This window comes from Amycolatopsis lurida, assembly GCF_900105055.1.
Taxonomy (GTDB): Bacteria; Actinomycetota; Actinomycetes; order Mycobacteriales; family Pseudonocardiaceae; genus Amycolatopsis; species Amycolatopsis lurida.
Window position 1 is genome coordinate 1,140,225 of sequence record NZ_FNTA01000004.1, and the last position, 56,372, is coordinate 1,196,596.

At 70.5% G+C, this 56,372-nt stretch carries 56 protein-coding genes (2 of these 56 cut by a window edge); 36 read left to right on the top strand and 20 right to left on the bottom strand.

Going from position 1 to position 56,372, the window contains the following annotated elements; translation table 11 throughout:
• Both BLW75_RS10420 and BLW75_RS10425 read right to left on the bottom strand, forming a co-directional pair.
• On the bottom strand, positions 1 to 1,510 hold the 5' portion of the coding sequence (locus BLW75_RS10420; RefSeq protein ID WP_034318177.1) for a S9 family peptidase. 605 nt of this gene lie to the left of the window's left edge; only the first 1,510 of its 2,115 coding nucleotides appear in the window; the start codon lies at positions 1,508 to 1,510; its stop codon lies beyond the left edge, outside the window.
• Positions 1,511 to 1,530: 20 nt separating this feature from the next.
• Positions 1,531 to 2,385, bottom strand: coding sequence for a PPK2 family polyphosphate kinase (locus BLW75_RS10425; RefSeq protein WP_034318173.1), 855 nt, complete (start codon positions 2,383 to 2,385; stop codon positions 1,531 to 1,533).
• A 156-nt stretch (positions 2,386 to 2,541) separates the two neighbouring features.
• Between BLW75_RS10425 and rocD the strand changes: the two genes are divergently transcribed.
• Entirely contained in the window at positions 2,542 to 3,744 is a 1,203-nt protein-coding gene (gene rocD / locus BLW75_RS10430) for an ornithine--oxo-acid transaminase (RefSeq protein ID WP_034318170.1), read from the top strand.
• A gap of 31 nt (positions 3,745 to 3,775) precedes the next feature.
• Positions 3,776 to 5,137: a DUF2252 domain-containing protein gene (locus BLW75_RS10435; protein WP_034318167.1), complete on the top strand. Its 1,362-nt coding sequence runs from the start codon at positions 3,776 to 3,778 to the stop codon at positions 5,135 to 5,137.
• A 74-nt stretch (positions 5,138 to 5,211) separates the two neighbouring features.
• On the opposite strand, the gene BLW75_RS10440 is transcribed toward BLW75_RS10435, so the two are convergent.
• Entirely contained in the window at positions 5,212 to 6,087 is an 876-nt protein-coding gene (locus tag BLW75_RS10440; protein WP_034318164.1) for an FAD-dependent oxidoreductase, read from the bottom strand.
• Between the two features lie 70 nt (positions 6,088 to 6,157).
• Between BLW75_RS10440 and BLW75_RS10445 the strand changes: the two genes are divergently transcribed.
• Positions 6,158 to 6,766: a phosphatase PAP2 family protein gene (locus BLW75_RS10445; protein ID WP_034318161.1), complete on the top strand. Its 609-nt coding sequence runs from the start codon at positions 6,158 to 6,160 to the stop codon at positions 6,764 to 6,766.
• On the opposite strand, the gene zapE is transcribed toward BLW75_RS10445, so the two are convergent.
• A complete protein-coding gene (gene zapE / locus BLW75_RS10450; protein WP_034318157.1) occupies positions 6,720 to 7,754 on the bottom strand; it encodes a cell division protein ZapE in 1,035 nt (344 codons plus the stop codon). The genes BLW75_RS10445 and zapE overlap by 47 nt on opposite strands.
• 98 nt (positions 7,755 to 7,852) lie before the next feature.
• Here zapE and BLW75_RS10455 point away from each other — a divergent pair, with 98 nt between their 5' ends.
• The 10 genes from BLW75_RS10455 to BLW75_RS10500 all read left to right on the top strand — a co-directional run bounded on the left by BLW75_RS10455 (position 7,853) and on the right by BLW75_RS10500 (position 14,670).
• Positions 7,853 to 8,599, top strand: a complete 747-nt coding sequence (locus tag BLW75_RS10455) for a pyrimidine reductase family protein (protein WP_034318154.1) — start codon at positions 7,853 to 7,855, stop codon at positions 8,597 to 8,599.
• A complete protein-coding gene (locus BLW75_RS10460) occupies positions 8,596 to 9,153 on the top strand; it encodes an RNA polymerase sigma factor (RefSeq protein WP_034318151.1) in 558 nt (185 codons plus the stop codon). Before BLW75_RS10455 ends, BLW75_RS10460 begins: the two co-directional genes overlap by 4 nt.
• Entirely contained in the window at positions 9,153 to 9,578 is a 426-nt protein-coding gene (locus BLW75_RS10465; RefSeq protein WP_034318149.1) for a hypothetical protein, read from the top strand. Before BLW75_RS10460 ends, BLW75_RS10465 begins: the two co-directional genes overlap by 1 nt.
• Positions 9,579 to 9,820: 242 nt before the next feature.
• Positions 9,821 to 10,270 carry an Asp23/Gls24 family envelope stress response protein gene (locus BLW75_RS10470; protein WP_034318147.1) on the top strand — a complete coding sequence of 150 codons (450 nt, stop codon included), beginning with the start codon at positions 9,821 to 9,823 and terminating at the stop codon, positions 10,268 to 10,270.
• Positions 10,270 to 10,446: a hypothetical protein gene (locus BLW75_RS10475; RefSeq protein WP_005157087.1), complete on the top strand. Its 177-nt coding sequence runs from the start codon at positions 10,270 to 10,272 to the stop codon at positions 10,444 to 10,446. Before BLW75_RS10470 ends, BLW75_RS10475 begins: the two co-directional genes overlap by 1 nt.
• A complete protein-coding gene (locus BLW75_RS10480) occupies positions 10,443 to 10,799 on the top strand; it encodes an Asp23/Gls24 family envelope stress response protein (protein ID WP_034318144.1) in 357 nt (118 codons plus the stop codon). Before BLW75_RS10475 ends, BLW75_RS10480 begins: the two co-directional genes overlap by 4 nt.
• A 14-nt stretch (positions 10,800 to 10,813) precedes the next feature.
• Entirely contained in the window at positions 10,814 to 11,350 is a 537-nt protein-coding gene (locus BLW75_RS10485; RefSeq protein WP_034318143.1) for a DUF6286 domain-containing protein, read from the top strand.
• Complete coding sequence (gene amaP / locus BLW75_RS10490; RefSeq protein ID WP_034318141.1) at positions 11,347 to 11,934, top strand: alkaline shock response membrane anchor protein AmaP; 588 nt, start codon at positions 11,347 to 11,349, stop codon at positions 11,932 to 11,934. Before BLW75_RS10485 ends, amaP begins: the two co-directional genes overlap by 4 nt.
• A 28-nt stretch (positions 11,935 to 11,962) precedes the next feature.
• Positions 11,963 to 13,042 (top strand): ATP-dependent DNA ligase, encoded by a 1,080-nt coding sequence (locus BLW75_RS10495; RefSeq protein ID WP_034318353.1) that lies wholly within the window; start codon positions 11,963 to 11,965, stop codon positions 13,040 to 13,042.
• A gap of 71 nt (positions 13,043 to 13,113) precedes the next feature.
• Positions 13,114 to 14,670, top strand: coding sequence for an alpha/beta hydrolase (locus BLW75_RS10500; RefSeq protein WP_198935801.1), 1,557 nt, complete (start codon positions 13,114 to 13,116; stop codon positions 14,668 to 14,670).
• A 104-nt stretch (positions 14,671 to 14,774) separates the two neighbouring features.
• Here the strand turns inward: BLW75_RS10500 and BLW75_RS10505 are convergent, their stop codons facing one another.
• Complete coding sequence (locus tag BLW75_RS10505) at positions 14,775 to 15,017, bottom strand: DUF2630 family protein (protein ID WP_034318140.1); 243 nt, start codon at positions 15,015 to 15,017, stop codon at positions 14,775 to 14,777.
• Positions 15,018 to 15,107: 90 nt separating this feature from the next.
• On the opposite strand from BLW75_RS10505, the gene BLW75_RS10510 reads away from it, so the two are divergent.
• Positions 15,108 to 15,467, top strand: coding sequence for a thioredoxin family protein (locus BLW75_RS10510; protein ID WP_034318139.1), 360 nt, complete (start codon positions 15,108 to 15,110; stop codon positions 15,465 to 15,467).
• Positions 15,468 to 15,554: 87 nt separating this feature from the next.
• On the opposite strand, the gene BLW75_RS10515 is transcribed toward BLW75_RS10510, so the two are convergent.
• Both BLW75_RS10515 and pruA read right to left on the bottom strand, forming a co-directional pair.
• Complete coding sequence (locus tag BLW75_RS10515) at positions 15,555 to 16,484, bottom strand: proline dehydrogenase family protein (RefSeq protein WP_034318136.1); 930 nt, start codon at positions 16,482 to 16,484, stop codon at positions 15,555 to 15,557.
• Positions 16,485 to 16,502: 18 nt separating this feature from the next.
• Complete coding sequence (gene pruA, locus BLW75_RS10520) at positions 16,503 to 18,140, bottom strand: L-glutamate gamma-semialdehyde dehydrogenase (protein ID WP_034318133.1); 1,638 nt, start codon at positions 18,138 to 18,140, stop codon at positions 16,503 to 16,505.
• A gap of 125 nt (positions 18,141 to 18,265) precedes the next feature.
• Between pruA and BLW75_RS10525 the strand changes: the two genes are divergently transcribed.
• Positions 18,266 to 19,870 (top strand): PucR family transcriptional regulator, encoded by a 1,605-nt coding sequence (locus BLW75_RS10525; protein ID WP_241783886.1) that lies wholly within the window; start codon positions 18,266 to 18,268, stop codon positions 19,868 to 19,870.
• Between the two features lie 39 nt (positions 19,871 to 19,909).
• Here BLW75_RS10525 and BLW75_RS10530 read toward each other — a convergent pair whose 3' ends face one another.
• The 5 genes from BLW75_RS10530 to BLW75_RS10550 all read right to left on the bottom strand — a co-directional run bounded on the left by BLW75_RS10530 (position 19,910) and on the right by BLW75_RS10550 (position 23,591).
• On the bottom strand, positions 19,910 to 20,146 hold the full coding sequence (locus BLW75_RS10530) for a S1 RNA-binding domain-containing protein (RefSeq protein WP_034318126.1): 237 nt from the start codon (positions 20,144 to 20,146) through the stop codon (positions 19,910 to 19,912).
• 156 nt (positions 20,147 to 20,302) lie between these two features.
• Positions 20,303 to 21,343, bottom strand: coding sequence for an LLM class flavin-dependent oxidoreductase (locus BLW75_RS10535; RefSeq protein ID WP_091597285.1), 1,041 nt, complete (start codon positions 21,341 to 21,343; stop codon positions 20,303 to 20,305).
• Between the two features lie 7 nt (positions 21,344 to 21,350).
• Positions 21,351 to 21,743: a DUF6221 family protein gene (locus tag BLW75_RS10540; RefSeq protein WP_034318123.1), complete on the bottom strand. Its 393-nt coding sequence runs from the start codon at positions 21,741 to 21,743 to the stop codon at positions 21,351 to 21,353.
• 251 nt (positions 21,744 to 21,994) lie between these two features.
• Positions 21,995 to 23,014: a non-homologous end-joining DNA ligase gene (ligD, locus tag BLW75_RS10545; protein ID WP_034318120.1), complete on the bottom strand. Its 1,020-nt coding sequence runs from the start codon at positions 23,012 to 23,014 to the stop codon at positions 21,995 to 21,997.
• 19 nt (positions 23,015 to 23,033) lie between these two features.
• Positions 23,034 to 23,591, bottom strand: coding sequence for a GNAT family N-acetyltransferase (locus BLW75_RS10550; protein ID WP_034318117.1), 558 nt, complete (start codon positions 23,589 to 23,591; stop codon positions 23,034 to 23,036).
• Between the two features lie 24 nt (positions 23,592 to 23,615).
• Between BLW75_RS10550 and BLW75_RS10555 the strand changes: the two genes are divergently transcribed.
• From BLW75_RS10555 to BLW75_RS10595, 9 genes are all read left to right on the top strand, one after another.
• Complete coding sequence (locus BLW75_RS10555) at positions 23,616 to 24,302, top strand: TVP38/TMEM64 family protein (protein ID WP_034318344.1); 687 nt, start codon at positions 23,616 to 23,618, stop codon at positions 24,300 to 24,302.
• A gap of 166 nt (positions 24,303 to 24,468) precedes the next feature.
• A complete protein-coding gene (locus tag BLW75_RS10560; protein WP_034318114.1) occupies positions 24,469 to 26,073 on the top strand; it encodes a serine/threonine-protein kinase in 1,605 nt (534 codons plus the stop codon).
• 73 nt (positions 26,074 to 26,146) lie between these two features.
• Positions 26,147 to 26,452 (top strand): hypothetical protein, encoded by a 306-nt coding sequence (locus BLW75_RS10565; RefSeq protein WP_034318111.1) that lies wholly within the window; start codon positions 26,147 to 26,149, stop codon positions 26,450 to 26,452.
• A gap of 19 nt (positions 26,453 to 26,471) precedes the next feature.
• A complete protein-coding gene (msrB, locus tag BLW75_RS10570; RefSeq protein ID WP_034318341.1) occupies positions 26,472 to 26,894 on the top strand; it encodes a peptide-methionine (R)-S-oxide reductase MsrB in 423 nt (140 codons plus the stop codon).
• A 69-nt stretch (positions 26,895 to 26,963) separates the two neighbouring features.
• Entirely contained in the window at positions 26,964 to 27,800 is an 837-nt protein-coding gene (locus BLW75_RS10575; protein ID WP_034318107.1) for a TIGR04222 domain-containing membrane protein, read from the top strand.
• The gene (locus BLW75_RS10580) at positions 27,793 to 28,572 is read left to right on the top strand and encodes a TIGR04222 domain-containing membrane protein (protein WP_158005407.1); all 780 of its coding nucleotides are present in this window, start codon (positions 27,793 to 27,795) and stop codon (positions 28,570 to 28,572) included. Before BLW75_RS10575 ends, BLW75_RS10580 begins: the two co-directional genes overlap by 8 nt.
• 114 nt (positions 28,573 to 28,686) lie before the next feature.
• Complete coding sequence (locus BLW75_RS10585; RefSeq protein ID WP_034318101.1) at positions 28,687 to 29,622, top strand: TIGR04222 domain-containing membrane protein; 936 nt, start codon at positions 28,687 to 28,689, stop codon at positions 29,620 to 29,622.
• Positions 29,612 to 30,427 (top strand): MbnB/TglH/ChrH family RiPP precursor modification enzyme, encoded by an 816-nt coding sequence (locus BLW75_RS10590; RefSeq protein WP_198935800.1) that lies wholly within the window; start codon positions 29,612 to 29,614, stop codon positions 30,425 to 30,427. Before BLW75_RS10585 ends, BLW75_RS10590 begins: the two co-directional genes overlap by 11 nt.
• Positions 30,424 to 30,768 carry an SCO6045 C-terminal-like domain-containing protein gene (locus BLW75_RS10595; protein WP_034318098.1) on the top strand — a complete coding sequence of 115 codons (345 nt, stop codon included), beginning with the start codon at positions 30,424 to 30,426 and terminating at the stop codon, positions 30,766 to 30,768. The genes BLW75_RS10590 and BLW75_RS10595 overlap by 4 nt, the downstream gene beginning before the upstream one ends.
• Before the next feature lie 19 nt (positions 30,769 to 30,787).
• On the opposite strand, the gene BLW75_RS10600 is transcribed toward BLW75_RS10595, so the two are convergent.
• Genes BLW75_RS10600 through hemE form a run of 4 tightly spaced genes read right to left on the bottom strand, consistent with a single transcriptional unit; the run spans position 30,788 to position 35,313 of the window.
• Entirely contained in the window at positions 30,788 to 32,134 is a 1,347-nt protein-coding gene (locus BLW75_RS10600) for a CoA transferase (protein ID WP_034318334.1), read from the bottom strand.
• Between the two features lie 11 nt (positions 32,135 to 32,145).
• Positions 32,146 to 32,838: a hydrogen peroxide-dependent heme synthase gene (hemQ, locus tag BLW75_RS10605; protein WP_016332997.1), complete on the bottom strand. Its 693-nt coding sequence runs from the start codon at positions 32,836 to 32,838 to the stop codon at positions 32,146 to 32,148.
• 25 nt (positions 32,839 to 32,863) lie between these two features.
• Positions 32,864 to 34,243 (bottom strand): protoporphyrinogen oxidase, encoded by a 1,380-nt coding sequence (gene hemG, locus BLW75_RS10610; protein WP_034318094.1) that lies wholly within the window; start codon positions 34,241 to 34,243, stop codon positions 32,864 to 32,866.
• A complete protein-coding gene (gene hemE, locus BLW75_RS10615) occupies positions 34,240 to 35,313 on the bottom strand; it encodes a uroporphyrinogen decarboxylase (protein ID WP_034318091.1) in 1,074 nt (357 codons plus the stop codon). The genes hemG and hemE overlap by 4 nt, the downstream gene beginning before the upstream one ends.
• An 88-nt stretch (positions 35,314 to 35,401) precedes the next feature.
• Here hemE and BLW75_RS10620 point away from each other — a divergent pair, with 88 nt between their 5' ends.
• The 3 genes from BLW75_RS10620 to BLW75_RS10630 all read left to right on the top strand — a co-directional run bounded on the left by BLW75_RS10620 (position 35,402) and on the right by BLW75_RS10630 (position 39,077).
• Positions 35,402 to 35,965, top strand: a complete 564-nt coding sequence (locus BLW75_RS10620) for a DUF3000 domain-containing protein (protein WP_034318088.1) — start codon at positions 35,402 to 35,404, stop codon at positions 35,963 to 35,965.
• Between the two features lie 1,061 nt (positions 35,966 to 37,026).
• Entirely contained in the window at positions 37,027 to 37,743 is a 717-nt protein-coding gene (locus tag BLW75_RS10625; protein WP_034318331.1) for a response regulator transcription factor, read from the top strand.
• Positions 37,744 to 37,811: 68 nt separating this feature from the next.
• Positions 37,812 to 39,077: a ribonuclease D gene (locus BLW75_RS10630; RefSeq protein ID WP_034318085.1), complete on the top strand. Its 1,266-nt coding sequence runs from the start codon at positions 37,812 to 37,814 to the stop codon at positions 39,075 to 39,077.
• Positions 39,078 to 39,084: 7 nt separating this feature from the next.
• On the opposite strand, the gene BLW75_RS10635 is transcribed toward BLW75_RS10630, so the two are convergent.
• Positions 39,085 to 39,741, bottom strand: coding sequence for a TetR/AcrR family transcriptional regulator (locus BLW75_RS10635; RefSeq protein WP_034318082.1), 657 nt, complete (start codon positions 39,739 to 39,741; stop codon positions 39,085 to 39,087).
• Positions 39,742 to 39,919: 178 nt separating this feature from the next.
• Here BLW75_RS10635 and BLW75_RS10640 point away from each other — a divergent pair, with 178 nt between their 5' ends.
• The 6 genes from BLW75_RS10640 to BLW75_RS10665 all read left to right on the top strand — a co-directional run bounded on the left by BLW75_RS10640 (position 39,920) and on the right by BLW75_RS10665 (position 48,829).
• Positions 39,920 to 41,386: an amino acid permease gene (locus tag BLW75_RS10640; protein ID WP_034318079.1), complete on the top strand. Its 1,467-nt coding sequence runs from the start codon at positions 39,920 to 39,922 to the stop codon at positions 41,384 to 41,386.
• Positions 41,387 to 41,397: 11 nt separating this feature from the next.
• Positions 41,398 to 42,231, top strand: a complete 834-nt coding sequence (locus tag BLW75_RS10645) for an urea amidolyase associated protein UAAP1 (RefSeq protein ID WP_034318076.1) — start codon at positions 41,398 to 41,400, stop codon at positions 42,229 to 42,231.
• Positions 42,228 to 42,839 (top strand): urea amidolyase associated protein UAAP2, encoded by a 612-nt coding sequence (locus BLW75_RS10650; protein ID WP_034318073.1) that lies wholly within the window; start codon positions 42,228 to 42,230, stop codon positions 42,837 to 42,839. Before BLW75_RS10645 ends, BLW75_RS10650 begins: the two co-directional genes overlap by 4 nt.
• Entirely contained in the window at positions 42,836 to 46,399 is a 3,564-nt protein-coding gene (gene uca / locus BLW75_RS10655; RefSeq protein WP_034318070.1) for an urea carboxylase, read from the top strand. Before BLW75_RS10650 ends, uca begins: the two co-directional genes overlap by 4 nt.
• Positions 46,396 to 48,009 carry an allophanate hydrolase gene (locus BLW75_RS10660; RefSeq protein ID WP_034318067.1) on the top strand — a complete coding sequence of 538 codons (1,614 nt, stop codon included), beginning with the start codon at positions 46,396 to 46,398 and terminating at the stop codon, positions 48,007 to 48,009. The genes uca and BLW75_RS10660 overlap by 4 nt, the downstream gene beginning before the upstream one ends.
• 232 nt (positions 48,010 to 48,241) lie before the next feature.
• Positions 48,242 to 48,829, top strand: coding sequence for a D-alanyl-D-alanine carboxypeptidase family protein (locus BLW75_RS10665; RefSeq protein ID WP_034318064.1), 588 nt, complete (start codon positions 48,242 to 48,244; stop codon positions 48,827 to 48,829).
• Between the two features lie 21 nt (positions 48,830 to 48,850).
• Here the strand turns inward: BLW75_RS10665 and bla are convergent, their stop codons facing one another.
• Entirely contained in the window at positions 48,851 to 49,768 is a 918-nt protein-coding gene (gene bla / locus BLW75_RS10670) for a class A beta-lactamase (protein WP_034318328.1), read from the bottom strand.
• A 184-nt stretch (positions 49,769 to 49,952) separates the two neighbouring features.
• On the opposite strand from bla, the gene BLW75_RS10675 reads away from it, so the two are divergent.
• Both BLW75_RS10675 and BLW75_RS10680 read left to right on the top strand, forming a co-directional pair.
• Complete coding sequence (locus BLW75_RS10675; protein WP_091597293.1) at positions 49,953 to 51,185, top strand: thiolase family protein; 1,233 nt, start codon at positions 49,953 to 49,955, stop codon at positions 51,183 to 51,185.
• Position 51,186: 1 nt separating this feature from the next.
• Positions 51,187 to 53,298, top strand: coding sequence for a 3-hydroxyacyl-CoA dehydrogenase NAD-binding domain-containing protein (locus BLW75_RS10680; protein ID WP_034318060.1), 2,112 nt, complete (start codon positions 51,187 to 51,189; stop codon positions 53,296 to 53,298).
• 157 nt (positions 53,299 to 53,455) lie between these two features.
• Here the strand turns inward: BLW75_RS10680 and BLW75_RS10685 are convergent, their stop codons facing one another.
• Positions 53,456 to 54,001, bottom strand: coding sequence for a permease-like cell division protein FtsX (locus BLW75_RS10685; RefSeq protein ID WP_143055313.1), 546 nt, complete (start codon positions 53,999 to 54,001; stop codon positions 53,456 to 53,458).
• A gap of 78 nt (positions 54,002 to 54,079) precedes the next feature.
• On the opposite strand from BLW75_RS10685, the gene BLW75_RS10690 reads away from it, so the two are divergent.
• Positions 54,080 to 55,687, top strand: coding sequence for a CehA/McbA family metallohydrolase domain-containing protein (locus BLW75_RS10690; protein ID WP_034318319.1), 1,608 nt, complete (start codon positions 54,080 to 54,082; stop codon positions 55,685 to 55,687).
• Between the two features lie 48 nt (positions 55,688 to 55,735).
• Here BLW75_RS10690 and BLW75_RS10695 read toward each other — a convergent pair whose 3' ends face one another.
• Positions 55,736 to 56,372 carry the 3' portion of an aldo/keto reductase gene (locus tag BLW75_RS10695; RefSeq protein ID WP_034318054.1) on the bottom strand. 188 nt of this gene lie beyond the right edge of the window, so 637 of the gene's 825 nt are visible here — the last part of the coding sequence; the start codon falls outside the window, past its right edge; the stop codon is at positions 55,736 to 55,738.

The following is a 56,372-nucleotide window of genomic DNA, read 5'->3' on the forward strand; positions in this document are numbered from 1 at the left end:
ATCCCTGGTCCGCGAGCCACTGCGGGGTCAGGAAGGCGTTGCGGGTCTGCAGGACTCGCTGGGCGTGCGGGCCACCGTACGGGTCGAGCAGCACCGGGAGCTTGCCCTCGCTGTCGTCGTACCCGGTCGGCAGCACCAGCGCGGCGCGCAGGCCCCGCTCCCCCAGCGTCAGCCAGGTCAGGTTCGGCACGACGTCGGGGTCGACGGTGAAGGAACCGATGCGCGCCACCGTCTTCTCACCGGACACGACGGTCACCACCGGGCCGCTGCGTTCCAGAGTCCACGACGAGAGCACTGTCAGCGCGGCGGTTCCGGAGCCGACGTGCACACCGTCCTCAGTGGACAGACGCCGGAGTTCGCCCCCCTCCGTGCGGAACACGTGGATCTGCGTCGGATCGGCGTCGGACGCACTGAACAGCACCTCGTCGCCGACGTGCAGGATCGACCGCACCTGCAGCCCCGGCGGGGTGAGGGCGACCCCGTCGACGACCAGCCGGTGGTCACCGTCGGCGGCGCTCTCGCGGACCAGGCGGCCGTCGGTGGTCCACGCCGGGACGCCCGCGGCGAGCTCGACCCAGTGCTCGTCGGTCTCGGTGTGCAGCACCTCGACCGAACCGGTCGCCGGGTCGATCGCCTGGATCTCCAGTTTCCGCTGGTCCCGCGACTGCACGGACAGCAGCGGCTTGCCCGCGGCGGACCAGTGCACGGCGGCCAGGTACTCCCAGCCGGTCTTCTCGACGTCGACGCGGGAGCCGTCGAGGCCGAGGATCGCCAGCGTCACGTCCGCGTTCGTGGTGCCCGCCGCCGGATACGCGACGACGTTCGCCGCCGACTGCGGGTTCGCCGGATCGGCGATCGTCCAGCGCGGCACGGCTGCCCGGTCCGAGCGCTCGACCAGCAGGCTCTTCCCGTCCGGCGACCACCAGTAGCCGCGGGTGCGGCCCATCTCCTCGGCCGCGATGAACTCCGCGAGCCCCCAGGCGATGTCGTCACCCGCTTCCTCTACGAGCAGGCGATCCTCGCCGGTGGCCCGGTCGATCACCCGCAGGCGCCGGTCGCGGACGTAGGCGACGTGCGCACCGTCCGGACTGGGCCGCGGGTCGACGACCGAACCGTCGACCAGCACCGACACCTCTCCGGTGGCCAGGTCGAGGGTGTGGAGCTTGCCCGAGAGCGAGAACGCGGCGACGGTGAAGGCGTCGTCGACCGCGTAGCCGACCACGCCGCCGCCGGTCTCCCGGCTGCGCTCGCGGCGGGCACGTTCTTCCGGCGGAAGGTCCTCTTCACCGGGCAGCAGCTCGGCGGCGTCGACCAGCTTCGTCTCCTCGCCCGACGCGACGTCGAACGACCACAGGCTGTGCCGGGGGTCGGTGCCGGACTCGGACCGCAGGAACAGGATGCGGGAACCGTCCGGGGCGACCTTGAACTCTTTCGGCGCGCCGAGGGTGAAGCGCTGGGTGCGGGCCTGACGGCGGAGGAACGGGAGATCTTCGAGGCTGGTGTCGGTCACCTCCGCACTCTCTCAGACGCTCAAGCCGGTACGCCAACGCCTTCCAGCTTCTCGATCTCCGTCGCGGGATCGAAGCCGGCAGGCGGGAACTTCGGGTCCATCCCCTCGATCGTCTCGATCAGGAGCCGCGCGACCAGCCAGTTGCGGTACCACTTGCGATCGGCCGGGACGGCGTACCAGGGCGAGGCCGCCGTGGAGGTCTTGGCGAAGATGTCGGCGTAGGCCTTCTGGTAGTCGTTCCACTGGGCACGCGCGTCGAGGTCCGCGGGGTTGTACTTCCACCACTTCGCCGGATTCTCGAGCCTCGCCTTGAGGCGCTTCAGCTGCTCTTCCGGCGAGATGTCGAGGAAGACCTTCACGATCGTCGTGCCGGCGTCGGTCAGCTCCTGCTCGAACGCGTTGATCTCGGCGTAGCGCTTGCGCCATTCCGCCGCGGGTACCAGCTTCTGCACGCGCGGAACCAGGATGTCCTCGTAGTGGGAGCGGTCGAAGACACCGATCTGCCCCGGCGCCGGGAGCTGTTTGCGGATCCGCCACAGGTAGTGGTGACGCCGCTCGGTCGCGGTCGGCTTCTTGAACCCGGCGTACCGCACGCCCATCGGGTTGACCAGGCCGAGCACGTGGCCGACGGTGCCACCCTTGCCGGAGGTGTCCATCCCCTGCAGGACCAGCAGGACACTGCGGTTCCCCCCTCCGACGCCCTCCGCGTACAGCGCCTCCTGCAGCTCGGCGAGCCTGCCTCCTGCGTCGGCGAGGTCTTTGAGCCCCTTGGGCTTCTTGGTCGGCCCGATCGGGAACGAGCCGGGATGGTGCCGCTCGGTGCCCTTGCCGATCCTCAGCGTGTCCCGGACGGAGACGGTGTCCTTTTTCGCCATCCGGCGACGATAACCGCGCTCCGGGCCCCGCGCCTCCGGTGATCGAGTACGCCGATGCACGATTTCGCCACCGGAAGGAGTCGATACGCAATGAACAACGGGTCAAAGCAACGTTTCCCGGATGAAAGCAGCCGGATGGACATCTAACCTGAACGCATGACGACCGCCGACTTCATCGCGCTCGACGAGCAGTGGAGCACGCACAACTACCACCCGCTCCCGGTGGTGATCGCCACCGCCGAAGGAGCCTCGGTCACCGACGTCGAGGGCAAGACCTACCTCGACTTCCTCTCCGGCTACTCCGCGCTGAACTTCGGGCACCGCCACCCCGGGCTCATCGCCGCCGCGATCGAGCAGTTCGGCCGGGTGACGCTGACCTCGCGCGCCTTCCACCACGACCAGCTCGGGCTGTTCTGCAAGGAGCTCGCCGAGCTGACCGGCACCGAGATGACCCTGCCGATGAACTCCGGCGCGGAAGCCGTCGAGTCGGCGGTGAAGATCGCCAGGAAGTGGGCGTACCGGGTCAAGGGCGTCCCCGACGGGCAGGCGGAGATCGTCGTCGCCGGGTCCAATTTCCACGGCCGCACGACGACCATCGTGTCCTTCTCCACCGACGAGACCGCGCGCGCCGACTTCGGCCCGTTCACGCCGGGCTTCGTCACCGTCAAGTACGGCGACGCCGAAGCGCTGCGCGACGCCATCACCGAGCGCACCGCCGCGATCCTGCTGGAGCCGGTGCAGGGCGAGGCCGGCGTGATCGTCCCGCCCGCCGGCTACTTCGCCGAGGCCCGGCGGCTGTGCGACGAGCACAACGTCCTGCTGATCGCCGACGAGATCCAGTCGGGTCTCGCGCGCACCGGCACCGTCCTCGCGCTCGACCACGAAGGCGTCCGCGCCGACGTCTACACCCTGGGCAAGGCGCTCGGCGGCGGGATCATGCCGGTGTCGGCCGTGGTCGGCGGCAAGGACGTGCTCGGGGTGCTGCGGCCGGGTGAACACGGCTCCACCTTCGGCGGGAACCCGGTCGCCTGCGCGATCGGGCGGGCCGTGGTCGGGCTGCTGAAGACCGGAGAGTTCCAGGAGCGCTCGCGAGAACTGGGCGCTCACCTGCACTCCCGGCTCGGCGAACTGGTCGGGAACGGGCTCGCCGAGGTCCGCGGACGCGGGCTCTGGGCGGGGATCGACATCGCGCCCGGCGGGCCGACCGGCCGGGAGGCGTCCACCGCCCTGGCCGAACGCGGCGTCCTGTGCAAGGAGACCCACGACCACACGCTGCGGATCGCGCCGCCGCTGGTGATCAGCCGCGAGGAGCTCGACCGCGGTATCGACGCCATCACGGAGGTCGTCAAGACCCGGTGAACCTTTCGGACGGGCTGTACGTTGCCTGTCCATGGGAGACGAGCGGGAGTGGGTGGAGCGGCCGCTGGTGGGCACCGAGTCGGTGTCGCCGGAGGACTGGTTCGCGAGGGGTAAGGCACTGCGGGACGAGGCACCCTCGTCCGCGCACGACCTCGCGGCGGCGGGCGAGGGACGGCCCGGCGTGGCGGAGTTCTTCGCGCGCACCAACGAAGGCCGCCTGCCGGAACTGGTGGAACTGCGACGCGAGCGCATGCTCGCGTCGCCGTTCACCTTCTACCGCGGTGCCGCCGGGCTGATGGCCGCCGATCTGGCGGGTTCGCCGTCGTCCGGGCTGACCGCGCAGCTCTGCGGCGACGCGCACGCCGCCAACTTCGGGCTGTACGGCACGCCCGAAGGCCAGATCGTCATGGACATCAACGACTTCGACGAATCCGTGCCGGGCCCGTGGGAGTGGGACCTCAAACGGCTCGCGGCGAGTCTCGTCCTCGCCGGGCGCGAGGGCGGTATCGGGGAAGCGGGCTGCCGGGAAGCCGCCGAAGACGCGGTGAAGTCGTACCGGCGCACCATCCGGGGACTGGCGGAGCTGCCGTTCCTCCGGTCGTGGAACGCGCTGCCGGACGCGTCGGTGCTGAGCAAGGTCAAGGCGCACGACCTGATCGACGATTTCGAGGAAGCGGCGGAGAAGGCGCGGAAGAACACCAGCGCCAAGGTCACCGCGAAGTGGACCAGGCGGATCGACGACCACGAGACCGGCCTCGAACGGCACCGGTTCGTCGAGGACCCACCGGTGCTCACGCACGTCGACGACGCGACCGCCGAAGCCGTCGTGACCGGTCTGGTGTCCTATGTGGACACACTGCGCGAGTCGCGGCGGACGCTGATCTCGCGGTACCGGGTGTCCGATGTGGCCTTCCGGGTGGTCGGCACCGGCAGTGTCGGGCTGCGCAGCTACGTGGCGCTGCTGCACGGGAACTCCGGCGAAGACCTCGTCCTGCAAGTGAAACAGGCCATCCCGTCGGCGCTCGCGCCGTTCCTCGGCCTGCCCGCCCCGGAGCACGAGGGGCGGCGGATCGTCGAGGGCGCACGGCTCGTACAGGCCGAGACGGACATCCTGCTCGGCTGGACGACCATCGACGGCGTGCCGTACATCGTGCGGCAGTTCCGGAACCTCAAGGGCGACATCGATCCGGCGGAGCTGAAGAAGGACCATCTCGACGACTACGGCCGTCTGGCGGGCGCGTTGCTCGCACGGGCGCACGCGCGGTCACTGCATCCGCGGATGCTGGCGGGCTACTTCGAGGACGACGAAGACCTCGACGAGGCCATCGGGGCCTACGCGATGCGCTACGCGGATCAAACCGAAGAGGACTTCGCCGCCTTCGCCGCCCTCTGACCCCGCCGCGATTAGTCACCTACTTGCGGCGGTGCGGAGCCCATCGCATTCAGTCCGCTAGATGCGGTAGGGCCTCACACCAGGGCCAGGACGTCGTCCGCGCAGCCCCACGCCACCGTGATCCCCGCGCCCCCGTGCCCGTAGCAGTGCACGACCCGGCCGTCCCGGTCCAGCCGCACCTCGGGCCGGAACGGCCGCAGGCCCACCTTCGCCCCCAGCACGGGCGCGTCGGCCAGCGCGGGCACGAGTTCCCGGCACCGCCGGACGATGTCGGCGGTCACCCCGGGGTCCGGTTCGACGGAGTCGCGCCCGGGTTCCTGCGTGCCGCCGCAGACGACGTGCCGTCCGTGCGGGATCACGTGCCGCAGCACCGGGGTGGCCCCGTCGACGATCCATTCGGTCAGCCCCGGGTCGGCGAGATGGACGACCTGGCCGCCGACCGGCACCACGGTGCCGTCCCCCGCGAGCCGCCCGCCGCCGAGCCCGGCGGCGTTCACCACGAGGTCCGCGTCGAGGTCGTCCAGCCGCGAGACGGTGCGGTGTTCGGTGCGCGCCCCCAGCGCGGCGACCTGTCCGGCGAGCCAGGTGAGGTACACGGGCGTGTCGACCAGTGCGGTCGTGAAGGTGAGCCGTCCGGGTTCGTGGTCGAGGTCGGGCATCGACAACGCCCACGAAGGCAGCGGTGCCTCGCGCGGCACGAGGTACGTTCCCCGGACCATGCGGACCCCTGGCGCGCCGAGGCCGCGGTATTCCTCGACGCTCGTCGCGGTCCAGCGGTCGACCCGGTCGGAGTTCGCCGCCAGCGGCGGGAAGAGCACACCACCGGCGACCGCCGAGGTCGTCTCCCCCGGCCCGGCGTCGGTGACCACCGTGACGTCGTGCCCGGCCCCGGCCAGCCGGTGTGCGCAGCTGAGCCCGATCACGCCGCCACCGACCACACTGATCCGCATCGAAAGCCCCCTTCGTCCTCGCGAGCCGTCCATGCATGGTGACTGATCACCCGTCACGTAATCTCGCCGGATGAGTGGAAGAGGGCCGTCCGGGCCGGTCGCGGTGACCTGCGCCGCGATCATGGTCGTCCTCGGTTTGCTGGTCTCCGGCGAGGGCCCTTCCGTTCCCGACGAGGTGGCCGTCCGGTGGGTGGAGCGCACCTTCGGCGGCGACACCGGCCTTCTCGAGCTGCTGGTGCTGCCGACCGAGGCCTACGTCCTGATCCCGGTCGCGGTCCTCGCCGCCGTCCTCTGCCTGATCGGACGGCGCAGGCCCGAAGCGGCGCTGATCATCGTCGGCCCGCTCATCGCGATCCTCGCGAACACCTGGGTGCTCAAACCGCTCTTCGGCCGCTGGAAGTACACCTACCTCGCCTACCCGAGCGGGCACACCGTCGCGCTGGTCGCCGTGCTGACGGTGCTCGTCCTGCTCGCCCGCCCCGGCGTCGCGACGGCGGTCATCTCGGCGGTGGGCGCCGTGGTGCTCTGCGGAGTCACGATCGGCATGCTCGGCCTCGGCTACCACTACCTCACCGACGTCGTGGGCGGCGCGCTGTTCGCCGTCGCGACCGTGTGCGCGACGTGGGTGCTGCTCAGCTGGGCTGCACGGCGTCGCGCGCCAGTGCCGTCAGACGGCTGACGGCGCGCAGGTACTTCTTGCGGTAGCCGCCGTTCACCATCTCCTCGGTGAACAGCTCCGGCACCGGCTCGCCCGAGACCACCAGCGGGATCGCGCGGTCGTAGAGCCGGTCGGCGAAGGCGACCATCCGCAGTCCGACGTTCTGGTCGGGCACCGGGTGGATGCCGCGCAGGTGCACCCGGGTCACGCCGTCGAGAAGCCTGCCGTAGCGCGAAGGATGCAGGCCGCCCAGGTGTTCGCACAACGCGTCGAAATCGTCCACGGTGGACTCGGGATGCGTGGCGGCGGAGGCTTCCAGCTCCTCGGGGCTCGCGGGCGGCGGCGCGTCCGGCAGGCCGCGGTGGCGGTAGTCCGGGCCGTCGACGCGGCAGACGCCGAACCGGGCGGACAGCGACTGGATCTCGCGCAGGAAGTCCGCGGCGGCGAACCTGCCTTCGCCGAGTTTGTCCGGCAGTGTGTTGGACGTCGCCGCCACGAACACCCCAGCCGAGATCAGCTCCTGCAGCAGCCGCGTGACGAGCATGGTGTCACCGGGGTCGTCGAGTTCGAACTCGTCGATCGCCAGGAACCGGTGTTCGGACAGCCGCCGCACCGCCTCGGCGAAACCCAGCGCGCCGACGAGATGGGTCAGCTCCACGAACGTCCCGTACGCCTTGGGCGACGGCGTCTCGTGCCAGGTCGAGGCGAGCAGGTGGGTCTTGCCGACGCCGAATCCGCCGTCGAGATAAAGCCCCATCGGCCCGGACGGCGCCTCGTCTCCCCCGCCGAAGAACGCGCGCAGCTTCGACTTCGGCTTCCGCCGCGACGCTTCCGCCACGCGCTTCGCGAACGCGCCACACGTGACGACGGCTTCGGCCTGGCTCGGCTCGTCCGGGTTGGGCACGTACGTGGAGAACCGGACCGCGTCGAACCTCGGCGGCGGGACGAGCGCGGTGATCAGCTCGTCGGCGGACAGCTCCGGACGGCGATCGATCAGGCGGGCGGGCATTCGCCGAGCGTAACGGCACCGGCGTGACGGGTTCACCCTCCCTGACCGGGCGTATCCCCCGCTCAGCGGTGCCATCGGGCGCGTGTTGGGATGTCGGTGTGCAGCTTCTGTGGCCAACGACACCGGCGGAACCCGTCTCCGACGCCGACCTCGAACGGCTCTACGGGTATCCGGAAGACCTGAACCGTCCCTGGGTCCAGGTCAACTTCGTCAGCTCCGCGGACGGCGCGGCGGCGGTGGACGAGCTGTCCGAGGGCCTTTCGCACCCCGCCGACAAGCGGATCTTCGTGCTGGGCCGGCTGCTCTCCGACGTGATCCTGGTCGGCGCGGGTACGGCGCGCGCCGAGGGCTATCGCGGCGCGCGCGTCTCTCCCGAACGCGCCGGCCGCCGGGCCGCGCTCGGACTTTCCGAGGTCCCGCCGATCGCGGTGGTGACCCGTTCCGGTGAACTCGACCCCGAGGGCCCGTTGTTCACCGACACCAAGGTCCCGCCGATCGTCATCACCACCGAGCAGGCGCCGCGCGCCGAGCTGGAGCGCGCGGGCGCCGACGTGCTCGTCGCGGGGACCACCGACGTCGACCTCCGCCGGGCGCTCGCGCTGCTGGACGAGCGCGGCCTGCGCCGTGTCGACTGCGAGGGCGGGCCGGCGCTGTTCGCCGACCTGATCGCCGCCGACCTCGTCGACCAGCTGTGCCTCACCGTCGCCCCGCTGCTGGCGGGAGCGGGCGAGAGCCGGATCGTCCGAGGCCGTCCTGCCCCGGAACCGCGGCGGATGGATCTCGCGTCCGTGCTCGTCGAAGACGGCTTCACCATGCTGCGCTATCGCCGACGGGAGGGCGGGTGAGCGAGGCCGCGCCGGTTCCCGACGAGGAACTGGTGGCCAGGGCCGCCGCCGGAGACCACGGTGCGTTCGACACCTTGGTCCGGCGGCACACGGCCAGGATGTACCGGGTGGCGCTGCGGATCACCGGCAGCTCGTCCGAGGCCGAGGACGTCGTCCAGGAGGCCTGGCTCTCCGCGTGGCGGGCGCTGCCCGGTTTCCGCTTCGAAGCGGCGGTGTCGACCTGGCTCTACCGGGTGACGACGAACGGCGCGCTCGGCGTGGTCCGGCGCCGCAAACCGACCGTCCCCCTCGACGAGGGCGACGCGGGTGTCGTGCCTGGTCCGGAGGGTCACGTGGAGAGCGCCGAGCGGGTCGGCACGGTGCTGCGCGCGATCGCCGAACTGGACGTCGGCCAGCGGATCCCGCTGATTCTGCGAGAATTCGAAGGGTTGACCTACGACGAGGTGGCCGAGGTGCTCGAAGTCAGCGTGCCCGCTCTGCGTGCCAGGCTGCACCGCGCGAGGGTGGCGCTGCTGGCGAAACTCGGCGACAACTTCCGACCCGGGGAACGGTGATGAGCGAGGATCCGCGCGACGACCCCCGGTGGCAGCAGGTGCGCGCCGCCGCGAGCCGTCCGGTGCCGACGCCGCCGGGACTCGTCGAACGGGTGCTCCGCTCGGTCGGCGGCGTCCGCGGCAGGCACACCACCGCCCCGCTCGACCTGCCCTCGTCGGGCGGCAAGACCCAGGTTTCGGAGCGGGCGCTGGTGCTGATGACCAGGAACCTCGCCGCCGAGATCGGCCGCGAGCTCGGCGGGGTGCACGTCGCGGCCGTCGCGCTCGAAGAGGACGTGCTCCAGGTGCTGGTGACGATCCGGTTCGGTGTCGAAGCGGCCGTCGCGGACCTGCTGCGCCACCGGGTCAGCGCGGCCTTGACCGGTCAGCTCGGCTCCGCCCCGCCCGCCGTCAACGTCCACGTCGTCGACGTCCATCCGGACTGATCCGCGGCAAGGTCCCGAGGTGTGAAGGGGACTTTCCCCGCATGCGATGTGGGGAAAGTCCCCTTCACCTCCCCGCCTGGGACGCGACCTGGCCCGGCCATCCGGACTGATCCCGGAACTGATTACCCCATCCGGGGGACATCGCGTGACGGCTCGGCATGCGCGCGGGTCCTGGTCGGTGAGAGCGTAGGGATCGTCGCGCGCGCAGGTCGCGCGGCACCGGCCGAGAAGGAGCGAACTTCATGGCGCAGCCGAGCGCGAGCAGGCCCGACACCCCCGTGGCGGGGGCGTCCCTCAACGAGGAAGGAGCCGCCGGCAAGACCACGATCTCGTCGGTGGTGGTGCAGAAGGTGGCGGGTCTCGCCACCCGCGAGGTGACCGGGATCCACGCGCTGGGCGGTGGGGTGTCCCGTGCCTTCGGTGCGATCCGCGAGCGCATCCCCGGTTCCGGCACGGTCACCACGTCCGGGGTGTCGGTCGAGGTCGGCGAGAAGCAGGCGGCCATCGACCTCGACGTGGTCGTCGAGTACGGCGCCCGCATCGTCGACGTCGCGCGGGCGGTGCGCCGCAACGTGATCGGGCAGGTCGAGCAGATCACCGGCCTCGAGGTGATCGAAGTCAACATCGCGGTCAACGACATCCACCTGCCCGACGAGAACGGCGGCGAGACCGAGACCTCGCGGGTCGAGTGATGAACGGGACCCAGACCGGCCTCCTCGCCGGCCTCATCCTCGGCCTCGCCGCGACCCAGGGCTTCACCGCGTTCCTGGTGACGCTGGCCGTCGGCGTCATCGGCCTCGTCCTCGGCCGCGTGCTCGACGGCGAACTCGACCTCGGCGACCTGTTCGGCCGGGGCCGCGACAAATGACCGTCCCGCCCGAGCCGGAGGATCGCGGCACCCTCACCATCTCGCCGTCCGTGGTCCGCAAGATCGCGCAGCACGCCGCGGACCGGGTCGACGGGACCACGCGCGCCGAGCGGCGGATCGCCGGGCTCGGGCTCGGGACACACGGCGCGAGCGCGAAGGTCGGCGGTGAGGGCAACGACGTCGATCCCGTGCTCGACGTGGCGCTGCACTATCCGGCGCCGGTACGGCGGATCGTCGGCGACCTGCGCGCCAGGGTCACCGAAGAGGTCGAGCGGATCACCTCCTACCAGGTCCGGGACATCTCGGTGACGGTCTCCGCGCTCCTGCCCGACATCGCGCCCCGCGTCCGCTAGAAGGAGCAACCGGTATGCGTTTGATCGTCCGCCTGTTGTCGGCCCTGATCGGGCTGGCGCTGGCCGCCGCCGGGGTACTGCTGGCGCTGGAGGTCGGCTGGGGCTGGTGGCGGCCGGGGCGGGGCCCGCTGTTCCTCCCCTGGGACGACTGGCGCGACAGGCTCGCGGAACAGACCTGGAACGCCCCCCTGGTCCGGTATCTCGCGATCGCCGTCGCGGTCGTGGGGCTCCTGCTGATCCTGGCGGCGGCCTCGGCCGGGCGGCGCGCCATCCGGCTGACCGATCCGGCGAACGAGGTCAGCGTGACCACGTCGCCGCGTTCCCTGGCGAGGCTGGTCGGGGTGACCGTGCGCGCGCAGGACAACGTCGCGGGCGCGAAGGTCACGGCCACCGCCAAGAAGATCCGTGTCCGCGCGACGAGCAGGCTGGAAACCGAAGGCGAGCTGCGTCCGCGGCTGCTGGAGACGGTCTCCGGTCTCCTCGACGACGTCCCGTTGCCGCGGCGGCCGAAGGTCTCGGTCGTCGTCGACTCCCCGAAGGACCGCCGATGACCCGTTCGGTCTCCGCCAAGGCACTGGGCCGGTCCACCGGCACGGAACGGATCCTGACCGTCCTCATCGGACTCCTCGCGCTGCTCGGCGGCGCGGCCGCGCTCGTGGTCGGCGCGGGCTGGCTCGGCACGCACCGCGCCGGGCGGCCGCTCGTCGACCCGATCGCCCTCGACTGGCTGTCGCGGCACGCGGTCGCCTCCCGGCTCGGCGCGATCGTGCTCGGCGTGCTCCTGCTGTGGCTGGGACTGTGGTGGTTCTTCCGGTCGCTGCGCCCGGAAGGCCGCCCGGACCTCGAACTCGACGACGATCTCGTGGTGACCGCCTCGGCCATCTCCGAGGCCGTCCGCGCCGACGCGGAGACGGTCGACGGGGTCGGGCGCGCCCGGGTCCGCGCGGTCGGCGACAAGGAGAACCCGGCGCTGCGGATCACCCTCTGGCTCGTCGAGGGCACCGACCTGAAACGGGTCTGGGAGCAGCTCGACAGCACGGTGCTGGCCCGCGCGCGGGAGTCGCTCGGGGTGGACGTCCTGCCGACGGCCGTCCGGATCGAACTCGACACGGCAGCACCGCAGCGGGTGCGCTGACCGGCTCGGTGCGGCAAGAATGGCCGTCATGTCGCTTCCCCTGACTCCGCCGGTCAAACCGATGCTCGCCAAACCGGCGAAGGCGATCCCCGATTCCGGCGGCCTGCTGTTCGAGCCGAAATGGGACGGGTACCGCTGCCTGGTGTTCCGCGACGGCGACGAGCTGACCTTGCAGTCGCGGTCGGAGAAGCCGCTCAACCGGTACTTCCCCGAGGTCGTCGAGCGCTTGAAGGCGGCCTTGCCCGAGCGGATCGTGCTGGACGGCGAACTGGTGGTCGCCCGGGACGGCAAGCTGGACTTCGACGCGCTCACCGACCGGGTCCACCCGGCCGAAAGCCGCATCAAGCTGCTGGCGGAGCAGACCCCGGCGGAGTTCGTCGCGTTCGACCTGCTGGCGCTGGGCGACGAGTCCTTTCTGGACGAACCGACCTCGAAGCGGCGGGAGCGGCTGGAAGAACTGGCTTCCGGCGGCATCCACCTGACCCCGGCCACTTCGGATCCGGCGCTCGCGCGGCACTGGTTCGAACTGTTCGAGGGCGCGGGGCTCGACGGCGTCATCGGCAAACCGCTCGACGAGCCGTACACACCCGGCAAACGTGTGCTGCTGAAGTACAAGCACTCGCGTACCGCCGACTGCGTGCTCGCCGGGCTGCGCTGGCACGTCGACGGCGAACCGGGCGAGATGGTCGGCTCGTTCCTGCTCGGGCTCTACGACGAGGACGGCGTCTTGCATCATCCTGGCGTCGTCGGTTCGTTCCCGGTCACCCGGCGGCGTGAGCTGGCCGAGGAGCTGGCGCCGCTGATCACCGACGGGACCGATCACCCCTGGCTGGGTGACAACGTGCGCGAGAACCAGCGGATCCCCGGCGGGATCACCCGGTGGAAGGCCAAGGAAGCCCCCTGGGTGCCGCTGAAGCTGGAAAAGGTGGTCGAGGTCGGCTACGAGCACACGGAGGCCGGGTATCCGTCGCGGTTCCGGCACACCGCGCAGTTCAAACGCTGGCGCCCCGACCGCGAGCCGTCCTCCTGCACCTATGCCCAGCTGGAGGAGGTCGCCCGCTACGACCTGGACGCGGTGTTCCGCGGCGAGGTGAAACGCACCCGCTAACCGTGTCCTGACATCCGACCTGCGAAGCTCTGTTCCGAGCTTTGTCATGCCTTGGAAGTGAGGACCAGCCCGTGAGCACCGCCCGCCGCACGCCACGGCTGTTCCTGACGACCACCGTGGTGACGGCCGTGCTCGCGGGCTGCACGGCCGGGCCGTCGGCGCGGCCGGCGGTGATCGACAACGACGGCAAGCCGAATCCCGGCGGCCAGACGACGGCACAGCAGGTCCCGCTGCCGCCGCTCGCCGAACCGCGGTCGCCGTCGATCAAATGGGAGGACTGCGACGAAGCGACCCGGCAGCGGCTGGGCCAGCCGTCCGTGCCGGACACGCTGAAGTTCTCCTGTGCCAGGGTGCCCACCACACTCGACGCGCCGGACCTGCCCGGTCGCGGGCTCTCACGGCTTTCGGTGGTCAAGACCGGGGGCGGGCCGATCCCGCTCGTCGTGGTCAACGACGTCGACGGCGAGCCGGGGTCGCTGTACGCCGCGCGGCTGGCCGCGACGCTGCCTCCCGAGTTCCTGCAGAAGTTCTCGCTGATCGGCGTGGACCGGCGCGGGACGGGGACGTCCATGCCGGTGCAGTGCATCCCCGCCGAGATCCGCACCGATCTGCTCGGCGCCGATCCGGCCGCCGCCGACCTCGAAGGCGTCGTCGACGCGGCACGCCGCGCGGGGCAGCAGTGCGCCATCGAACTGGACGACGCGCAGGTCGCGATGGACAGCTGGCGGGCAGCGGGCGACCTCGAAGAGCTCCGGGAGCAACTGGGGCTGGACAAGCTGCACGCGCTGGGCCACGGCGACGGTTCGAAGGTCCTCGCCGAATACGCCGTGCGGTTCCCTGCCCAGGTCGGCCGGGTCATGCTCGACGGGCTGCCCGACCCCGCCCCCGACGCGACCGCCACCCAGGAATCCGTCGCCGCGAGCGCGCAGGCGACCCTCGACGCGTTCGGCGCCGACTGCATCGCGAGGGGCTGCCCGATCGGCGACGCGCGCGCGGCCGTGACCGCCGTCGCCGACCGGCTCCGGTCGGCGTCCGCGACGACCACCGACGGCGAGGAGATCACTCCGGGGATCGCGCTGTACGCCGTCTACTCCGGGCTCGCGCAGCGCTCGCGCTGGGTCGAACTCGCCGAGGCGCTCAAGTCCGCGCAGACCGGCGACGTCACGCCGCTGGCCGCGTTCGCCGAGCCGGTGCTGAAGGACACCAAGGCGCGGCCGTCGCGGCTGGACGGCACGCTCGCGACCAAATGCAACGACAGCGCGACCCGGCTCTCGGCCGAGGAACTCACGCGCGCGACCACGACCTTGCGCGACAAGTATCCGCAGTTCGGTGTCTTCGCCGCACAGCAGCTGGCCTGGTGCAGCCCGTGGCCCGTGCGCCGTGAGCCGCTTCCGCCCGCGGGAGCGCCGGGCGCCCCGCCGATGCTCGTCGCCGGCACCGCGACCGACCCGGTCACACCGGAGCAGGGCACCGGCCGGGCGGCCGACCAGATGCCGAGCGCGGTGACGATCACCTGGCAGGGCGCCGGGCACGGCGCCCTGACCCTCTCGCCGTGTGTCGCGGACGCGACGCGGGCCTTCCTGATCGACGGGAAGGTGCCCGTCGACGGGACCCTCTGCCCGGCCTGATCACTGACGTGGGCTGAAGGACGCTTTCACCGCATGCGATGCGACGAAAGCGCCCTTCACCGCGTGACATGCGGTGAAGGCGTCCTTCAGCCGCGCGAAACGGCCTACTGCCGGTAAGACTCCACCTCGGAGATCGGCCGCGCCGAAGCCTGGTCCGGATCGTCGTCGAACTCCACGCGTGCCCGCCGCTGCCGCAGCAGATCCCAGCACTGGTCCAGCTGCTGTTCCACACTCGCGAGCCGGGACCGGTCGTCCGAGCTCAGCCCGGTGCCGATCGCCCGCGAACGGAGCTCGTGCTCCTCGCTGACCAGCTCGTCGATCCGGCTGAGGATGTCACCGTCGGCCATCTGCGCCTCCTGCGAAACCTGGGTTGCTCCATCCGAGACGCTACGCGCACTCGCGGGAATGCGCGTCCCGCCCGATTCGTTACGCCCGGCATGAGCACTGTGGAGCTGACCGCCGCCAACTTCGATCAGGTCGTGTCGGAGAACGACTTCGTGATCATCGACTTCTGGGCGGACTGGTGCATGCCGTGCCGCCAGTTCGCACCGACCTACGAGAAGGTGTCGGGCAACCACGACGACATCGTCTTCGCGAGCGTCGACACCGAGGCCGAGCAGCAGCTGGCCGCGGCCTTCGATGTGCGTTCGATCCCCACGCTCGCGGTGATCCGCGACAAGACGGTCATCTACGCGCAGCCGGGCGCGCTCCCGGAGAAGACGCTGGAAGACCTCATCCAGCAGGCGCGCGACATCGACATGGACAAGCTCAAGGAAGAGGCGGCCAAGGAGGCCTGACGAGCATGGAGAAGGGGCCCTTCCCGGCGGGTTTCGCCGGGAAGGGCCCCTTTGTCTTTCAGCGGAACAGTGCCACCGGGGGCCGGGTCAGCCCCGGGTGGCGAGTCCGCGCAGGAAGAACGCCAGGTTCGCCGGGCGTTCCGCCAGCCTGCGCATGAAATAGCCGTACCATTCGTCGCCGTAGGGGACGTAGACGCGCATCGTCTTGCCGTCGCCCGCGATCCGGCGCTGTTCCTCGGGACGGATCCCGTACAGCATCTGGAATTCGTGGTCGTCCGCCTTGCGGCCCGCGTCGGCCGCGAGCTTCTCGGCGATCGCGATCATCCGCGGGTCGTGCGAGGCGACCATCGGATAACCCTTGCCCTGCATGAGGATCTTCAGGCAGCGCACGTAGGACCTGTCCACTTCGGACTTGTCCTGGAACGCGACCTCCTCGGGTTCGGCGTACGCGCCCTTGCACAGCCGGACGCGGGAACCTTCCGTAGCCAGATCGCGGCAGTCCTGCTCGGTGCGCCGCAGGTAGGCCTGCAGCACCGCGCCGACCCACGGGTACTCGGTGCGCAGCTCCTTGAGGATGCCCAGCGTCGAGTCGGTGGTGGTGTGGTCCTCCATGTCGAGGGTCACCGTGGCACCGACCGCTTCGGCCGCGGCGCAGATCTTGCGGGCGTTCTCCAGCGCGACCTTCTCCCCGTCGACGGGGAGGAACTGCCCGACGGCGGACAGCTTCACCGAGACGTCCGCGCCGAACGCGAGGCCGTCGGCCGCCAGCGCGGTCAGCAGTTCCTCGTAGGCGCGGACCGTGGTCGCGGCCTGCTCGGCATCGGTGGTGTCCTCGCCGAGGTGGTCGAGGGTGACCCGGAGGCCCTGGTCGGCCAGTTCACGGACCACCCGGGCGGCGTCGGACGTCCTCGCACCGGCGACGAACCGGCTGACCACCGATCGGGTGGCGGGGACGACCTCGACCAGCTTGCGCATCCGCTGGGATCGAGCGGCGGCGAGCAACGGGGCACGCAACATCACGGACTCCTGGAGATCTCAGCCCTGGTGGGGGTAACGGACGCTGGTGGGCGGAACGAACGTCTCCTTGACCGAGCGCGGGCTCGTCCAGCGGAGCAGGTTGAACACCGAACCGGCCTTGTCGTTGGTGCCGGACGCGCGGCCGCCGCCGAAGGGCTGCTGGCCGACGACCGCACCGGTCGGCTTGTCGTTGACGTAGAAGTTGCCGGCGGCGAAGCGCAGCGCCTCGGACGCCTTCGCGACGGCCGTGCGGTCGTTCGCGATGACCGCGCCGGTGAGCGCGTAGTCGGCGGTCTCGTCGACCAGCTTCAGAACCTCGTCGAAGCCCGCGTCGCTGCTGTCGTCGTAGACGTGCAGCGCGAGGATCGGGCCGAAGTACTCGGTGCGGAAGATCTCGTGGTCCGGGTTGTCCGACACCAGGATCGTCGGGCGCACGAAGTAGCCGACGCTGTCATCGGCGGTACCACCGGCGATGACCTCGATTTCGGGGTCGTCGGCCGCGCTCTTCAGCACGGCGGCGTGCTTGTCGAAGGCGCGGCGGTCGATCACGGCGCCACCGAAGTTGTCCAGATCGGTGACGTCGCCGTAAGTGATGGCCTCGGTCTCGGAGACCAGCTCGTCCTTCAGGCTCGCCCAGAGCGAACGCGGGACGTAGGCGCGGGACGCGGCCGAGCACTTCTGGCCCTGGTACTCGAAGGCGCCGCGGATCAGCGCGGTGCGCAGGATGTCGACGTCGGCGGAGGCGTGCGCGAGCACGAAGTCCTTGCCGCCGGTCTCGCCGACCAGCCGCGGGTACGTGCGGTAGCCGGAGATGTTGGCGCCGACGGTGGCCCACAGGTGCTGGAAGGTCGCGGTGGAACCGGTGAAGTGGATCCCGGCCAGGTCGCGGTGGGTCAGGGCGACCTCGGAAACGGCCTTGCCGTCGCCCGGAAGCAGGTTGATGACGCCCGGCGGCATGCCCGCCTCTTCGAGCAGCCGCATCAGCATGTGCGCGGCGTAGCTCTGCGTCGGCGACGGCTTCCACAGCACGACGTTGCCCATCAGCGCGGGCGCGGTCGGCAGGTTGCCGGAGATCGCGGTGAAGTTGAACGGGGTGATGGCGTACACGAAGCCCTCGAGCGGGCGGTGCTCCATCCGGTTCCAGATACCGGGCGAGCTGACCGGCTGCTCGGCGAGGATCTGACGGCCGAAGGCGACGTTGAAACGCCAGAAGTCGATCAGCTCGCAGGCGGAGTCGATCTCGGCCTGGAACGCGGTCTTCGACTGGCCGAGCATGGTGGCGGCGTTCAGCTTGGCGCGCCACGGGCCGGCCAGCAGGTCGGCGGCGCGCAGGATGATCGCGGCGCGGTCGTCGAAGGACAGCGCGCGCCAGCCCGGGGCGGCGGCCTTCGCGGCGGCGATCGCGTCGTGGGTGTCCTGCGCGGTCGCGCTGTGGATGACGCCCAGCACGGCCTTGTGGTTGTGCGGCTGGACGACCTCGATCTTCTCGCCGCCGCCCTTGCGCTGCTCACCACCGATCGTCGCGGTGATGTCGATGGGGTCGGCGTTGCCCAGCAACTTGAGCGCGCCCTCGAGTTCAGCGCGCTCAGCGCTGCCCGGTGCGTAGTTCAGCACCGGCTCGTTCTTCGGGGCGGGGGTCTGGGTCACGGCGTCCACTGACTGCTCCTGACTGCACTTCGCCGGGTAGAGGTCTCATCCCGAACGGTAGACCTGACGGCCCTCTGAAGGATTGTCCGACTGGCTAGAATCAGGGTGACCATCTTGTCCGATCGGCTTAACCGGTGATCACAGTGTCCTCCCTGACTACTCAGACGACCCCTGGCGCTTCCCTGCGGCATGTCCTCGCCACCCTTGGGGAACCGCTGGTCAGGGTGCTCGCGGCCCCGGGCGGGCTCGGTGTCGGCGTGGAGGAGGTCGTCATCCACGATCCGGAGGATCCGCCCGACGCCCATCCGGGTGACCTCGTCCTGGTGATCGGCGCTCGCGGACGCTCCGCCGCGGGTGCGATCCGGGCGGCGGCGCGGTCCGGCGCGGCCGCCGTCGCGGTCAAGAACGGCATGGCCGTCGTGAACGTCGCGGCCGACGCGGGGATCGCGCTGATCGAAGTCGGCCACGAAGCGCGCTGGGAACAGGTCGAAGCCCTGGCCAGGGGCGTCGTCGACGCCGCTCGCGCAGGTGGCGAGGCGGACAGCGGCGAGGTCCTTGGCGATCTGTTCTCACTAGCGCAGACCATCGCGACCCTGACCGGCGGCCTGGTCAGCATCGAGGACACCGCGAGCCGCGTGCTGGCCTATTCGCGGGCGGGCGACGAGGTGGACGAGCTGCGCAGGCTTTCCATCCTCGGCCGCGAAGGCCCGGAACGCTATCTCGCGATGCTGCGCGAATGGGGCGTTTACCAGCGTCTTCGCGCCGGTGAAGGCATCGTCCGCATCGACGAACGGCCCGATCTCGGCATCCGGCGGCGGATCGCGGCCGGGATCCACGCCGGATCGCAGCCGCTGGGCACGATCTGGGTCCAGGAGGGCGCGCATCCGCTCACCGAAAGCGCGGAGGTCGCCCTGCTCGGCGCCAGCCGCGCGCTCGCGCCGCAGCTGATCCGGCACCGGACGCTGCCCAGCCCGGAACTCCGCTTGCGCGAGGATCTGCTGGCGGGGCTGCTCGACGGCCGACTCGACGCCGAGTCCGTCGCCGACGACATCGGCGCGGACCCCGGGAAACCCGCCATGGTGCTGGCGTTCTCGCTCCCCCGCGACCGGGCCGCGACCGACCGGCAGCTCCGGCGCGCGGAGCTGGTGCACCTGATCACCGTGCACACCGCCGCGTACCGGCGGAGCGCGCTGGTGAGCGTGATCGGCGGCCGGGTCTACGCGCTCCTTCCCGACCTCCCCGAGCACGCCGAACCGCGGATCCTGACGCTGGCCAAGGAGATCGCCGGTACCGCGCGACGGCATCTCGACGTCCGGGTGCGCGCGGCGCTGGGCGGTGTGGTCCCCAGCCTCTCCGACGCGGCGGCCTCGCGTGGCGACGCGGACCGTGTACTGGCGACGATGGCGCGCGGGCACGGGACCGCGGACGTCGCCTCGCTGGCCGACGTCCGGGCCGAGGTCCTGCTCTCGGAGGTGCTCGCGTTCCTCGGCGAGCAGCCGAGGATCCGCGATCCTCGGCTGACCGAACTGGTCGCCCACGACGCCGAGCACGGCGGCATCCTGGTGCCCGCCGTGCTCGCCTATCTCGACGCGTTCGGCGACGTCCGGAAGGCGGCGCGCGAGCTGAACATCCACCCGAACACGGTCCGCTACCGGGTGCGCCGCGCCGGCGAGGTGTGCGGGATCGATCTCGACGACCCCGCGCAACGCATCCTCACCCAGCTTCTGTTGCGCCTCTAGGGTTTCCCTGCCCGCTTCGAGAGGGCGAAACGCGCCGGATCAGGCCAGGATCAGGCTGAACCGCCGGTTCTGGACGTCCAGCTTGTCCAGCCGTACCACGACGGCCGCCCCGGCGGCGAGCGGGCCGGTTCCGCCGACGGTCGGCAACAGCCCTTCCATCCCGGGGGCCACTTCGACGAACGCGCCGAACGGGAGCACCCGCGTGACGACGCCGTCCAGAACGCCGCCATCGGCGTGCGCGGTGACGAAAGCCCGCCAGTTTTCGGTGGGAGACATGCGATTCACCTCCTCTCCATGCATGGTCCACAGCTCAGGACACATACGGGAGAAGGTGGGCCGCGGGCCCACGCGGAGCTCAAGCGGAAGCCGGGGAACCCGTCCGCTCACGGCACGAGGCCGACCCGGCAGTCATGGCCGTGACCCTAGCAAAACTCACGACGCCGCGGCCAGGCTCCGAAGCCCGGCGACCTCGGCCAGCGCGCGATAGGAATCCAGCCGCTCCGTCTGGTCGAAAGTGCTGGTGGTCACCAGGATCTCGTCGGCTCCGGTCGTGGCGGCGAGCTCGGCCAGCCGGTCGCCGATCTCGTCCGGGGTGCCGGCGAGCTGACCGTCGAGCGCCCGGTCCAGCCGCTCCCGGTCGCGGTCCGACAGCGGACCGGCGAGGATCTCTTCCACCGGGGCCAACGGCGGGAAGACGCCGTGCGTCCGCGAGTAGACCGTCGACCACGCTTCGGGGATCAGCAACCGCCGTGCCCGTTCGGCCGTCTCGGCGACCGCGATCGCCGTGGACACCACGACGTACGGCCGCGACGCCCGCGCGGACGGGCGGAACCCGGCGCGGTACCCCTCGATGGCTTCGAGCATCGGTCCCTCACCCCGGACCGGCGCGATCACCAGCGGCAGCCCCAGTTCCGCGGCCAGCCGCGCCCCGGCGCCGGTGGCCAGCAGGAACGCGGGCACACGCAGGCCTTCCGCGGGGATGGCGTGCACACCCGGATACGTCGTCTGATCGCCCGCGAGGAAGCCCAGCAGCTCGCGAACCTGGTCACCGAAGCGATCGGCGTCGTCCTTGTCGTGCCCGAGCGCCTGCCGGACCCCGCCGGTGAACCCGACCGAACGCCCCAGCCCCATGTCGATCCGGCCGGGGAAGAGCGATTCGAGTACACCGAACTGTTCCGCGACCACGAGCGGCCGGTGGTTCGGCAGCATCACGCCGCCCGTGCCGACCCGGATCCGTTCGGTCGCCGAAGCGATGGCGGCCGCCAGCACCGTCGGCGCCGAACCGGCGACGCCGGGCACGCTGTGGTGTTCGGAGACCCAGAACCGGTGATAACCGAGCGCTTCGATGTCCCGCGCGAAGGCGACCGTGTCCCGCAGGGCGCGGGGCGCGTCGCCGCCGCGGCGGGTCGGGGACCGGTCCAGTACCGAAAGCGTGATCACCTTCGGGTCAACGCGCCCGGACCGGGCGGGCATTCCCCGCTCAGGGGCGCCAGCGCTCGCTGTAGTCCGGGTGGTCGGCGTGCGGCAGGGCCAGCAGCCGCAGGGTCAGGCACCAGTTCGTCCCCGCCTCGTCGGCGGGCACATGGCAGGTCTCGCACCAGTACTCGTTGCCGTACAAGGGGAATCCGGGCACCTTCTCCGAGACCGTGGTGCGGTGCGCCTGCAGGAGCCGCCGGGTCGCCTCGATCTCGTTGATCATCTGATTGACCGTGTCGAGTTCGAGGTCGTTGAGCGAACGGATCTTCTTTTCGATGACGACCTTGGTCTCACCGCGGGTGAGCGATTCGTTGATCTCGGTTTTCTTGACCGCCTGCATGATCAACGCCTGGCGTTGCCCCACACGCGCGGCGAGAAAGGCGATCAGGTCGTCCACGGATACTCCTTCGTCCTCCCCCAGCCTAGTGTTCGGTGGGAATTGTCGCTGGCAGGAAGACCTGCGTTACGGCTGAGTCCCACGCGTCACACAGTCTCGTATCGATCCACCGCGCGACGGTGACTGGTTTCTGGATCGACATGAAAGCGCAATCACTCCGGGAGCAAAACGAAGGAAAGAACGACCGCCGGGACGAAATGGTCACCGAGCACGCACACGTCGTCACGAAAGGCGTTCCGGTCCGGAAGCCGTCAGGTGTCGTCCCGTGCCTTGCTCGGCTGGACGCGCTTCGGCTCGCCGGGCATCTTCGGGTAGTCCGGCGGATACGGCATCTCGCCGACGCCGTGGTCACGCTCGTCCCGCGCGTACCACTCCAGCAGCGTCTCGATGCCGAAAGCCCGCTCGTCCATCGGCGCGTGCAGGTCGCCGCGCTCGGCGTAGAAGGCGCCGGCGGTGAGGACATCGAAGTCGTCCGGGTCGACCTCGGTCAGCAGATCCCAGGTCAGCGGCGTCGACACCGTCGCCCGCTGGGTGCCGCGGACCGACCAGGCCGACGCCACCGTGCGGTCGCGGGCGGCCTGGTTGTAGTCGATGAAGACCCTGCCGCCGCGCTCTTCCTTCCACCACGCGATGGTCGCCCTGTCCGGGATCCGGCGTTCGACCTCGCGACCCAGCGCGATCACCGCGTGCCGGACCTCGATGAAGTCCCACTCCGGCCGGATCCGCACCAGGACGTGCACGCCGCGGCCACCCGAGGTCTTCGGGTAGCCGACCAGCCCCGCCGAGTCGAGCACCTCGCGCACCACGCCCGCGACCTCGACCGCGTCGGCGAAGCCCGCCTCGTCCGGCGGGTCCACGTCGATACGGAGTTCGTCGGGATGGTCGACGTCGGGCCGCCGCACCGGCCAGGGGTGGAAGTCGAAGGTGCCCAGGTTCGCCGCCCAGGCGAACACGGCGGGCTCGGTCGGGCAGACCTCCTCGGCCGTCCGGCCGGACGGGAAGGTGATCTTCGCGGTCTCCACCCACTCCGGGGCGCCCTTCGGCACGCGCTTGGCGTAGAACCACTCGCCCTCGACGCCGTCGACGTAGCGCTTCAGCGTCGTCGGCCGCTCCCCGATCGCGCGCAGCAGAGGCTCTCCGACCGCGACGTAGTGCTCCACGACCTGGCGCTTCGTGATCCCCCTCGCCGGGAAGTACACCTTGTCCGGGCTGGACACGCGGACCTTGCGCCCGCCCGCTTCGACCTCGATCGGTTCACCGTTCTTGGGCATGCGCACACGGTATCGCCGATCAGGGCCGGGGATCGGTCTTCAGGATTGCCATCGTGACGACGTCATGCCACTCGCCGTCCCACCACAGCGCTTCCCGCTGGAGCCCCTCACGGACGAACCCGGCCTTCTCGTAAGCTCGCTGGGCCCGCGGATTGTAGTCGAAGACCTCCAGCGAGACACGATGCAGGCCGACGACGTCGAACGCGTAGTCCAGCAGCAGCCTGGTCGCCTCGGTGCCATAGCCCTTGCCGAAGAACTCCGGCCCGTTCAGCGCGATGCGGAACGACGCGGAGCGATTGTCCTTGTCGATGTCGGTGAGCGCGAGATCGCCGACGTGCGCGCGATCCTCCTTGCGCACGATCGCGTAGTCCGCCCTGTCGTCCAGGCCGGTCCGCCCGGCGAGCCAGGTCCGGATCTGCTCGGGGGTGAACCGGGTGTGCGTCCCGGTCAGCCGGATGGTTTCGGGCTCCTGCAAGGCCTTCCACGCGGTCTCGAAGTAGGTTTCGTCGAGCTGCGTGAGCACGACGTGCCCGCCGGTCAGTTCGGGCTGCGTCCGCAGCGCCTCGGTGTCGATCACACCGGACACGGTACGGTTGACGCGGTGTCCGGCCGTACCAAATTAATCCTCGCGCTCACCGTGCTCGCCCTTTTCGTGGCGGCCGCGGTCCTGCTGCCGATCCCGGGTCCGGCCGGGCTGCGGGCCTGGGCGGCCGAGACCGGCCCGGCCACCCCACTCGTGTTCTTCCTGGTCTATTCGATCCTGACCGTGGCACCGATCCCGCGCACCGTGTTCAACCTGGCGGGCGGGTTGCTGCTCGGCGCCACCACGGGCATCGTCGTCGGCATCCTGGCGACCACGGTCGCGTCGGCGCTCTCGTTCGCTCTTTCGAGGGCACTCGGCCGCGATCTGGTCACCCGGCACCTGCACCGGGCGAAGGTCCGCGCGGTCAACGAGCGACTTTCGGACGGCGGCGTCTTGGCGATCACCTCCTTAAGGCTGATCCCGATGGTGCCGTTCGCTCCGTTCAGTTACCTGTGCGGAGTGTCATCGGTCCGTTTCGCCCCGTATCTGATCGGGACCGCGCTCGGCAGCCTCCCGGGAACGGTCGCGGTCGTCGTCCTCGGTGACGCGCTGACCGGGGAAACACCGCCCGCCCTGCTGATCTGTTACGCCGTGTTCGCCGCGGCGGGGGCCATCGGGCTGGTGAAGGTCTTCCGGCGCAAAGCCCTGCCGGTGCCCGATCCGAGCGAGGAAGAAGAATCGCCCGCCTCCGCACCGGCGAGCTGACGGGGAGCCGAAACCGCCGCCCGCTACACTCGATCGGGTGCGCGGGACCTGTCAGGCCGCGTAGCGCCACCATCACCCGGAGAATGTGTCAGGAGCAGTCGCCATCGACACCGGTCAGCTGATCGCTGGGCACTATCGCCTGGTCGAGCAAATTGGTAGCGGTGCCATGGGGGTGGTCTGGCGTGCCATCGATGTCCGCCTCGAGCGCTCGGTGGCGGTCAAGCAGATCCTCCCGCAGCCGGGTGTCTCCGAGGCCGAACGCGACAACATGCGCCAGCGCGCCATGCGCGAGGCGAAGAACGCGGCCCGGTTCCAGCATCCGAACGCGATCGTGGTGTTCGACATCGCCGAGCACGGCGGCGATCCCTGCCTGGTGATGGAGTACCTGAACGGCCCGAGTCTCTCGGCGATCATCTCCGAGGAAGGCACGCTGCCGCTCGGGCGCGTCGCGAAGATCGGCGAGCAGGTCGCGTCGGCGCTGGTGGCCGCGCACCGCGCCGGGATCGTGCACCGCGACGTCAAACCGGGCAACATCCTGATCGACGAGGCCGGTACCGCGAAGATCACCGACTTCGGCATCTCCCGCGCCGCCGGCGACATGACGCTCACCCAGACCGGCCTGATCGGCGGCACCCCGGCGTATCTCGCGCCCGAGCTGGCGCGCGGCTCCGACCCGGTGCCCAGCTCCGACGTCTTCGCGCTCGGCGCGACGCTCTACCAGGCGATCGAGGGCCAGACCCCGTACGGGAACAGCTCGAACCAGCTGGCGCTGCTGTACGCGGCGGCGAACGGCCAGATCAACCCGCCGCAGCAGGCGGGCCCCGCGACGGCGCTGCTGATGAGCCTCCTGCGCACCGAGCCGACCGAGCGCCCGACCATGGCCGAGGCCAGGGAACGTCTCGCCGCACTGGCGGCGAACGAGTCCGGCGCGGGCATGGCCGCGTCGCCGCGGCTCTTCGGAGCGGGCGGCGGTAGACAGCCCGCCGTGCCCGACACCCCGGGACACGGCATCCCCGGCGGAGAGCGGCCGCCGTGGCAGCGGACCGACAAGCCCGCCGAGTCCGCCGCGGGCGCTCCCCCGGCTCCGGCCAAGACCCACACGCCGACGGCCGCCTTCATCCCGATGCGCTCGCCGTCCGCCCCGCCGAACACGCCGCCACGTCCGGTCGCCGCGATGAGCCCGCCGCCGTCCGCGGCCGCTCCGATGCGGCCGTCCCAGGCCAAGCCCGCCGACGCCAAACGCAAGGCCGTCCTGTTCGCGGGCGCCGGTGCCGCCGTCGTGGTGGTCGCCGTGATCGTGTTCCTGGTCCTCAATTCGGGCAACGGGAGCGACAACCAGGGCGGCAACAACGCCGGGGCGAACCCGCAGACCAGTGTCTCTGCGCCGCCGAAGAGCGGCTCGTCTTCGTCGCGGCCCGCGCCCGCGGGCTTGGGGAAAACCCCGAGTGAGAAGGTCACCAGCTACTCCAGCGTGGGGCAATTCCTGCTGGACTTCTTTGACACCGACAAGATCGGAACGTCCGCGAGCTGGAACAAGCTCACGGAGGCCGCGAAAGAGGTCTACGGCTCGGAGCAGGCTTTCGCCGAGTACTGGAGCACTCACAAGGTCACCGGTGCCGACACCGCGCGAGCGGACAGCGGCGGCGGAAACCCTGATGGCTCGATCGACATGAACATCACGCTCAACAAGGGACCGCGGCCGGCGCTGCGCGTGGTCCAGGTCGGCGGCCAGTACTACATCGACGCCGACACGCGAGTACTCGGCAACTGACGCAGCGTGGCGGTGGTGAGACCCGCCTCGCCGGTGGTAGGCCAATCGCCGCTCGTGGCTTACTGTTGCCGGTATGGCCGATAGCGGACCTTTCGGACCTGGCCAGAATCCTCGCTTCCAGGAGGATCTGGTAGGCCTCGACCCGTACGATCCCGAAGCCCGTGCCTTCGCCGAGCATCTGGACCGCATCGAACGCTGCGGCCCGAATTTCACCGTGGAAGCCTGTCTCGACGGTGTCTCCGATTTCGCCGACTCCAGCAACCGGATCGGCGGTCTGCGCTGGTGGATTTCGGCACTGGTCGTGATCCTCATCGTGCTCGGCGTGATGGTCACCGCATGGGACATCATCGGCCGGGCCATCGCGTGGCTCGCGGGGTAACGTGGAACCGGTGAAAGGCATGAAACCCGTTGTCGGAGCCACACCCCGCGTGGTCAAGTCCGAGCAGGAATGGCGGGAACAGCTCAGCCCCGACGAGTACGCCGTGCTCCGCCAGGCGGGCACCGAGCGCCCCTTCACCGGTGAGTACACCGATGAGAAGACCACCGGGGTCTACCAGTGCCGTGCCTGTGGCGCCGAACTGTTCCGCAGCGACACGAAATTCGAGAGCCACTGTGGCTGGCCGTCGTTCTACGACCCGGCCGACACCGACGCCGTCCTCCTCCGTGAGGACACCACCATGGGGATGCGCCGCATCGAGGTGCTGTGCAAGTCGTGCCACAGCCACCTCGGGCACGTCTTCGAAGGCGAGGGCTACGCCACGCCGACGGATCAGCGGTACTGCATCAACTCGATCTCGCTGAAGCTCGTTCCCGAGTCGTAACCGACCGAAGCGAACCACCGCCCTCCCCGACGCGTTCATGGTGAACAACGTCAGGGAGGGCGGTGTCGTATGAACGAACCCTGGGGGATCTCGGGACCGGCTTTCGCGTGGCTGTACGGCTGCCTCGTCGTGCTGCCGTTTCTCTTCGCCGGACTGTGGGCCCAGTCGCTGCGGCGTCGTGCCGCCGACGAGTGGACGCCGCCGGGCCCGTACCACCTCGCCGCGCTGGACGGTGGCACCGAACGGGTCGCCGATGTCGTGGTGGCCACCATGGTCGCCGGTGAGCAGCTACGGCTGGACAGCCGAGGGCGCGTCACGGTCCTCCGCGCCGCATCGGGGGATCCGCTCACGCGCGCCGCCACCGAACTCATTCCGCGAGCGGGTGCCGGCGGGCTCTACCGGTTGAAGAAGCTGCTGAGCCGGAGTGCCGCCGTCCAGGAAGTGCGCAACGAACTTCAGCTGAGCGGCCTGCAAGTGGACGAACGCCGCCGTCGCGCCGGGTGGCTGGCGGCCTTGATCGTCTACCTCCCCGTGCTCGCGCTCGGGCTGGCGAGGTTCGCCAACGCCATGCCGCTGGGTCGCCAAGCCGGGATACTGGCGGGCCTTCTCGTCGCAGTGGTCGCGGCCATCGCCGGGACCGTCCTTCTCCTGCGTCCGAGCCGCGCAGTCCTGCCGACCGCGGCAGGACTGCGCGTCCTCGGCGCGGCCCGGCGGAATCCTGCCCTGCTCCCCGGAGTGGCGGGCGCGGTGGCCCTCGGCGGCTTGGCGGCGTATCCAGATCCGGTCATGGCGGACATGCTGGTCAGGGCGGGCGATGCCACCGCCAGGGGGTCGTCGGGGTCGTCGAGCGGGGTAAGCGGCTGCGCGAGCGGTTCTTCCTGCGGTGGAGGTGGGTGCGGTGGCTGACTCCGGGTGGCTCTACGCACCGGCGATCGCGCTCCCCGTCACGGTCGCGGCGCTTCACGTGCTTCGGCTCCGGCGCGGCTTTCACGACGGCGGCGGGTTGCCGAGCGTGCGGCACGTGGCGGCCTTGGCGGGTGGCGCCTCGCGGGTCACCGAAACGGTGGTCGCCTCGATGCTCGAACGGGACCAGGCCCGGCTCGGCGGTTCGGGCAGGATCTACCGCACTCCACTGGTTCCGGTCGACCCACTGGGGCTGGAGCTCGCCGGTCACCTGGCGTCCTTCCCCGACCACGAGTTGTGGAAGACGATGAGCCACGGCCCGGCGATGCGAGAGCTGTGGGCCGATCTGGGCCGCCAGGGCCTGGTCGTCGCCGAAGGACGCCGAAGGCTCACGTGGAGGATCGCCGCCGTCGTCTACGCCGTCCTTCTGGGGGTCGGGACGGTCCGGTGGATCGCCACCGACGGCACCGTGGTCCTGACCGTGCTCCTCGTCGTGGCACTGGCCTTGCTGATCGTCTCCCTCCGGCTCGGCCGGACCGATCACGAGGGCAGGACGACGGCCGCGGGCCGCGCGGTGCTGGCCGCGGCGGAGTCGGATCGAAGCCTCGTTTCGGGTGCGACGGGCGCGGTGGCCCTCGGCGGCTTCGCCGCGTATCCCGATCGCGAGGTCGCCGCCATCCTGAGCCGCTACGGCGGGCGCCCCGCCAAGGACACCCGCACCTTCGGCTGGGGTGACGGTCCCGGTTCGAGCACCTGCGGGACCGGCGGCTACTGACGGCCCAACTGCCGTCGTGAAGACCCGCTTCGGATGGTCGAATCACCGGAACCGAGACCGGACGGCCAAGCGTCCGACTACGGTAAGTGCACCTGCTCGCGAAAGGCCCGTGCGATGGAAGACACCTGGGGCATCCCCGGACCTGCGTTCCTGGCGATCTATGGCGCCCTGCTGGTGTTCCCGCTGGTCGTCGGTCTCCTTTGGACGATCGCGGCCAAGCTCGGCGCCAAGATCCCGCGCGCCACCGTGAGCGAACCGGAACCGACGGTGTACGAACTCGCCTATCTCGCCGGCGGCCCGGACCGGGTGGTCGACACGGCCATCGCGGCGCTGGTCGACCGCGGGACGTTGCGGGTCAGCAGCTCGAAGCAGCTCCAGCTCACCGGCCCCCTGCCCGCCGACCCGATCGAGAAGGCCGTCGCCAAGGGCGCGCGGCCGGGCTACAACTCCACTACCCGAGGCATCCGCGACCGCCTGCGGATGTCGGGGCCGATGCAGGCGCTCGCCAAAGGACTGGAGGAGCGGGGACTCGTCGTCGCGGACAGGTCGCCCCGGATCCGCCAGGTCGTCTTCTTTCTGTACCTCGCCGTGCTCGTGCTCGGTGTCGTCCGCCTGATCGCCGGGATCTCCGGTGACCGCCCCGTCGGTTTCCTCATCCCGCTGCTGATCGCGGCCGTGTTCGCGACGCTGATCGCCCGGGCGGTCAAGAACAAGCGGTCGGGCCCGCGGCCGACCAGCGAAGGCGGCCGGATCCTCCACCGGGCCAGGTCCGTCCATGGCCGGGAGCGCAAACGCGGCATCCCGAACGGACCGGGTTACGCCGGTGCGGCCGGCGGCGCCTTGCTGGGTGGCGCCGCGGCGGCGGTCGCGTTCGGCGGCCTCGCCTACTACCCGGACGAGGAACTGAGCGCGGCCCTGATCCCGCCTCCGGTCCCCGGGGGTTTCGGCGGCGGTTCGTCCGGCGGCGGCTCCACGTGCAGTACCGGCGGAGGAAGCTCGTGCAGCAGCGGAGGCGGGAGTTCCTGCGGAGGCGGCGGCTGTGGTGGCTGACGCGCCGGGCAGGCTCGGGATCGGCATCGGCTGGCGGCACGAGCTGGACCTGTCGATCGCGCGGCTGCCCGGCGTCGACTGGGTCGAGGTCGTCGCCGAGAACCTGCACGCCGGGCACCTTCCCGAAACGCTGGTCGCGTTGCGCGACAAGGGAATGCCGGTCCTGCCGCACGCGGTCTCGCTCTCGCTGGGCGGGGCCGAGCCGCTGGACACCGCGCGCGTCGAGCATCTCGCGGAGGTCACCCGCGCGCTCGGCGCGCCGATGGCCAGCGACCACGTGTGCTTCGTGCGCGCGGGCGGGCTCGACTCGGGTCATCTGATGCCGCTCCCCCGCACCCGGGAAGCGCTGGATGTCCTGGTGGACAACGTCAAACTGACGCAGTCCATCGTGGAGGTCCCGTTCGCGCTGGAGAACATCGCGGCGGTGCTGGACTGGCCGGACGCGGAGTTCACCGAGTCGGAGTTCCTGCGGGAGCTCACCGACCGGACCGGCTGCCTGCTGATCATCGATGTCGCCAATCTGTACGCCAACGCCCGCAACCTCGGCACCGATCCCGAACGGTTCCTCGACGAGATCCCGTGGGAACGGCTGGCGTACACGCATATGGCCGGCGGCGTCGAACGCGACGGCGTCTACCACGACACGCACGCCCATCCGGTGGTCCCGGAGGTGCTGGACCTGCTGCGCGAACTGCGACGCCGCACCGAGCCACCGGGTGTCCTGCTGGAACGCGACGACGACTACCCGTCCGACACGGAACTCGCGGCCGAGCTGGCCGCGTTGCGGGAAGCGGTCTCGCCGTGACGTCGCCCCGAGAGCGGCTCGCCGCCCAGCAGGCCGAGCTGCTCAAGGCGCTCCTCGCGGGAGGCGACGCCCCGGCGGGCTTCGACGCGGACAGGCTCCGTATCGAGGCGAACGTCTTACGGAACAAGCAGAGCAGGCTGGTCGCCTACCTCCGGCCGGATCTCGCCGAGGCCCTCGGCGACCGGTTCGCCGCGCTGTTCCGCGAGTACGCGACCAGCCATCCGAAGACCGACGCGATCCGCGCGCGAGCCTACGCGGACGCTTTCGGCACGTGGCTCGTGGAGCGCGGCGAGATCCCCAAGCCTCGCCGCCGATTCGCGACCTGGCTACGCCGCAATTAGTCACCTACTTGCGGAACGATCACCAGACCGGGCGGTCGCTTCCGGGTACGTGCGTCGCTTCCGTCCACTGTGGATTCGAGCCCGGCAGGGTGCCCGCCATCTTGACCCGGGTGACCCGGCCGAGCTGGCCGTCGACGTCTTCGAGCCATTCGCCACCGTCGAAGCCGGTGGGCCCGGCTTCCTTGCGCCCCAAGGAGTTCAGCCACTCCCCGGTCCCGGCGAGCGAGGTCCGGACATGCCGGCTGCCGCCCTCGGTGGCCGCACGGCGGACTGCGGTCATGATCGCCGCCGCGGTCAGCCAGCCGGTCGCGTGATCGAGCGCCTGCACCGGCAGCGGTCCCGGGCCGTCGAGCCCGGCCGTCTTGCCGCCCTCGTCGGCGATCCCCGACGCCATCTGCACCAGGCTGTCGAACCCGCGCCTGCGCGCCCACGGCCCTTCCCAGCCGTACGCGGACAGGTCCGCGACGACGATGCCCGGCCGGAGTTCGGCGATCGCTTCGGGCGAGAATCCCTTGGCCACCAACGATCCCGGCCGGAAACCCTGCAGAACGACGTCGGCGCGGGCGATCAGCTTGCGCAGCCGCGAGCGTCCGGCTTCGGTCTCCAGGTCGACGTACGCCGAGAGCTTGCCCATCCCGGTGTCGACGGCCAGCGGCGGCACGGTCGGCAGCTGCGCCGACCCGATGTGCATGACGGTGGCGCCGTGCGCGGCGAGTACTCGGCCGGCGACCGGTCCGGCGATGACGTGGGTCAGGTCCAGGATCCGGACCCCGCCCAGCGGCCGGTCGGACTCGAACAGCCGCACGGGTTCCGACGGCCCGAGGGTCCGGATCTCGGCGACCGGCAACGCCGACGACGCCTGTCCTTGCTTGTGCGCCAGCCACTCGTCACGCGAGCGCAGCACGGCGGCGGCACCACCGGCGCCGACCACGGCCGACTCGACCTCGTACTTCGACTTGGCCGCCACGACCTTCTCGAACGCCGCGCGCGTCGCGGGCACGCCCAGGCCCCAGCACACGGCGGAGACGTGCCGCGGGTAGTTGCAGTGCAGCCGCACCCAGCCGTCGTTCGCGAGGTAGTCGCCGGACAGCGGCGCGCTGAACGGCACCGGTTCCCCGTCGACCCGGATGTACTGCTCGCTGTGGAACGACGCGGCGGCGTGCCGGGTGTCGACCGAGACCTTGCCCGGCTCGATTCCCCGCAGCCGCAACAGTTCCCCGGCCGCGAGCGTCGCCGCCGCGATACTCGTCGTGGCCGCTTCCTCGACCCGGAAGGTCCCGGGCAGCACCGACTCGGGGCCGGTGATCTCGACGGCGTCGTCGGCGAGGGTCTCGCCAGTGAGCGTGGTCCAGACGCGCGTGTCCACGGAGGCCTTCACTAGGGCAGCAGGGCGATCAGCTCGGCGGGGGCCACCTTCGTCCCGGTGTAGAACGGGATCTCCTCGCGCACGTGGAGGCGGGCCTCGGTGCCGCGCAGATGCCGCATGAGGTCGACGATGCGGTGCAGTTCGTCGGCCTCGAAGGCCAGGATCCACTCGTAGTCGCCCAGCGCGAACGACGCGACCGTGTTGGCGCGGACGTCCGGGTAGTCACGGGCCTCCTTGCCGTGATCGGCGAGCATCTTGCGGCGCTCGTCGTCCGGCAGCAGGTACCACTCGTAGGAGCGCACGAACGGGTAGACGCAGATGAACTTGCGGGCCTCTTCACCGGCGAGGAACGCCGGGATGTGGCTCTTGTTGAACTCCGCCGGGCGGTGCAGCGCGACCTGGCTCCACACCGGCGCCGACGCGCGGCCGAGCGGGGTGTGCCGGAAGCCGCTGTACGCCGCCTGGACCTGCTCGATCTCCTCGGCGTGCCACCAGATCATGTAGTCGGCGTCGGCGCGCAGCCCCGAGAGGTCGTAGACACCGCGGACGACGACGCCCTTGGCCTCCAGCGCGTCGAGGTACTCGGTGGTCTCCGCGGTCGCCTTCGCGCGGTCTTCGCCGAGCTTGCCCTGCTCGGCCCGGAAGACCGACCAGGCGGTGTAGCGGATGGTGTCATTGAGCTCGTTGTAGTTCAGCCGCGCCATACCGCCATCTTGGCACTGCCGGTGCTCAGGAGCCCTCGTGGGTCGGTGTGATCCCGGCGATGCGGCGGGCGGCCGCGTCGGCGGTGGCGACGCAGGCCGGGATCCCGACGCCGTGCAGCGCCGCGCCCGCCACGGCGAGGCCGGGGACGCCGCCGACGGCACGTTCGATCCGCTCGACACGGATGAGGTGCCCGATGCCGTACTGCGGGAGCCCGCCGCCCCAGCGGGTCACCAGGGTGTCGATCGGCTCGGCGGTGACCCCGGTCAGCCGGGCCAGGTCGTCGCGGACCACGCGCACGAGTTCGTCGTCGTCGGCGTGCAGCGCCCCCGGTTCTCCGAAGCGGCCCACCGAGCCACGCACCAGCACCGGGCCTTCGCCGTACTGCGCCCACTTGCGGGAGGAGAAGGTGAACGCCTTGGCGGCGAAGGGCCTCCCGGCCACGTCCCGCTCCCCCGCGCCGATCAACACTCCGGACGACTCCGGCAACGCGGTCCCCGGCGGAAGGGCGAGCGCGACCACCGCCATCGACGCGAGTTCGATCTTGGCGAACACCGTCGAGGCCACTCCTGCGACACCGTCGAGCAGCCGTCGTGCCGAAGGCGCCGGGACGGCGAGAAGAACGGAGTCGGCGTCGAGGTCGTCGACCTTCCAGCCGTCGGCGGTGCGCTCGATCGCCGTCACGGTGGCCTCGGTCCGGATCTCGGCGCGGGACAGCTCCGCGAGCCGGGCGATCAGTGTTCCGAGGCCGCCCAGCAGGGTGCCGAAGACCGGCGCCGTACTCGGCGAGGCGGGCATGAGCGACGCGGCGCCTTCGGTGAGCGAGCGTGCGCCACGATCGATCGCGGACGCGAGACCGGGCATGGTCGCGCGCAGCCCGAGCCCGTCCGCTCCTCCGGCGTAGACCCCGCCCAGCAGCGGATCGACGAGCCGGTCGACCAGTTCGTCGCCGAACCGAGCACGCAGCAGCTCGCCGAGCGGCACGTCCCCCGGGTGCAGCTTCAGCGGAGGCAGCGACGACTCGGCCTCGACCAGCGCGCGGCCCTTCTCCGACAACACCCCGGCGACCGCGTCGGCCGAGGCCGGAACGCCCATGACCGTGCCCGGCGGCAGGCCGAGCACGGATCCGCCGGCGTGGATCTTGGCGCGGGTCTTGGTGGGGTGGACGAGACTTTCGCCGAGCCCGACCTCGCGGACCAGGGCGAGCGCCTCGGGACGGCGGACGAGGAAAGCCTCCGCGCCGACGTCGTAACGTTCACCGGCGAGCTCGACCGTGCGGAGTTTCCCGCCGAGCGACCCGGTCGCCTCGAAGACGACGATCCGGGCGTCTTCGCCGAGCAGCGTCCGCAGCCGGTACGCCGCGGTCAGTCCCGAGATACCGCCACCGATGACGGCGATGGTCCTCACGGCTGGAGCTCGTGCACCAGCCCGACCACACGCGTCAAGACGTCCGGATCGACGCCCGGCAGTACGCCGTGGCCGAGGTTGAAGATGTGGCCGTCGGCCGCGCGTCCTTCGGCGTGGATGCGCCGGACCTCGGCCTCGACGACCGGCCAGGACGCGTGCAGCAGCGCCGGGTCGAGGTTGCCCTGGACGACACCACCGCCGAGCCGGCGGACGGCTTCGTCGAGCGGGATGCGCCAGTCGACGCCGACCACGTCCGCGCCCGCGTCGCACATGGCCACCAGCAGCTCGCCGGTGCCGACGCCGAAGTGGATCCGGGGCACGCCGTAGCCCGCGACCGCGGACAGCACCTTCGCCGAATGCGGCAGGACGAACTCGCGGTAGTCCCGCTCCGACAGCGCGCCCGCCCACGAGTCGAACAGCTGGATCGCGTCGGCCCCGGCGTCCAGCTGCGCGGAGAGGAAGGTGATCGCCATGTCCGCGAGACGCCCGGCCAGCTCGTGCCACAGCTCCGGCTCGGAGTGCATGAGCGCCTTGGTGTGCTCGTGGTTGCGGCTCGGCCCGCCCTCGATGAGATACGAGGCCAGGGTGAACGGCGCGCCCGCGAACCCGATCAGCGGTGTCTCGCCCAGCGACCCGACCAGCAGCCGGACCCCTTCGGCGACGCGCTCCACCTGCTCCGGTTCCAGCACCGGCAGCGCGCGCACGCCCGCGGTGTCGCGGATCGGCTCGGCGACGACCGGGCCGGTGCCCGCGACGATGTCGATGTCGAGGCCCGCCGCCTTGAGCGGGACCACGATGTCACTGAAGAGGATGGCCGCGTCGACGCCGTGACGGCGGATCGGCTGGAGCGTGATCTCGGCGAGCATCTCGGGGTCGAAGCAGGCTTCGAACATCGAGGTGCCCTCACGCAGCGCCCGGTACTCGGGCAGCGACCGGCCCGCCTGGCGCATGAACCACACGGGGGTGTGAGCCGGGCGTTCGCCGCGCGCGGCGGCCAGGAACGGCGCACCGGGCAGGGCGCGACGGGCCGCGGGGACGGTCTGCGCGGGAGAAGCAACTGAAGGAGACATCACGGTTCATGGTGCCATGTGCGCTCAGGGGCCTTACTCTCGGCGCGCCTGCGCCCCGAACCGGACGATCGCGTCTTACAGTCGGTTGGTGACCGCGATGACGTCAGTACCCGATCTCTTCCGTGAAGCCGTCGCGGCGTTGCAATCGGTCCGGCCCCGCCCCGAAGTCCAGCTGGAGACGATGCGCCCGCCGCAGCGGCTGGCGCCGTGGTCCTACGCGGTGAGCTGCGAGGTCGAAGGGCCGGCGGACGTGCTGGCGTCGGGACGGCTGGTGCTGCTGCACGATCCGGAGGGCCAAGAGGGCTGGGACGGGGTCCTGCGGCTGGTCATGTACGTCCGCGCGGAACTCGACCGCGAACTGGCGACCGATCCCTTCCTCCCCGCCGTGGGCTGGTCCTGGCTGACCGACGCGCTGGAGAGCTCCGGCGCGGATTGGACGGCGCTGGGCGGCACGGTCACCGAGACGTCGTCGGCCCGCTTCGGCGACATCTCCGGGCCCGCGCGCACCGACGATCTGGAACTCCGGGCGTCCTGGACGCCGACGGACGCGGCGCTGCGGCCGCACGGGCAGGCGTTCTGCCAGGTGATGGCGAGCGTCGTGGGGCTGCCGCCGGTCGGCGTGACCCTCTTCGAGCAGCGCCAGTCGTCCTGAACCGCTTCGGTCGTCACCGCCTCAGTAGCACCACCAGCCACAACGACCGCGCGTGAAGGCCCCCTTCCCTCGGCTCAGCCGAGGAAACTCGACCTTCACACCTTCCCGAGTACATGAAGGCCCCCTTACTTGCGTCTAGGTACAGGAAGGGGGCCTTCATGTACTTCGACTCGAGCGCCTCACGTGCAGCGCGCGCCAGGCCTCCTGAGCCGCTTCGACCCGTGAGAGCGTCGGCCACGGTCCCGACACGCCGGATTCCCATCAATCGAGACATAGCATTCGGGTTATATTGCGATCGGCGGCCATCTAGCGTCGCTAGGAAAGCTAGCGGCACTAAAGGTCCCTTGCTCTCCCTGCCGGATCCGTGAAGGCCTCTTTCCCTACCCTCAAGGTGAGCAAGGAAGCCTTCACGGAGAGCCGCAACGCTCACGAAGCGGCCGCAGGAGGCTTCGCTTGAGCCATTCGCGAGCCCCTCAGAGCGTCCGTACGCCCCCGAAGGTCGCTTGGCGGCCATCTGGACTAGACCAGCTCCGACCAGCGCGGAGGCGGTCGCTCAGAGGTCTGGACCACCCCGTTCGTGCTAACCCGGCTGTCACCGTCCGCAACAAGATCGAATACCGCCCGAGGCGAGCCTGGACCCTTCCGGAGCGTTACCATCATCGTCACCGAGCGGAGCGATCATGACGCTCCGCGAAGTTGATCAAGCCCAAGCCGGGGGCGGTTTCCGGCCCCCGGCGCACCGCCCGCCGAGGCTCCCGGGCAGAGGCACCGGCAGGTGCACGGCCCATCTGCACAGTCGGTCGAGCCCCGGTAACTCAAGTCCATCGCGTTCTTTCGGCGATGTGTTAGCCACCGGCTGTGTACTAGCCCGATCGTGTTACGACGAACTCCCTGAGTGACTACTCGTTTGAGATAGATACCCATTCGATCCCCCCGCGAAGGCCTCAGGGCGGCTACAGTGCCATCGACGACACCACTTTCGGTCTAAAGCTGGCGCGGCTAAACGGCCGAAAGTCCCGGTGCCGGTCGGGGGGCACGACCGACTCCAGGGAGGTAGTGACGTGGCTACCGTCGGCATTTCTCAGGCCGTCCGATCCACGCCAGCCGGTTCATTGCCGGCGAGCATGGTTCCGCACCCGCGGGAAGAGCTTTTTTCCGTGTTGGTGGTCGATGACCACCCGCTGTTGAGGGAGGCAATCTCAGCAAGACTCGCACAGATGGGTGCGGGCACCGTCCACGAGGCCGCCACGGTGGCCGAGGCGAGGGCGCGAGCACAGGCCACCGGGCCTTGTGACCTGGCGATCCTCGATCTCGGACTGCCGGATGGCAGCGGTATCGAGCTGGTTACGGAACTCCGTAGCCATGGCTGGCCTCGAGTAGTGGTGCTCGCTTCATCAGACGACCCGTACGCGGTCAGGTCGGCGTTCCAGGCCGGCGCCCAGGCATACCTGCTCAAGTCGGCATCGCCGGTCGTAGTGACCGACGGCGTCCGCAGGGTGCTCGAGGGCGGCGTCTACGCGGACCCGAGCGTCGCACCGGTCTTGGCCACCGGCACCCGGGTCGCCGGCACCGACAACACCCCGCGCGAGCTTTCGGCGCGCGAGGTCGAGGTGCTGCAGCTCGTGGCCGACGGTCAGAGCAACAAGGAGATCGGCGAGGAACTCAGCCTCTCCGCTCTCACGGTGAAGTCTCACCTCTCCCGCATCGGGCGCAAGCTCGGCACGGGTGACCGGGCTCAGATGGTGGCGCTGGCCATGCGTGCCGGCGTGATCCGCTGACAAAGGCGAACAGCCCTGCGGGGCGGGCGGACCAGGCGCGGCCCGCTCGTCCCGTAGGGTCTTCACCTATGGAAGGCGACCGACCCGGAGAACCGCAGACGGACCCGAAGACCGGCACCGATGACACCGGTGGACCGGTCCTCCTGCGTGAGCCCGCCGAGGGCACTCCACCGGTGATCGCCGACGCGACCGCCCTCGCCGAAGCCTGCGCGAAGATCGCCGGCGGCAGCGGGGCCATCGCCGTGGACACCGAACGCGCGTCCGGCTACCGATACTGGCCGAAGGCCTATCTCGTGCAGCTGCGCCGCGAAGGCGCCGGCTCCTTCCTCATCGACCCCATTCCGCTCGAAGGGCAGCTCGAACCCCTCGCGGAAGTGCTCAACGACGCCGAATGGGTGCTGCACGCGGCCTCGCAGGACCTGCCGTGTCTCGCCGAACTCGACCTGCACCCGAAGAGCCTCTTCGACACCGAACTCGCCGGACGGCTCGCCGGATACGAACGGGTCGCCCTCGGCACCCTCGTCGAACTCCTCCTCGGCTACCAGCTGGAGAAGGGCCACAGCGCCGCCGACTGGTCGAAGCGCCCGCTTCCCGTCGACTGGCTGAACTACGCCGCCCTCGACGTCGAGCTGCTCATCGAGCTGCGGGAGAAGCTCGAAGCCGACTTGGCCGCCCAGGGCAAGCTCGAATGGGCCCAGCAGGAATTCGAGGCCGTCCGCACCGCGCCGCCGCCCGCCCCTCGGGCCGAGCCATGGCGCCGGACGTCCGGCGTGCACAAGATCCGCAGCGCCCGCGGCCTCGCCGCCGTGCGCGAACTGTGGCAGGCGCGTGACGAGCTCGCCCGCAAACGCGACCGCGCGCCGAGCCGGATCCTGCCCGACAGCGCGATCATCAACGCCGTCACCGCGGACCCGAAGACCGTCGACCAGTTGCAGGCGCTGCCGGTGTTCAGCGGCCGGGTCCAGCGCAAGTACACCGCGAGCTGGCTGCGGCATCTGCAGGCCGCCCGGGCTCTCCCCGCCGACGAACTGCCGACCCCCGCGCAGCAGACCGACGGACCGCCGCCGGTGAACCGGTGGTCGGACAAGGATCCCGACGCCGCCGCCCGGCTTTCGGCGGCCCGCGCGGCGCTGTCCGCGATCGCGGAGGACCGGCGGCTCCCGGTGGAGAATCTGCTGCTGCCGGAGCTGGTGCGCCGCACCTGCTGGCGTCCGCCCGCGGATCTGAGCGAGGACTCGGTCGCCCAGGTCCTCCGTGACGGCGGTGCCCGCCCGTGGCAGGTCGAGCTGACGGTGGCGGCGCTGAGCAAGGCGCTTCAGGCCACCGCCGCCTGACCCGGCTTCAGCCCTCCAACAGGTCCCGCGCGGCTTCGCGCAGCGCGGTGTCCGGTTCCCCGAGACCAGTGAGCCTCAGCACGCCGTCGGCCCCTTCGACGGCGTGCGCCTCGACGTCCAGATCCGGCTGGTCACGCCGGACGATCGCGATGCTCTCGACGAGCCCGAACACGAGATCGGTCCGGATGCCGCGAAGGTCACCGGGGACGCCGGCCGCCGCGACGAGCGAGCCGTAGACGCGTTTGAGTTCCGCCCGCTCCGCCCGGAAGCGGGCCAGCCGCGGCGACGAGATCTCGGGCAGCAGGTACAGGGCGCCGAGGTTGTGCCGCGCGCTGCCGAGCAGATGGATGTCCGCGTAGGCCAGCGCCCACAGCCGCGTGCCGACCGGCGCGAGCTTGGCCGAAAGCCCGCCCGCGACGTCCAGTGACGGCCGGACGGTGTCCTCCAGCAGCGCCGCGAGAATGTCCTCTTTGGACGGAAAGTGGTAGTAGAGCGACGCCTGGCGCAGTCCGGCGCGTTCGGCGATGGCCCGCGTGGTCGTCGCCGCGTACCCGGCGCCGGTGAACAGCTCCCCCGCCGCGTCCAGGACGGCGAGCCTCGCCTCCCGCTTGCTCGCGGCCGCGCCGCTGGCTCTCGGCCTGCCCACCCCGGTCGTTTTCGTCATCTATCCGATCCTGCCATTTCTCCGCGAAGATCTTTGTTACGTCCGGCGGTCGGCCCAGGTTACCGAATCCGGTATCTGTTAACACCGCGCTTACCCGGCGGAGATCGGAAGGATCCCGCACGCGCTTAATTTCGGTCAGCCGATCGAAATCCGGCCCTTGAGACAGGAGCCTCCGCAAATGCCTTCCGAAGACCTTTCCGCCTTCGGGTACCGCCAAGAACTCCGCCGGACACTGGGCGGTTTCTCCGCCTTCGCCGCCGGTTTCTCCTTCGTTTCCATCCTGACCACGGTGTTCCAGCTGTTCGCCTTCGGCTATTCCTTCGGCGACACGCTCTTCTTCTGGACCTGGCCGCTGGTGATCGCCGGGCAATTGCTCGTCGCGCTCAACTTCGCCGAACTCGCCGCCCGATTCCCGCTGGCCGGCTCGGTTTACCAGTGGGCGAAACACCTCTCCCCCGGATTCGCGGGGTGGCTCGCCGGCTGGATGATGCTGGTGGGCTGCGTGGTGGCGCTCGCCGGTGCCGCGATCGCGCTCCAGGTCGTCCTCCCGTCGGTCTGGAGCGGGTTCCAGCTCGTCGGCGGGGATCCGGCGATCACCTCCCCGACCGGCGCCAGCAACGCGGTCCTGCTCGGCACCCTGCTGATCGTCCTCACCACCGCGATCAACGCGGGCGGCGTGCGGCTGATGGCGCGGATCAACGACATCGGAGTCGGGGCCGAACTCGTCGGCGTGCTCGTGCTGATCATCGGTCTCGCGCTGTTCGCCGTCCGCGGCCCGCAGGTCGTGCTCCAGCCCGCCGGCGAAAGCCCGGGAGCCGGTGGTGTCCTCGCTTCGGCACTGATGGCGGCTTACGTTCTGTACGGCTTCGATACCGCCGCCTCCGTCGCCGAGGAGACCAAGGACGCCCGCCGCATCGCGCCGCGCGCCGTCCTACGCGCGCTGTTGATCTCCGGGGTCGGCGGGCTCGCCGTCGTCATCACCGCGCTGATGGCGGCACCGAGCCTGACCGACGGGCAACTCGCGGGGAAAGGCCTGCCGTACGTGATCACGGCCGTCTTCGGCGACACGCTCGGCCGGATCTTCCTCGCCGACGTCGCGATCGCGGTCGTCGTCTGCACCCTGACCATCCAGACCGGCACCGTCCGGCTGATCTACTCGATGGCCCGCGACGGCGCGCTCCCCGGCGCCAGGAGGCTTTCGGCGGTCAACGCCCGCACCGGCACGCCGATCGCGCCCGCGGTGCTTTCCGGGATGCTCGCCATCGGGCTCCTGCTGCTGAATCTGGGAAATCCGACGATCTTCAGCACCATCACCGGCACTTCGGTGGTCGTGGTCTACCTCGCCTATCTCCTGGTGACCGGGCCACTGCTGATCCGGCGCCGCCAAGGCCGGTTCAGCGCCGAACCCGGCCATTTCTCCCTGGGACGATGGGCTATTCCGGTCAACATCGCGGCAGTAGGGTACGGCGCGATGATGATCGTCAACATCGCTTGGCCACGAGCCGAGATCTACGACCTGGCGGGCACCGGTTCCGTCTGGGTCCTGTTGTTCCCGATCGAGTTCGTCGGCGCCGCGCTGCTCACCGGCTACCTCTGCTGGCGCCGCCGCTCCGCGCTCACCACGGTTCCCGTCCCCGCGACCTGAAGGAAGGTTCCATGAGCACGACATCGACCACGTACGGCGCTCGCGACCACGCCCGCGCCCAAGCGGGCACGGTGGCCGAAGCGATGCCCGCCATCCCCGCGGCCGGCTGGCCGGATCCGCCGCCCGGGATCGACCCGGCGAAGCTGGTCTGGGCCGAGACCGTCGCCGGTGGTGGCTATACCCACAAGGTCCTCGCCCGCGGCACCGAGTTGCGGCTGACCGACGTCGAGGGCGACGCCTGCGCGCATCTGCTGCTGTTCAACGCCGACCAGCCCTGGGAGCGGCTGAACGTCGCCGACACGGTGAAGGTCCAGTGGAACGCCTATCTCGGCGAGGCGATCGCGCTGCTTTCGGACCAGGCGCGGGTGCTCGCGACCGTCGTCACCGACGAGAGCGGCAAGCACGACGCCCTCTGCGGAACGTCCACTGTGGACGGAAACGCCGAGCGCTACGGGGACGGGAGCCCGCAGGGCGATTCGCCGTCGGGGAACGCGCTGTTCACCCTCGCCGCCGCCAAACACGGCCTCACCCCGCGCGATCTGCCGCCGAGCCTGTCCTTCTTCCAGGGCGTGCACGTGGAGGCCGACGGCGGGCTGACCTTCACCGGCTCGGCGGGCGCCGGCAGATCCGTGGTGCTGCGCACGGAACTCCCGGTGGTCGTCCTCATCGCCAACGTGGCGCATCCGCTCGACCCCCGTCCGGACTACACGGTCACCCCGTTGCGCGTCCTCGCCCAGCGCTCCGCGCCGTCCACTCCGGACAGTCCTGAATGGACGGCTTCGCCCGAGGCGCAGCGCGCCTTCGAGAACACCGCCGATTACCTCACCGCAAGGGGCCTGGCATGACGATCATCTCCGACACCGAGGTCGCCGCGCGGGCGCCGTACTCCACCGTGCTCCGCGAGGGCGAGACGCTCGCGATCATCGATCTCGGCGGCAACCAGGCCGTCGACTTCCTCTGCTACGACGCCGCCGACACGGCGAAGAGATACAGCGCGGCCGCCACGATCACCGCGCAGCGCAACATCTTCCTCACCACCGGCAGCGTCCTGCGCACCGGCGAGGGCGCGCCGCTGCTGACCGTCGTCGAAGACACCTGCGGACGGCACGACACGATCGGCGGCGCCTGCAGCAAGGAGTCGAACAGCCTCCGCTACGGCCAGCACACGCGGTACCAGCACGCCTGCGTCGAGAATTTCCTGACCGAAGGCGCCAAATGGGGCCTCGGCAAACGGGATCTGGTCAGCAACGTCAACTGGTACATGAACGTGCCGGTGGAACAGGACGGCACACTCGGCATCGTCGACGGCATCTCGGCACCCGGCCTGGAGGTCAAGCTGCGCGCCGAAACCGACGTGCTCGTGCTGGTGTCGAACTGCCCGCAGATCAACAACCCGTGCAACGGCTTCGACCCGACGCCGGTCCGGATGATCGTCACCGGCGGTGACGCGTGAAGCTGCTCGTCGCCAACCGGGGGGAAATCGCGGTCCGCGTCATCCGGACCGCAAGGGAGATGGGCATTCCGACGGTCGCCGTCTACTCCGACGCCGACCGTACGGCCGCGCACGTACGGCTTGCCGACGAAGCCGTCCGGCTCGGCCCGGCACCGGCGAGGGAGAGCTACCTCCTCGCCGACGCCATCATCGAAGCCGCGTTGAAGACCGGGGCGGACACCATCCACCCGGGTTACGGCTTCCTGTCCGAGGACGCCGCTTTCGCCAGGGCGGTGGAAGCGGCCGGAATCCGGTTCGCCGGACCGGCGGCGGACCATCTCGAAGTCTTCGGCAGCAAGCACACCGCGCGGACGAAGGCCACCGAGGCCGGTGTCCCGATGCTGCCCGGCACCGGGTTGCTGGACACCCTGGCCGACGCCGAAGCGGCGGCCGCCGAGGTCGGCTATCCGGTGATGCTCAAGGCCACCGGCGGTGGCGGCGGGATCGGCATGCGTGCCTGCGCGTCCGCCGTCGAACTGCGCGACGCCTGGGAAGCGGTGCAGAGCATCGCGGCCAAGAACTTCTCGACCCCGGGCGTGTTCCTGGAACGGCTCGTGACCCGCGCGCGGCACGTCGAGGTCCAGGTGTTCGGTGACGGCGCGGGCAAGGTACTGGCGCTCGGCACGCGGGACTGCACCTTGCAGCGGCGTAACCAGAAGGTGCTCGAAGAGTGCCCCGCACCGGGCCTGCCCGAAGCGGTGCGGGAGAAGCTGGTCTCGTCGGCCGTCGACCTCTGCGCATCCGTGCATTACCGGTCGGCCGGGACGGTCGAGTTCATCTACGACCCGGACCGTGAAGAGGCCGCGTTCCTCGAAGTGAACACGCGGCTGCAGGTCGAGCATCCGGTCACCGAAGCGGTGTACGGGATCGACCTCGTCGCGTGGATGCTCCGGCTCGCCGACGGCGACACCGGGATGTTCACGACCACGCCGTCGCCGCGGGGGCACGCCGTCGAGGCCCGGGTCTACGCCGAGGACCCGGCCGCCGGGCACCGGCCGAGCGCGGGCCTGCTGACCCGCGCGGACTTCCCCGAAGGCGTCCGAGTCGACACCTGGGTCGAGGCCGGGGCGACCGTGACGACGCATTACGACCCGTTGCTCGCCAAGGTGATCACCGTCGGCGCCGACCGGGACGAGGCACTGGCCGCACTGCGCGCCGCACTCGGCGAAAGCCGGGTCGACGGCGTCCGGACGAACCTCGGCCAGCTGCGCGCGGTCGCCGCCGATCAGCGGCTGCGCGACGTCGGCCACGACACCGCGACGCTGGACACGATCGCCGATCCCGAGCCGCGGATCGAGGTCCTGCGGGGCGGCACGATGACCACCGTCCAGGACTGGCCGGGGCGGCTGGGCTTCTGGCACGTGGGGGTGCCGCCGAACGGGCCGATGGACGATCTGTCCCTGCGGCTGGGCAACCGCGCGCTGGGCAATCCCGAAGGCGCGGCCGGCCTGGAGTGCACTGTGGACGGTGTCTCCCTGCGATTCACCGAAGACGCAATCGTTTGCGTCACCGGATCGCCGTCACCGGTGACCGTCGACGGTTCACCCGTCCCCCAATGGGCGCCGATCGAGGTCCCCGCCGGTGGCGTGCTCGACGTCGGCACCGGGACCGCCGGGCTCCGCGCGTACGTGCTCGTCCGCGGCGGGATCGACGTGCCGGACTTCCTGGGCAGCGCGGCGACGTTCACCCTCGGCGGCTTCGGCGGGCATGGCGGCCGCGCGCTGGCGACCGGTGATGTCCTCTCCCCCGGTCCGGAACCGGGGCACGCCACCGGTCCGGTCCCCGAAGCCGAACGCCCGGTTTTCGCGGCACACTGGGAGATCGGCGCGGCCGAGGGACCGCACGCCGCGCCGGAGTTCTTCACCCGGGAGGACGTCGAGACGTTCTACGCCACGGACTGGGAAGTGCACTTCAACTCCGCGCGGACCGGCGTCCGGCTCGTCGGGCCCCGGCCACGCTGGGCGAGGGAGGACGGCGGCGAGGCGGGTTTGCATCCGTCGAACATCCACGACACGCCGTACGCGATCGGCGCCGTCGACTACACCGGCGACCTGCCGATCCTGCTGGGCCCGGACGGGCCGAGCCTCGGCGGTTTCGTCTGCCCGGCGACCGTCGTGACCGGGCAGCGCTGGAAACTCGGCCAGCTGCGGCCGGGCGACACCGTGCGGTTCGTGCCGATCACCCTCGAGCACGCCGGCGCGTTGCATGACGAACCGGCCAAGGCGGTCAAGGCGAGCCGGACACCGATCGACGACGGTGGCATCCTCGGCCGCCTGTCCACATCGGACGAAAACCCCGAGGTCACCTACCGGCGCAGCGGCGACGACAACCTGCTGATCGAGTACGGGCCGATGAAACTCGACCTGGCCCTGCGGATGCGGGTCCATGCCCTGGCCGACAGGCTGGCCACGGAAGGGCACGACGGCGTCGTCGACTTGACGCCGGGCATCCGCTCGCTGCAGGTGCACGTCGACCCGGACGTGCTGCCGGTGCCGAAACTGCTCGGCCTCGTGCAGGAGGTGGAGCACGATCTGCCGCGCACCGCCGAGCTCGTGGTGCCGAGCCGGACCGTGCGGCTGCCGTTGTCGTGGGACGACCCGGCGACGCGCGAGGCGATCGAGCGGTACATGGCGGGCGTACGCGACGACGCGCCGTGGTGCCCGTGGAACATCGAGTTCATCCGGCGGGTCAACGGTCTGTCCAGTGTGGACGACGTCTACCGCACGGTCTTCGACGCGGAGTACCTGGTGCTCGGCCTCGGCGACGTCTACCTCGGCGCGCCGGTGGCCACTCCCCTGGACCCGCGGCACCGGCTGGTCACCACGAAGTACAACCCGGCGCGGACCTGGACCGCGGAGAACTCGGTCGGCATCGGCGGCTCGTATCTGTGCATCTACGGGATGGAAGGCCCCGGCGGGTATCAGTTCGTCGGGCGGACCGTCCAGGTGTGGAGCGGCTGGCGGCAACGCGGGTCGTTCGAACCGGGTTCGCCGTGGCTGCTGCGCTTCTTCGACCGGATCTCGTGGTACCCGGTGACCGCGGAGGAGTTGCTCGACCTTCGGGCTCGGAGTTCGGCGGGAGAACTGGACCTCGACATCACCGACGGCGAGTTCGCGCTGGCCGACCACGAGCGGTTCCTGGCCGACAACGCCGCCGACATCGCCGCGTTCCGGGCGAAGCAGAGCGCGGCGTTCGAGGCGGAACGGCAGGCCTGGGCGGCGGCGGGCGAATTCGACCCGCGACCGGAACCCGTCGGGGCGAAAGTCCCGACCACGAAGGTCGAGGCGCCGCCCGGTGGGCACGTCGTCGAGGCACCGTTCGCCGCGACCGTGTGGCGAGTGGACGTCGAGCCCGGCAAGAAGGTCGGCGCGGCGGAGACGCTGGTGATCCTCGAAGCGATGAAGACCGAGGCGCGGATCCCCGCGCCCGCCGCCGGGGAGGTCGTCGAGGTGCTCGTCTCCCCCGGTGATCAGGTCGCCCCCGGCACGCCGCTGGTGGTACTGGGAAGGAGCGCGGGATGAGCGTGCTGGAACGGGTGCGCGCCGCGTACCACCGGATCGTGCGGGTCGACCGGCCCGAGATCTGGATCGACCTGCACCCGGAGGAAGCCGTCCTCGCCGACGCGGAGAAGCTGGAAGCCCGTCGCGCGGCGGGGGAATCCTTGCCGCTGTACGGGAAACTGGCCGCGGTGAAGGGCAACATCGATGTCGCCGGGCTGCCGACGACGGCGGCCTGTCCCGGGTACGCCTACTCGCCCGCCGAGGACGCGCCGGTGGTGGCGCGGCTGCGCGCGGCCGGGGCGCTGATCCTGGGCACGACCAATCTGGACCAGTTCGCGACCGGGCTGGTCGGCACGCGCAGCCCGCACGGCGCGGTCCGGAACGCGATCGATCCGGCGTACGTCGCGGGTGGGTCGAGTTCGGGGTCGGCGGTCGCGGTGGCACTCGGGATCGCGGATCTCGCGCTGGGCACGGACACCGCCGGATCCGGCCGGGTCCCGGCGGCGTTCAACGGGATCGTCGGGCTGAAGCCGACGCGGGGGCTGCTGCCGACGGCCGGTGTCGTGCCCGCGTGCGCGAGCATCGACTGCGTGACCGTGTTCGCGCGGACGGTCGACGAGGCTTCGGCGGCGTTCGCCTGTCTGAGCGAGCCGCGGGATCTTCCCGTGCTGAACCGTCCTTTCCGCATCGGCGTGCCGTCCGAGGTGGGGCCGCTCCAGGAGGGGTGGGCCGAGGCGTTCTCCACGGCGGCCCGGGAGTTCCGTGACGAGGGCGCGGAACTGGTCCCTGTCGACATATCGCCGTTCCTGGACGCGGCGCGCCTGCTGTACGAAGGCGCCTTCGTCGCCGAGCGGTACTCGGCGGTCGGTGAGTTCATCGACACTCACCCGGATGCCGTCGATCCGGCCGTGCGGCGGATCATCGGCGCGGCGAAGGACATCCCGGCACACCGGTTGTTCAGCGACCTCGCGACGCTCGGGGATCTTTCTCGTGAAGCGTCGGCAGTGTTGTCCACTGTGGACTGCCTCTTGCTTCCCACGACGACGGAACACCCGACGATCGCCGACGTCGAGGCCGATCCGCTGGGCGTGAACGCGCGGCTGGGCCGGTTCACGAACTCGACGAACCTGCTGGGCCTGTCGTCGCTGGCCGTGCCCGCCGGCACCGTCGGCGGGTTGCCGTTCGGGGTGATGCTGGTCGGCGCCGCGTACGCCGACCGGATCCTGGCCGACGTCGCCCGCTCGGTGCCGCGGCGGACACGGATCGCCGTCGTCGGCGCCCATCTGCGCGGTCAGCCGCTGAACCACGAGCTGACCTCGCGGGGCGGCAGGTTCGTTTTCGCCGGGCCGACCGCGGCCGAATACCGGCTCCACGCACTGGACACCGTGCCGCCCAAACCCGGTCTCGTCCGGGTCGCTTCGGGCGGCGCGGCGATCGAGGCCGAGGTGTGGGACCTGCCGTTGGGCGGCTTCGGCGAGTTCGTGGCGGGCGTTCCCGCGCCGCTGGCGATCGGCAAGGTGCGGCTGGCCGACGGGAGCGAGGTGTCCGGGTTCGTCTGCGAGCCCGGCGCGGTGGAGGGCGCCGAGGACATCACGAGGTACGGCGGGTGGCTCGGATACCTGAGCCGCTGAGCGTCTCGTAGGGCCCGTCGCCACGTCGACTCGGCGCCGGGCCGGATGTTCCCGATGTCGCATCAGGGACGCTGAGCGTCTCCAATGCGGCATTGGGGACCCGGCTCGTGTCGCCCAAGGACCCGGGCACACACCCTCCACCTGGCCTTTTCCGATTCGGTTGGCTTCCCGTAGCGTTCTGGGAACAACCTCACAAACCCTGGCGCACCGCCGGACACTGGGTAGCTTCGGGGTGGTGCCGACCACATCCACCCCCAGCCGCCGGACCGCGATCAGTGTGCTCGTGGCGCTGGGCCTCGTCGGGGCCGCGATGGTGACACTGGGCGCCACCGGAGTGGCCGTCAAGCCGGTGAACGGGCAGGCGCTCGCCGTCCTCGAAGAGGTTCCCGGACCCGAGAGCGGCCCGACGTGCGCCGTCGACAAGCGTTATGTCGACGAAGACACCTTCGGTATGCGCCCGGACGTGATCGAAGCGTGGAACGCCCTGCGCGCCCAGGCCAAAGCACAGAACGTCACGCTCTGCGTGAACGACGGCAAGCGCAGCCGGAGCCAGCAGCAGCGCGAGTTCGACAAGGCGGTCGAGCGGTTCGGCTCCGTGGAGCAGGCCAAGAAGTGGGCGTTGCAGCCGGAGACGTCCATGCACGTCAAGGGAATCGCCGTCGACATCCAGCCGCTGAACTCGGCCGCGTGGGTGGACAAGAAGGGTGGCGCGCTCGGCTGGTGCCGCCGCTACGACAACGAGAAGTGGCACTTCGAGTACGACCCGGCCTACAAGACCAGCGGTTGCCCCGCCCTGCTTCCCAGCGCCACCGGCAACTAGCGCGTCACTCGCGAGTTCGGTCTAGGCCAGCGTTTCGGCCACGTACTTCGCGGCTTCGGCGAGCAGGGCCTGGTCGTACGGGGCGTCCTTGGCCGCCTTGCTGGACATGATCGCGACGACGAGCGGCGGCTTGTCCGGCGGCCAGACGACGGCGATGTCGTTCAGCGTGCCGTACTCGCCGGTCCCCGTCTTGTCGGCGACGGTCCAGCCGGACGGCAGGCCGGCCCGGATCCGCTGGGCGCCGGTGGTGTTGCGCTGGAAGAGGTCGCGCAGGAAGTCCCGCTTGTCGGCAGGCAGCGTGTCGCCCAGCACGATCTTCCGGTAATCGGCGGCGAAGGCCCGCGGTGTCGTGGTGTCGCGCAGGTCGCCCGGGGTGGCCTCGGTGATGGCCGGTTCGATCCGGTCCATCCGTGTGACGGTGTCGCCGAGGCTGCGCGTGAACGCCGTCAGTTCGGCGGGGCCGCCGAGGTCCCGCAGCAGCAGGTTGCCCGCGGTACCGTCGCTGAACCGGATGGCGGCGTCGCACAGCTGGCGGATCGTCATGCCGGTGGCCACGTGCCGCCCGGTGACCGGAGCGTGTTTCACCAGGTCGTCCCGCGAGTAGTCGACCCGGGTTTCCAGATGTGACAACGGATTGCGCTGCAGAACCGCGGCGGCGGCCACCCCTTTGAACGTCGAGCAGAACGCGAAGCGCTCGTCGGCGCGGTGCTCGACCGTGGCGCCGCCTCCGGTGTCGACCGCGTACACGCCGAGCCTGGCGTCGAACTTCTTCTCCAGCTCCATCAACCGGTCGTGGAACTGGCGCGTGGTGGACGGCGGAGGCGGTGGAGGGGTCGAAGTGCCCGGCGGCGGAGTCCCGCGGGTACAGGCGGCCAGCGACGCGAGGACCGCCATCCCCAGTAGCGCACGACGGGCGACGGCCGGCCCCGGCGAGTTCATCGTGATCCCTCCCCTGATCACTTCGAACATAGCAACTTCCCCACCGCCCCCGGATCGGCCAAGCGGCCGAGGCGGGTGACCCCGGGAGTGTGCCTTCCCCCACTCGACCGGGCCACCATCCTGGTTACCGACCGGTAACCGGGGCTAGGGTGCGGTCAGGACTACCTCTACTTCAGGAGCATTCGTGGCCGCAGGAGCAACACCGCTCGCGCCGAACGCGCGGTCGGTACGCAATGTCGCCTTCGTCGAAGGGGTGCGAACGCCCTTCGGCAAGGCAGGCGAAAAGGGAATGTACGCCGGCACCCGTGCCGACGATCTCGTCGTCAACGCCATCCGTGAACTGCTGCGGCGGCATCCCGAGCTGCCGCCCGAGCGCGTCGACGAGGTGGCGATCGCCGCCACCACCCAGATCGGGGACCAGGGCCTGACCATCGGCCGCACCGCCGCGCTGCTGGCCGGCCTGCCGAAGTCGGTGCCCGGCTTCGCGCTGGACCGGATGTGCGCGGGCGCGATGACCGCGGTCACCACGACCGCGAGCGGGATCGGCATCGGCGCGTACGACATCGCCATCGCCGGCGGCGTCGAGCACATGGGCCGCCACCCGATGGGCGAGGGCGTCGACCCGAACCCGCGCATCATCGCCGACAAGCTCGTCGACCCGACGGCGCTCGTCATGGGCCAGACCGCGGAGAACCTGCACGACCGGTTCCCCGAGATCACCAAGCAGCGCACCGACGCCTTCGCCGCGCGCAGCCAGGAGAAGTACGCCGAGGCCGTGAAGACCGGCAAGATCGGCCCCGAGCTGGTCCCGGTCGCCACTCGCTCGAAGGACCTGGGCTGGGGACTCGCGACCGAGGACGAGCCGCCGCGCCCCGGCACCACCGTCGAGCAGCTCGCCGGGCTGAAGACGCCGTTCCGCCCGCACGGCCGGATCACCGCGGGCAACGCGGCCGGTCTCAACGACGGCGCCACCGCGGCACTGCTCGCCGACGAGGACACCGCCCGCGAGCTCGGCCTGCCGATCGGCATGCGCCTGGTGGGCTACTCCTTCGCCGGTGTCGAGCCGGAGGTCATGGGCATCGGCCCGGTGCCCGCCACCGAGAAGCTGTTCAAGCGCACCGGTCTGTCGATCGACGACATCGGCCTGTTCGAGATCAACGAGGCGTTCGCGGTCCAGGTGCTCGCGTTCCTCGACCACTTCGGCATCGCCGACGACGACCCCCGCGTCAACCAGTGGGGTGGCGCGATCGCCTGCGGTCACCCGCTCGCGTCCTCCGGTGTCCGGCTGATGACGCAGCTTTCCCGTCAGTTCGCCGAGCGCCCCGACGTGCGTTACGGCCTGACCACCATGTGCATCGGTATCGGCATGGGCGGCACCGTGATCTGGGAGAACCCGGCGTTCGAGGGGGCGAAGTAACATGACTTTCACCGCTGAGCAGGCGAAGGCCGCCTTCCCCGACGAGGTCGTCACGAACGCGGTCACGCGTCTGGTGAAGGTGCCCGGCCTCGACAAGCCGGTCGCGCTGATCACCTTGGACAACGGCCACGACCACACCCGGCCGAACACCTTCGGCCCGCAGGGCCTGGTGAGCCTCAACGCCGCGATCGACACCGCCTTCGCCGCGGAACCCGCCGCGATCGCGGTCACCGGCAAGCCGTTCATCTTCGCCGTCGGCGCCGACCTGTCCGGTGTCGAAGCGGTCGCGGATCCGGCGCTGGCGCGGGAGATCGCGCAGACGGGGCACGACGTGTTCCGGCGTCTCACCGAATCCGAGATCCCGACCTTCGGCTTCGTCAACGGCGCGGTGATGGGCGGCGGACTCGAACTCGCGCTCTCCTGCCACTACCGCACACTGTCGGAGAACACCGCCGCGATCGCGTTCCCCGAGGTCTTCCTCGGCCTGTTCCCGGGCTGGGGCGGCACGCAGCTGCTGCCGAACCTGATCGGGCCGGACGCCGCGGTCACCGTGATCATCGAGAACGCGCTGGCCCAGAACAAGATGCTCAAGGTCGCGCAGGCGGCCGAGCTCGGCATCGTCGACGAGGTCTTCGGCTCGGCCGACTACCTGGAGCAGTCCCTGCTGTGGCTGGCGAAGGTCGTCAACGGCGAGATCACCCCCGCCCGCCGCGAGATCGACCGCGGCGCGGGCTGGGACGCCGCGATCGCCCGCGCCAGGGCCATTGTGGACGGACGTACCAAGGGCGCGTCCCCCGGCGCGACCAAGGCCGTCGAGCTGCTGGAGCTGGCCCGCGAGAACGATCTCGACCGCGGTTACGCGGCCGAGACCGACGGGCTCGCCGAACTGCTGATGGACGACACCCTGCGCGCCGGGCTGTACTCGTTCAACCTGGTCAACAAGCGGGCCAAGCGGCCGGCGGGCGCGCCCGACAAGTCGCTGGCGCGCAAGGTGAACAAGGTCGGCATCGTCGGCGCGGGCCTGATGGCCAGCCAGATGGCGCTGCTGTTCGTCCGTCGCCTCAAGGTGCCCGTGGTGCTCACCGACGTCGACCAGGAACGCGTCGACAAGGGTGTGTCCTATGTGCACGGTGAGATCGACAAGCTGCTGGCCAAGAAGCGGGTTTCGCCGGACGGCGCGAACCGGCTGAAGGCACTGGTCACCGGCTCGCTCGACAAGTCCGCCTTCGCCGACGCCGACTTCGTGATCGAGGCGGTGTTCGAAGAGCTGGGTGTCAAGCAGAAGGTCTTCGCCGACCTGGAGCAGTACGTCTCGCCCGAGGCGATCCTGGCGACGAACACCTCGTCGCTGTCGATCACCGCGATGGCGTCGCAGCTGAAGCACCCGGAGCGCGTGGTCGGGTTCCACTTCTTCAACCCGGTCGCGGTGATGCCGCTGCTGGAGATCGTCCGCGCGGAGAAGACCGACGACGCCGCACTGGCGACGGCGTTCGCGCTCGGCAAGCAGCTCAAGAAGTCGAGCGTGCTGGTCAAGGACGCGTCCGCGTTCGTGGTCAACCGGCTGCTGCTGCGCTTCCTCGGTGAGGTGCTGGTGACCGTCGACGAAGGCACGCCGTTCGAGGTCGCCGACAAGGCACTCGAGCCGCTGGGCCTGCCGATGACGCCGCTGACGCTGATGCAGCTCGTCGGCCCGGCGATCGCCCTGCACGTCGGGGAAACCCTGCACGGGGCGTTCCCGGACCGGTTCACCGTCAGCGAGAACCTGGACCGCTTCGTCAAGGCGGGCAAGAAGGGCGTCTGGCAGTGGGACGACAAGGGCAACGCCACCGTCGACCCCGAGGTCGCCGAACTCTGGCAGCAAGGCGACGCGCCGTCGACGTCCGAGCAGGTGCGTGACCGCGCGCTGGCCGCGATCGCCGAAGAGATCCGGATCATGCTCGACGAGGGCGTGGTCGCGGAGGCGCAGGACATCGACCTGTGCCTGATCCTCGGCGCGGGCTGGCCGTTCTGGCTCGGCGGCATCACGCCGTACCTGGACCGGGCGGGCGTGTCCGAGAAGGTCAACGGCAAGCCGTTCCTGGCCCCGGGTGTGGCGAGCGTGCCGCTCTCCTGAGCCTCGACGAAAGGCCACCGTCGGCGATCCCCTGATCGCAGGCGGTGGCCTTTCACGTTTTCCGCGGATTTGATGGCGAGCCGCTACGTTTTCGTGAAAGCCTTGGGCCTGTACGGGAAAGTTCGTCTCCCCGGCCATCCCCCGGGGAGACGGGCCGTCAGCGTTCCCCCGAAGGCGGGCAGGGCGGCGGCGTGGTCGTCAGCTGAGCGGCGATCCGCGCCGGATCGAGCACGTCGACCTTCTCCGCCTTCGGGAACCGCTGCCGCAGCTCGTTCGCCCACGCTTCGACGTCGATTCCGGCAACGGGCACCAGATGGACGGCCGCGGGGAGCAGGTCCGGGGTCACCGACCTCAGCAGTTCCGGCCGGTCCGCGAAGAGCTGCTTGAAGCGCTCGTACGCCCGCGCCTTGGTTTCGGTGAACACCCGGCGGGCCTTCGGATCATCCCGGAGCGCCTCGGCGGCGACGGCCATGTCCGCGTCGGCACCGACGGCCACGAGCAACCGGAGCCCGCACAGTTCCCGCTCCCCCAGCGGAACGGGCACGGTGTCCCGTGGCAGCGCCGCCGGGGCGGGCGGATCGGTGGCCCGGTTCAGAACGACGGCGCCCGTCGTCACGGCAGCGGCGACGACCAGGACCGCGACGACTCCGACCACCCAGAGCAACCGCCGCGGTGCCTTGGGTGTCCGTTCCGGTTGTTCCACAGGGACGATCATCACACGGCGCGGTTCATTCGCCGTCCGGACATCACCCGTTCAGCCGCGCTCTTTACCGTGCCGCCGGTGAACAGCGAAAAGCCCGGCGTCGACCGCCGCGGATTCCTCAAGCGCGCGGGCCTCGTGTCCGCGGCGGCCGCGGGAGCCCCGCTCGCCGCCACCGCCCCGGCGGACGCCCTCGACCTGAACTTCGATCTCGACATCGATGTAGACCTGCTCTTCGGCCGGGACCGCTACCGGTGGCTGGTGGGCGATCACCACATCCACACGCAGTACTCCTACGACGCGATGTACACAGTGGACGGAATCGCCGTCGACGCGCGCCGCCACGGGGCGGACTGGGCGGTGATCACCGATCACGGCCACGCCGCGCACGAGAAGTCGTCGGTGGAGCGCACGGACGCCGCGATCCGGGCGGCGCAGCGCGAGCACCCCGATCTCCTGCTGTGGCAGGGCATGGAGTGGAACGTGCCGGGCGCCGAGCACGCCACGCTGTTCTTCCAGGCGGGTGCGAACCAGGCCGGGAAACTGCGCGAGTTCGAGCGTGCCTTCGACTGGCGGCTGACCGGGACCGAACCGGGCACCCCGGACAACGAGGCGCTGGCCGTCGCGGCGATCCGCTGGCTCGCCGCCGAAGAGCGGGCCCGCCGGATCCACGCGCCGGTGGTGGTCGTCAACCATCCGCTGCGCAACGGCCGGATCGCCCCGCACGAGATCCGCGCGCTGCGCGACGCCGCACCCGGGATCGTCATCGGCATGGAAGGCGCGCCGGGTGCCCAGGCCGACGGCTTCCCGAAGCCGCTCGGGAGCGGCGGCGGCGCGCGTGGCGGATACGGCAACTCCCCCGGTTCGAACTCGTGGCCGGGTTTCCCCGCGTCGGCTTACCGCACCTACGGAGGCTTCGACTGGAGCACCGCGACCGTCGGCGGGCTCTGGGATTCGCTGCTGGCCGAAGGAAAGCCGTGGTGGATCACCAGCAACTCCGACTCGCACTACAACCGCGGCGACACCCACGTCCGGCCCGGCGTCCCGGACGGCTACTACGACGAGCACGGCGCCTACCCGGACCCGATCGACACCGGCGTCCCGCAGACTCTGCCCCCGTACGCGGACTTCGCCCCCGCCGAGTTCAGCCGGACCGTCGTCGGTGTGTCGCGCCGAAGCCACGAAGGTGTGTTGGAGGGCCTGCGCGCGGGACGCGTCTGGGTGGTCCACGGCGGGCTCGCGCAGGAACTGGAGTTCGGCGCGTACAGCGGGTGGAGCTCGGCGACGATGGGCGGCAGGCTGCGGGTGCGGCGCGGATCCGACGTCACGGTCGTCGTCTCGGCGAAGCTGGCCGCCCGGCCGAACGGCGGCGGCACGATCCCCCGGCTCGCGCGGCTCGACCTCGTTTCGGGACCGGTGACCGGCCCGGCCGCAGACCGGGACGCGCAGACCGCCCCGGGCACGCGGGTCGTGCGGTCCTTCGAACCGCGGTGGGCGCCGGGACGGCGGGTGGCCTTCCGGCACACGTTCCGCAACGTGCGCGAGCCGTTCTTCGTGCGCACGCGCGGCACGGACGGCAAGAAGCACGTGGCAGGCGGGATCGAACCGAGCGCCGACGTGGTCGGGCAGTCGAACCCGTTCGAAGACCTGTGGCTCTACGGGAACCCGATCTTCGTGGACGTGCGGTAGTCCTTGGGCCTCGTGAGTGGTAAAGACGGTTAGAACCGTCCTTACCACTCACGAGCCGAGGGTGTCCGGGTCCGGCCCCAGCCGCTTCCCTTGCTCCAGCGTCGCGATCGCGGCGCCATCGTGCGCGTCGAGGGCGAAGTCGAAGACGTCCATGTTCTCCTTGATCCGTTCCGGCGTGACGGATTTCGGGATCACCAGGTGGTTCATCTCGATATGCCAGCGCAGCACGACCTGCGCCGGCGTCTTGCCGTGCTTCTCCGCGATCGTGGTGATCTTCTCGTCGGCGAGCAGGTCCCCGCCGCGCGCCAGCGGACCCCAGGCCTCGGTGACGATCTCGTGCTTCTCGTGGAAGTTCCGCAGCAGCGGCTGCTGCAGCCACGGGTGACATTCGATCTGGTTCACCGCCGGGACGATCCCGGTCTCCTCGATCAGCCGCTCCAGATGCGGGATCTGGAAGTTCGAGACGCCGATCGCCTTCGCCCGGCCGTCGGAGGCGATCTTTTCCAGCGCCCGCCACGTTTCCACGTACTTGTCCTGCGACGGCAGCGGCCAGTGGATCAGGTACAGGTCGACATACTCGAGACCGAGTTCACCCAGGCTCGTGTCGAAGGCACGCAACGCCGAGTCGTAGCCGTGCTCGGTGTTCCACAGTTTCGTGGTGACGAACAGTTCCTCGCGGGGCAGC

Coding starts and splice junctions, on each gene's coding strand:
- BLW75_RS10425 (WP_034318173.1), bottom strand. CDS start 2,385: ATGGCGAAAAAGGACACCGTCTCCGTCCGGGACACGCTGAGGATCGGC.
- rocD (WP_034318170.1), top strand. CDS start 2,542: ATGACGACCGCCGACTTCATCGCGCTCGACGAGCAGTGGAGCACGCAC.
- BLW75_RS10435 (WP_034318167.1), top strand. CDS start 3,776: ATGGGAGACGAGCGGGAGTGGGTGGAGCGGCCGCTGGTGGGCACCGAG.
- BLW75_RS10440 (WP_034318164.1), bottom strand. CDS start 6,087: ATGCGGATCAGTGTGGTCGGTGGCGGCGTGATCGGGCTCAGCTGCGCA.
- BLW75_RS10445 (WP_034318161.1), top strand. CDS start 6,158: ATGAGTGGAAGAGGGCCGTCCGGGCCGGTCGCGGTGACCTGCGCCGCG.
- zapE (WP_034318157.1), bottom strand. CDS start 7,754: ATGCCCGCCCGCCTGATCGATCGCCGTCCGGAGCTGTCCGCCGACGAG.
- BLW75_RS10465 (WP_034318149.1), top strand. CDS start 9,153: ATGAGCGAGGATCCGCGCGACGACCCCCGGTGGCAGCAGGTGCGCGCC.
- BLW75_RS10470 (WP_034318147.1), top strand. CDS start 9,821: ATGGCGCAGCCGAGCGCGAGCAGGCCCGACACCCCCGTGGCGGGGGCG.
- BLW75_RS10475 (WP_005157087.1), top strand. CDS start 10,270: ATGAACGGGACCCAGACCGGCCTCCTCGCCGGCCTCATCCTCGGCCTC.
- BLW75_RS10480 (WP_034318144.1), top strand. CDS start 10,443: ATGACCGTCCCGCCCGAGCCGGAGGATCGCGGCACCCTCACCATCTCG.
- BLW75_RS10485 (WP_034318143.1), top strand. CDS start 10,814: ATGCGTTTGATCGTCCGCCTGTTGTCGGCCCTGATCGGGCTGGCGCTG.
- amaP (WP_034318141.1), top strand. CDS start 11,347: ATGACCCGTTCGGTCTCCGCCAAGGCACTGGGCCGGTCCACCGGCACG.
- BLW75_RS10495 (WP_034318353.1), top strand. CDS start 11,963: ATGTCGCTTCCCCTGACTCCGCCGGTCAAACCGATGCTCGCCAAACCG.
- BLW75_RS10505 (WP_034318140.1), bottom strand. CDS start 15,017: ATGGCCGACGGTGACATCCTCAGCCGGATCGACGAGCTGGTCAGCGAG.
- BLW75_RS10510 (WP_034318139.1), top strand. CDS start 15,108: ATGAGCACTGTGGAGCTGACCGCCGCCAACTTCGATCAGGTCGTGTCG.
- BLW75_RS10515 (WP_034318136.1), bottom strand. CDS start 16,484: ATGTTGCGTGCCCCGTTGCTCGCCGCCGCTCGATCCCAGCGGATGCGC.
- BLW75_RS10530 (WP_034318126.1), bottom strand. CDS start 20,146: ATGTCTCCCACCGAAAACTGGCGGGCTTTCGTCACCGCGCACGCCGAT.
- BLW75_RS10535 (WP_091597285.1), bottom strand. CDS start 21,343: ATGCCCGCCCGGTCCGGGCGCGTTGACCCGAAGGTGATCACGCTTTCG.
- ligD (WP_034318120.1), bottom strand. CDS start 23,014: ATGCCCAAGAACGGTGAACCGATCGAGGTCGAAGCGGGCGGGCGCAAG.
- BLW75_RS10560 (WP_034318114.1), top strand. CDS start 24,469: ATGGGGGTGGTCTGGCGTGCCATCGATGTCCGCCTCGAGCGCTCGGTG.
- BLW75_RS10565 (WP_034318111.1), top strand. CDS start 26,147: ATGGCCGATAGCGGACCTTTCGGACCTGGCCAGAATCCTCGCTTCCAG.
- msrB (WP_034318341.1), top strand. CDS start 26,472: ATGAAACCCGTTGTCGGAGCCACACCCCGCGTGGTCAAGTCCGAGCAG.
- BLW75_RS10575 (WP_034318107.1), top strand. CDS start 26,964: ATGAACGAACCCTGGGGGATCTCGGGACCGGCTTTCGCGTGGCTGTAC.
- BLW75_RS10585 (WP_034318101.1), top strand. CDS start 28,687: ATGGAAGACACCTGGGGCATCCCCGGACCTGCGTTCCTGGCGATCTAT.
- hemQ (WP_016332997.1), bottom strand. CDS start 32,838: ATGGCGCGGCTGAACTACAACGAGCTCAATGACACCATCCGCTACACC.
- hemE (WP_034318091.1), bottom strand. CDS start 35,313: ATGTCTCCTTCAGTTGCTTCTCCCGCGCAGACCGTCCCCGCGGCCCGT.
- BLW75_RS10630 (WP_034318085.1), top strand. CDS start 37,812: ATGGAAGGCGACCGACCCGGAGAACCGCAGACGGACCCGAAGACCGGC.
- BLW75_RS10635 (WP_034318082.1), bottom strand. CDS start 39,741: ATGACGAAAACGACCGGGGTGGGCAGGCCGAGAGCCAGCGGCGCGGCC.
- BLW75_RS10640 (WP_034318079.1), top strand. CDS start 39,920: ATGCCTTCCGAAGACCTTTCCGCCTTCGGGTACCGCCAAGAACTCCGC.
- BLW75_RS10645 (WP_034318076.1), top strand. CDS start 41,398: ATGAGCACGACATCGACCACGTACGGCGCTCGCGACCACGCCCGCGCC.
- BLW75_RS10650 (WP_034318073.1), top strand. CDS start 42,228: ATGACGATCATCTCCGACACCGAGGTCGCCGCGCGGGCGCCGTACTCC.
- BLW75_RS10660 (WP_034318067.1), top strand. CDS start 46,396: ATGAGCGTGCTGGAACGGGTGCGCGCCGCGTACCACCGGATCGTGCGG.
- bla (WP_034318328.1), bottom strand. CDS start 49,768: ATGAACTCGCCGGGGCCGGCCGTCGCCCGTCGTGCGCTACTGGGGATG.
- BLW75_RS10680 (WP_034318060.1), top strand. CDS start 51,187: ATGACTTTCACCGCTGAGCAGGCGAAGGCCGCCTTCCCCGACGAGGTC.